Origin of the sequence: Hydrogenispora ethanolica (genome assembly GCF_004340685.1) — a bacterium.
In the GTDB taxonomy this organism is placed as follows: Bacteria; Bacillota; UBA4882; order UBA8346; family UBA8346; genus Hydrogenispora; species Hydrogenispora ethanolica.
Genome location: NZ_SLUN01000040.1, coordinates 1 through 52,805, shown reverse-complemented (window position 1 = coordinate 52,805; position 52,805 = coordinate 1). Strand labels below are relative to the sequence as shown.

Here is a 52,805-nt window from a genome sequence, read left to right as displayed (position 1 = left end):
TGCTATTTCATCAATATGCTTATCGGACATAGTATGCAGTTTTCAAAGATCAAACATCTTGTCTTTGGTTAACTTCATCTAGCACAACAGGTTAAGTTAATCTTCTCCTTGACAACTTCAGGAATAACCATCATGGAAGGCCGAAAGACCTTGCGGAGGTTGGCAAGGGCGAAGTTTTCCGTTAAAAATCAAAACCGCAGATAACCCTCGATCGAACCAATGTTGAATAGTTCTTTGAACGAGACCAGGCTCATTGGGCTTTCTTCCCCAATTCCAGTTCTTTTTTTCCAAAGCCGCATGCCGAGGCATATGTGGAAATGACCTCCATGATTTTGTGGTGGATTAAACCAATCGGGTGATTATTGAGTTTTCCTTGCACCACTGCCGCAGCTTGGCGCGGCATAAACTGATCGAGTAAGGTCAGGGGAACGGCGGTTTGGGACAGATTCGAAAGCAAGACGTTCAATGCTTGATTGACCCTGGGATGCAGCCAATAATAACGGGAACGGTCGCTAAAACTATATTTTCTGGCATATTGCAAATCGAAAGCATCGCCATGATAATGTTTTTGCCAATAACCCGGCTGCTCCAGCATGGCCTCATCCAGAACATTCCTTACGCGGGATAAGGTGATTCCGGTTTTTCCGGTCAACCACTCGCTCTCCATCATTTCTAAAGCAAAAACCGCCTCCCGGAAGGCAAAGGTTAAGGCGGGCCCTACCTTTAAAATCGCAAAGTGATCTCTCACCATTTCGCCAAGGGCTTGGCGAGTCTGATAATCGGTGGAATGCGCCTCATATACCAAGCCAGGGTATGCTTCAATCAGCTGCGAAAGCTCTCTGGCCTTTTCCGCTTGATAACGAAACACCGCCTCATCGCCGAACTCAACGCCCGGTTGGACCACCAATGCGATCACCCGCTCCCAGGCGGATTGGAGACCTCTGTCATAAAACGCCTTTTTGGTTATTTCAATCGTATGCCTGGCGGCTTCGGCTCTGGTTGCCGCTACCGATTCTCCAGCCTCGCGGGCTCCTCCCGGCACGGGCACCTCCGTGCCAATCACATAAAAAGGCGCTTTCAGCTTGGTTTGATTGCTGCGGTAAGCCGACTCCGCCGCCAAGCATAGCTCCGCTGCCCGCTCGGCGATTAGTTCATCCGCCAAGGGACCGGAACGAGCCCCGGGATCATCGGCACAACGCATACTGGCATCGAGGTGTATCTTTTCAAAACCGGCCAAAACATAATCCCGGACCATATCACGGGCCTTAGCCATGGCAGTGGAGGCCGCCTCATTTTGCCAGGGATTCGGTCCCAGATGATCGCCGCCCAGCATGATTTGGGAGACGGGAAAGTCCATCTGCGCCGCGATACTCCGAATATAAGCGACGAACCGTGCGGGGTTCAACCCGGTATAGCCGCCGAACTGATTGACCTGATTCGAAGTCGCTTCAATCAGGAGCGTCGAATGGTCATACTCAGCCTGCTTCACTGCGGCTTCTACTACGAACCGGTTGGCGGAACAAATGGAATAAATGCCTGCTGAACGGCTTTCTTTTTGTTGCTGGATCATTTTGAGCAATGGATGCTCGAAAAAATTCGGGTCGTCTTTCATGGCTAAATTCCTTTCGTAATGATAACGGTTCAAGCGATTCACCGAATTGCATCATCCGCGGTTCCTAGCGGCGCGAGGCCATTATCATCGGAAGCGCCCGGCTTTTTATTTGATTCCGGTCATGGCCAGCCCTTCGATGAATTGTCTTTGGAAGATTAGATAAACAATAATTACCGGAATCATAATCAGGGTCGCCGCCGCCATTACCACATTATATTGGGCAACATGCGCCGTATTGAAATAATAGAGGGCGAGCGGAACCGTCATCTTTTCCATATCATTTATAGCGACCAGCGGCCATAAATAATTATTCCAGCTCCCCATAAAGGTAAAAATAGCCAAGGCCGATAATACCGGCCGGATCTCCGGAACGATAATCTGAAAGAAAATACGCAATTCGGAGGCACCGTCAACCCTGCCGGATTCCACCAGATCGCTCGGTATGGCTTCAATAAACTGTTTGCACAGAAAAATCCCGAAAGCGCTGACCATGGCTGGAACGATTAATCCCGCCAGCGAGTTCAATAAGCCCAGTTTGTCCGCTACCATATAGGTTGAGATCAATATGACTTCAAAAGGCACCATCAGCGTAGCGAGAATCGCCAGGAAACTGAGACGTTTGCCGGGGAAATCAAATTTGGCGTAAATATACCCCGCCAAGGCGCTGGTAAACATCGTAATTACCGTAGTGGTCACCGCCACCAATAAGCTATTGACCATCCACAACAAAAAAGGGGCTTCAAACAATACTTTTTGAAATCCTCCCCAATACAGTCGGGCCGGAAAAAAACTAGGAGGAATCTTAATAATTTCATAAGGTGTTTTAAAAGCGGACAGGACCGTCCATAAAAACGGAAAGATGACGATCACCGCGCCAATGCAAAGCATGATTGTCAACCAGCCATTTGACTTTTCTTCTTTCATCTCCACGACCTCCCATTCATTGCCCGATTAATACTCCCAATCCGCTTTGCCTAGTTTTAGTTGCAATACCGACACGACCATGATGACTCCTAAAAGGATCACCGATATTGCCGAAGCATAGCCCATTTTCATAAACCGGAATGCATCTTTATAGATTGTAAAAGCCAGCACTTCGGATGAGTAATCGGGTCCGCCGTTCGTCATCACTTGGACCTGGGTAAATACTTGAAAATACGATATCACAGTCATCACCGAGACAAACAACAAGGTTCGGGTGAGCAACGGCAAGGTAATCTCCCAGAAGGTATGAAAACGGTTCGCTCCATCAATACGGGCCGCTTCATAAAACATCTTCGGGATTGAATCGAGACCGGCCATGAGAATTACGATATTATAGCCCAGATCCGCCCATAATGTAACAATCACCACTGAAAGCAAGGCCAGGCGATCGCTGGTCAGCCAGTAAATCATGGTATGCTTGCCAAAGAGGCCAAGCACCATGTTGACCACTCCATAGTTCGGATCGAACATGGTGGCCCAGATTAAGGAGACTGCAACCAATGGCGCGATGGTCGGAAGAAAATATAAAGTTCGAAAGAAGTTCTTAAAAAACTTCTTGGCAATGCTGTTGATGGAAACCGCAATCAGCACCGCCAGAACCAAGTTGGCGCTCACTGCGATGGCGACGAATTTTAGGGTATTAAAAAAACTCTTATGAAAAACCTGGTCGCTCCATAAGTTGATAAAGTTTTGCAAGCCTACAAACGGCGGTTTTGGATTTAACGGCGAGTAATTGTAAAAGGCCAGAATCAAACTTAGCACGATCGGCAATAAAGAAAAGAGGATAAATAAGCACAAGATCGGTGTCAGGGAGAAAAGAACAAATTTGCGTTGTGAAGCAAAAAGACTTGATTTTTGGGATTTATCTTCGTTTTTGGCCAAATCGCTCACGGCTGTTTGCCCCCAAATCTATGGTTATTCGTTCATACTCGGGTGGTTTACGGATCGATGAACCGTAAACCACCTCCGTCCTTTATATGGATCCGCGATGTTATTGGGCAAGTAGTTCGTCGATCATGCTGTTCGTCTGCGTCTCAATGGCTTTTAAAGCGGTTTTAATATCTATCTTTTTATCAACCACCTTTTGGAACTGGGCATAAACGATTTCTTGTTTGAACCGATCCACGCTTTGCAGCGGACCGATGGGTCTTCCGTACGGCAAAACATCCAAAGATGGCTTAATTAAGGGATTCGCTTTCATAAACTCAGCCGAAGCGGCAACGGATTTATCCGCGGGGATGGTATAGGTTTTGGAATTAAAGAGCAGATTGTTCTTTTGGGAGGTAATAAATTTAATAAAAGTCCAAGCTGCTTTCTTATTTTTCGACCGGGCTGATACAACTTCGCCCCAACCCGATTCCGCGGCAAAAGCCAAAGATTTTCCGGTAAAAGAAGGCATCGGAGCATATCGGAAATTCTTTAACTTATACGTATTGACGCCGTTTGCGATAACCCATGGTCCCCGAAAACACATACCTGAAGTTCCTTTAAAGAAATAATCCGAGATATCGACATTGGGGTCATTGCTATGTTTCATATCGCAAACTTTATATTTTAGGATTAAATCCGCCATTGCCTGCATGGCCTTTTCTGCTTCCGGAGTCGTAAATGTCACATGGACATTATCAGGCTTCCAGTAGTTGCCGCCTTGTTGCAAAATTAATGACAAGAACAAGTAAGGCACATTGTCCGTCGAGCTAAAATCGAACCCATAATGGGTTATGTTTCCCTTGCTGTCATATTTGGTAAGTTTCTGGGCTAAACCAACCAAATCTTGATACGTTTCAGGGAATTTTTCCCATCCGGCCGCCGCTATTTCATTGGGATAGTATAATACCCCTCCGTTTTCCAGATTAAACTCGCGCGGAATGCCGTATAGTTTCCCTTGGAAGGTATAACCGCCCAGCGGAGCCTGGAAATACTTGCGTTTGGCCTCATCCGCCATGCTCTTCGGCACTGCATCAAAAAGCCCATGTTTGGTGAACTCAATCGCCCAACTGCCAAAGATCTGTTGGACATCGCTTTCATTTTTTGTGGCATAAGCCGCTTTTTCTTTGGCTTCTAAAACATCGTAGGGAAAATACTGATGTTTCACTTTAATGTTGGGATATTGTTTTTCAAATCTGGCGATGAGCTCTTTGTTCGCAGCCAAAAAAGTGGGTTCATCGTGGGTCCAATAAGTAATGGTTACATTTTTGGCTCCTGCCGCAAAACTTTGTTGCCCATGAAAATTGATTGCTATGGAAAATATGAAGGTACAAAAGATTGCCAAAAACAACCGGCGATATGCTTTCTTCATTTCTACCGTCCCTTTCATCAATTTTCTAGCAAATATGATTTTGTACTTTCTAAACGTTCCGACAAACCCTGGTTAAAGGTCGTTTTTTCAAACGCTTTTAACACCTCCTTTTCCATACCGGCCTCAAGATCCTCCTCCGAATCATTCGGATTAACCGATCTTAAACTGGGGCAACCAATCTTTGTTGATCATAAACATCTCATCAACCATTTTTCTGATCTCAGCCAGACTTAATACGGCCGCGGTAAGCGGATCGAAATATATTGCCTGATAAATCAGATCCCGGTCCCCCGCGATTCCGCCCTGAACCGCCAATTCCTCACAGCTTGCGGCGGCATGGGTCATTATCGCCACGTTGGCCGGCAACGGCCCGACATAGATCGGCTCGAACCCCCGCGGAGAAGCCAGAACCGGGACTTCGACGCAACACCCTTGCGGCAGATTGTCAACGAGGCCGAAATTTCTCACATTGCCGTTGAATTTATAAAGTTCCCCATCGCCAAGCGTAGCATTCAAGATATACGCCGCGTATTCCAACCCGCGCCGGAGATCAACCGGTTCCTCGCTCTCAAGCCATTTTTGAGTATCCGTTCTCCAAGTCGACTCCGCTTTAAGATACTCTTGCAAAATATAAGCGTGGTGCCCCGGATTCCATCCCGTGCCCGGAGAACAATATTTTTCAATCAAATCAGGTCTCTTGCGGAACCAAGGATTATATTCGGAGCTATGGCCGCTGGATTCGGTGGTATAATAGCCCAGATGTTGAAACATCTCGTTCCGCACGATCTCCTCATTGTAAATCTCCGGTCTCTGAAGGGCTTCGCGAATCAGCGGATAAGCGTCCCGCCCCTTCCATTGATACTCCAAATACCACGCCATATGGTTGATGCCGGCGCATAGGTAGGTGATCTCCTGAAACGGAGCGCCAATCCATTGGGCCAGCATTTTAGCGGTTCCTTGCACGCTGTGGCACAAGCCGGTCACTTTGACTTTGCTTTGTTGCTGCATTGCCCGGCATAACATCGCCATCGGATTGGTATAATTTAAAAAAACAGCTTCCGGGCAATGATCTTCCACATCCTTTAAAATGTCGAGCATCACCGGTATGGTCCGCAAGGCCCTAAAAATGCCGGCCGGTCCGCGGGTGTCGCCGACACAGATGTCGATGCCGTATTTTTGGGGAATTTCAATGTCATGACGCCAAACGTTCACGCCGCCCGACAGAATGGTGCAAAGTACCGCATCAGCGCCTTTTAAGGCCTCAACCCGATTATCGGTTGCAATTACTTTTGCCGGGTAGTTTCCGGCTGCGACAATTTTTTCCACGGCCGATTTCGCGAAAGCCAGCCGTTCGGCATGGATATCCATTAACGCTATCGTGCTTCCGGCAAGTGCCGGAAAAGTCAGGATATCCCGGACCAATTCCCGGGTAAACTCTAAACTGCCGGCGCCGATAAATGCGATCTTCCTAGCCATTTTGTCCCCTCCCTTGATTCAAAGTAAAAAGCCCGATAAACCCGGACGGAATTTATCATTCCGCCAAAAATTCCTGAGGAAGGTCTCTCCAATACGGTTGGCCTTTGAGGCCGCCCGTGGCAGTCGTATTCTGCGCCCCACAATAGCTAGCCAAGCGCAAGGACCTTTCAACAGAAAATCCGCTCAAGTAACCTTTTATAAAACCGGCATCAAAACTGTCTCCGGCTCCCACTCCATCGATATAATCCGCTTGATAAGCCGGTACGGTCCAGGTACGCTTTCCGTTGCAGGCGATGGCCCCCTGGGAACCTCTTTTTACCACGACCAACGGAACGAACCGGGCCACCTCCGCCAGCGCCGCCTCCAAATCCCGCCTCCCCGTGATCGCCAAAATTTCATTTTCGTTCGGCAAAAACAGATCGGTAAATTCTAAAACCTCCCGGACTCCCTGCCATTGCTCAGCGGGATCCCAATTCGTGTCCAGGCTGACCGTCAAGCCCAAACGTTTCGCCCGCCGGGCGATCTCCGGAAGATGGGGTTGCAGATTGGTTAATAGAAAATAACTTCCCACATGAAGATGGCCGGCCTTCCTTAACAGCTGGTCAGTGACGCGCTGGGGCGACATGGCGGTTATTCCGCTAATGTCGGTAAGGATGGCGCGGTCATTGCCGCGGCAGAGCGCAAAACTAGCGGCTGTCCGCAGTCCATCCACCACCTCGACTTCACTGACATTCACTCCGCATTCACGCAGGCGGGCCATTATAAAATCGCCAAACAGATTAGACCCGATCGCTCCGGCCACCGCCGTCCTCAATTCCAACTTTGCGGCCTGACAGGCGAAGATCGGACAGGAACCGCCTACCTCCAGTAAATACCCGGATATGATCTTCTCCTTCTGACCAAACTCGGGAGCGGCATCCGATAAGATCAAGTCCACATTGAGATCTGCCAATGTTAAAACATCAAATTCCGGCAAGTGGTTCACCTCTATTCGATAGGCAATAGACTTTTTCGAAACGAATGCGTATCCAATTACAATTTAATCCAAGGGTCCAACCCCTCCGGCTGATCCGGATTAACGCCTTTCTGAATTGCTTTATAATAAGCAAGCGCCTGCGCGATATAGATAAACAGAATTCCGGATGCAGCGCCATCCAGCTCCAGATCGGCTGAAACTTGCAACGCCACCCCGGGGACTGGCGGAATCTCGGAATTGCTATAGGTAATCACCATTACCCCTTTTTGGACCAAATCACGCAGCAAGTCCAGGTGATAAGGAGTCACTTCACCGTCTAAGCTCACAACCGCCAAAGTGCGGTTATTGACTAATACCATGGGTCCATGCCGGACATCCAATAGATGATGATAACGCCCGGGAACTCTGGCGATTTCGGTGAACGCCAGAGCGCCTTCGCTGGCAAGCCCTTGCAGTTCCCCATCGGCCAGTATCAATGCATCCTGCCAGTCATTTCCCGCAACAATTTTCAATTTTCCTTCGTATTTTGCGATGAAACCGTCCCCGGCGCTGATCGCCGCATCAAGTTCCTTGATTAACTTTTGATCTCCGGATAAATAAGCCAGCACGAGTAAATTGACCAAATAGAGATTGGTAACGGTCCTTGTCTGACAGACGCTTTCATCAAAAGCCCATGGAATTTCCAATGTCAAATCGGCAATTTTGGCTAAGTCGGAATTCTCTACACAAGTAATTCCGATAACCGGCAAGGATGGCTGTAAGAATTTTACGTTATGAATCGCGTGTATTACTTCGCTGGTGCTTCCGGAGCGGGTCGGAGCGATAACGAGCGCCCCCTCAAGCATTTTTAAATAGTTTTTGGCATGAAGCATCAAATCCCCTGAAGGAATGGCGGCTGCCGGCTTGCCCAACCTTATCCTGCTAGTAAATTCCGCCGACTGACAAAGGCTATAGCTGGAACCGCACCCCGTAAAGACGATACTTTGCGGTGCTTTCTCCTTGTAGAATTTGAGCACTTCATCTTGGCGCGCCGCGATATAATCAAAAGTCTTTCGTAATGCTGCAAATTGGGATTTTATCTCCATATAGGTATGGTCCATGAATTTATCTCGCTTTCCTATTTATTCTTTAATGATCAATTCATTATATTGTTATAACCATTATTTCCAAATTTTTATCACCTCGTTTCCGTTTATTGACCCGTTTATTTCAATACCACCCGATATTTATAACGATCGCCCCGGATAACCCCGTGGCAAAACTCTACCATTCTTTGATTGGCATACGTGGTTCTTTCCAATAAAAGTCCGGGAGAGTTTTTACCGACCCGAAGATGCAGGGCATCGTTGGGGTTGATAATTACCGCTTCAAAAGTCTCAACCGCTTCATTGGGAATTATGCCATACTTGGTTTTCATCGTATTATACAAGCCCTTGCCAGAGACCTCTTCCATCGTCAAACCGGGACATAAGTCAAAAGGAATATAGGAGGTTTCAATGGCAAATGGTTCGTTATTGGCCAGCCGGAGCCGCCGAATATAATAAACTTCACTTTCTTTTTCCGTGAAATGTTTGGCAATGCTTTCATCAATGGCCAGTTTTTTGAACTCGATCACTTTGGTGCTTGGAGTATAGCCCATGTTGCGAATTTCTTCACTGAAACTGTAAAATTTGGACAGTCGCTGTTCAATCTTGGGAGCCGTTACAAAAGTACCCTTGCCTTGTTTTCGATATAGAAGCCCTTCGTTCTCCAGCTCTTCCAAGGCTTGCCGAACTGTAATCCGACTGACTTTATACAGATCGCACAGTTCCCGTTCCGTGGGTATCTTACTGTCAATCTGCCACTCATTACTTTTAATTTTATCCACTAAAATTTCTTTTAACTGGTAATATAGAGCAACCGGCGCTTTTTCATCCAACAAAGTCGTTTCCACCACATTTCAATTGGTCATAACAATATAATATATTGTCCTATGGAACTTTTCAAGCCTTCTTTAAAAAATTTTACCCCAAATCTTTCATAAACTTTTGGAGATTACGGCGTCTAAGGCATTAGCGCCGTGAAACTTCCCCCGTGCTCCGAGAGGGCGGACCTAGCCTTGGGAAAGTATTCCCAAGACTCAGGGGTTTAAAGGGATCAATCCCGGGAAGTTTCCCCGGGGTGTGAGGCTGTAAAGAGCTTTCGGCATGTAAGGGATCGTCCCCATTCCTGCTTCCCCAGGCCACGGGGAAACAGGACGGAGACGCCGGGAGACCGGATCGCTTTTCGGAAGCCGGACGGCGTCCCGTCCGGATTGACCGGGTTACCGAAGCAGTTTATGCGGCGGGAAAATGGGGATGTTTTTCTATTCCAAGCGTTCAATTGCTATAGGCCAAGACAAGTTCATACGATAGCATTTGCGCACCTTGTCCCCATACTATTCATCAAAAGATTGCCAATGAATCGCAAGAGTTGGGAACGGGCCGGTCCGTTCGCTCCCACTTCAACCGGTGCTACTGGTTGGAAAAGCGACCTATCCTCCGCTCCTTTCCTGGCAAGAAAGGAGCGATATTTGGCCAAGACGTGTGCCTTATCTGCTACATTTCAAATTATAGTTTATCAGCAAAAATGAATCCGGTAGGTGATTTTTTCACCGGTCATACTTGCCTAAACTTTTTGATAACGACATTTCCACCTCAGCATAGGTAACTAGGGTACGAGGTTCGGATATGCCTCACGTTCCTCGAAAAACGACTCTCCTTCCCCTGTCAGGGAAGGAGCCGGAGGATAGGTCCAGGACGAAAATAGCCCTCTTTTCGTTTCAAAAAGGTCAGCATGCAAGATGCTGACCCCTTGTTATTTTGGCATATCGGTATGATATTTCCGGCCTGCCCGACTATTCCGAAACCTCTTGATAATCCGGCCGGTCCGCCCGCTCCCACTTCAGCCGGTGGTACTGGTTGATCAAACGATCCAGCTCGACGCTGGCGGCCACGACGGTTGGGTCGCTAGCGCCGTGGGCGTTCCAGAGATCATGAAGCATCCGGCGGCTGGCGGCGATCTGCTGTTTTAGGATATCGATCGGATTTAGCTCTGTTTGTTGCATGGTCCTTTTCTACGTTTCGTAAAAATATGGTATAATTAGTATCATTATATTTAGGGCATAAGAACTTAAGACCCAAAATAGCATGCTTGGGTCCGGTCTTGTTGTTCCTTTTTTAGGAAATATATTACATATTTTGTTTATAGTCTCATTATATTCGCATCGTGCAAATATGTCAAGGAGATAAATTACTTCATGCACAATAATTTTGTTGGTTTACGAGTACAACAATTCAGAGAGCATTTCAAATTATCTCGAAAAGAACTTCATCAAGAGATTGGCATGAGCTTGGCGAATATCTCCAGAATTGAAGCAGGAAAATTAGAGCCTTCGGAAGCTTTCTTAAATGCCCTAATTGTCCGGTTTGCAGCCAATCCCGATTGGATCAAAACCGGTCAAGGTGAAATGCTGGCTTCCCCCGCCGATTACCTGGCCAAGGGCATGCGTTTATTGGGAGCCAAGGCAGTCGCCGAAGCCTTTATCAATCTTTTGAAAGATCCCGAATTTGCGGAGGCGCAATCGTATATCGCCGTGAATAACATGAGCCGGGAAAATACGGCGCTCCCTCAAGAGGTCATGGTTTATCTGGAGCATATTCTGAAGATATGGCATGAGGGAGACCAAGATGTGAAGACTTGGTTATTGGTGCAGTTGAAACGATCGTTTCCCGAGGTTGGGGGAGAAGAAGGGTTGAACAGCTTAGGGAAGCATCCCAACTCCCATTTCTGAATTCAGTGGCATATTTCATTCAAACCGGACAGTCCTACTGGAAATTTCACGAAGAACCGAGAAAAAAACTAAGTTAAAAAACAAATCATGGATTCCACCGGTTGATAGATTCCAAGGAAGCTCCCGATTTCAACCTCCAATTCATGGCAATTTGTCTTTTGGAGGCAAACTGTCCCAAAGGTTGAAAGCCCGGCCCTGACTTTACCCAACTTTAGCTGCCCTTCCCCGACTTATCCACAGCCAAAATTCATTAACCCCATTCAATGGTCCCGTTTATCCACAGGAATAGAACACTTATTCACAAAAAGAGCTCATTTATTCACAAAATGAGCTTGTTCAACGACTGAAAGAGCTCATTCATTCACAAAATGAGCTCGTTTATTCACAAAAAGAGCTTATTGAGCGACTGAATGAGCTCCTTCAGTCACCAAAAGAGATCCGTCACTCGCAAAATGAGCTCATTCAGCTCCTTAACCCGATTGCTTATCCGCAGAGGTTCGAGCGGATCTCAAATTCAAAACTTCTACTTAAGCTGCGTATCGGTAACGTGTTTTTCTTTGTAGGGAAATTTCGCTTCGAAAGCCGCCAATTCCACCGGATCGACTTGAAAAACCGGATCTTCATGAAATTTTCCGGCAATCCCCTCAAGGGCCCCTTCGTACAGCTCCAGTGCCATAAACGCTTCGAAGTTTTCCCCGTCACCGGTGGTTATTTTGAACTTTGCTGCGTTTACAAATCCAAACCGGTGATAATAGGCCGGATTCCCGAAAATCACGATCGCCTTATACCCATCTCCGCCGCCAGTTTTTTGGTATGATGGATCAGTGCGGAACCGACACCCTCTTTCTGATGGGACGGCAAAACGCTTAATGGGCCAAAGGTAATCACCTCGTGCGCATTGCCGTTTTCATCGCTAATTTTCGCCTTGGAATACATGATGTTCCCGACGATCTGGTGATCCCGTTCGGCAACATAATCCAGTTCGGCAAGAAAAGCCTGAACCTTCCGGAGCTTGTGGGCGAGCAGATGCTCGACGCAGCCTGGCTGGTAGAGATCCCAAAAAGCTTCCCTGGTCAAGTTTTCAACCGCTTGATAATCGCTTTCGTTTTCGGGACGAATTGTAATAGCCATTTCCATAATCTCCTCTCCTTCTAAAAAAATAAAATGCCCGCCAAGACCTACCACACCTGTAAAGTGCAGAATGCTCCCCGCGGGCGAAATAATCAATCCATAAAAAATGCGCGACAAGCATGCCTTGCCACGCACCCATTATTTTGGATGACTTGAAGCAGTCTGTCAGGTATGGTTTGCAAAAGGGCAACGTAAAAAAGGGGTTATACCCCGTCATCGCCGCACCTTTTTCAACAATTTAGTTGAGAACCACCATAACAGACAGAACCGACATCCACACACACCTTTCAAATTTTCTAAATTATAACACCGGTCGATCCCGTTGTCAATCTTTTCCTATTAATAAGCAAACGAGTATGAACGAAATCAACCGGATCAGTCTTGCGAACCTCACCGCATGCCGCAATGGAGCGCCGCGTGCCGTAGCGCCACGGGACGGACCTTTGCCAGCAATTAACCGGTCGGCCGGAGTCTTATTGCAGGAAGTGCAGAAGGCTTATTTCACAGTCTTCTCACAGATATAGTTGTGTCGCTTCCAAACATGCCTTCCCGCTTACAGGTTTTTATGAGCCTGTCACCTTACGGAGCTTAAACTAAGACCAGTTTAGACCCTAGCCTATTCAGTTTGCATGTTCCCACTTTCAGTTCATTCCACTTGGATATTTAGATGCTTTATGACTTCCCAAACTCTATTCATAACATGCCGTTCGCTATAATAAGAATCATAACTCAATTCAAAATCCTAATGCTCCGTCAAAGGAAGCGTCAGCTCCTTTAAAAAAGCCAAACCCGCCTTGGCGTCGCGCCGCAGGTCGTCGGTGGAGGCCTCGATACTGAGCCGCCCGGAATAACGGATCTGCCGCAACGCTTCGATAAACGCGGCATAAGCGGCCCGCGATTGTGCCTTGGGAAATGCTCTGCCCTCCGGTTCGGCCAGATGCGCATGGCGGATGGCGGCGCCGGCGGTCACGATGTCGGCCGGGTCCTCATTCTCCAGGCTCAAGTGGTAATAATCCACCAGCAGCTGGATATTGTCGCGCTGGACCGCGTTGGCCAGTTGCAAACCCTCGGCGACCGAATTGACAATGTTGCTTTCCTTCCGGTTCAGCGGCTCGATGACAATGGTGATCCCGTATTGCCGGGCCACCGGGTCCATGTCCCGCAGTAACTCGACCAGCTGGTTCCAAGCCCGCTCTTTCCCGAAACCCTCCGGGACGTTCCGGGCCCCGGCGCTGCCGAAAACGACGATCTCCGCCCCCAGTTGGTGAACGCGTTCCAAGGCCGCCTCGTAATAGGCGACGATCCGGTCCGCCTGCACTCCATCCCCGGTCAGCTTGAGGTCGGGCGGGAAGAAATTGCAGCAAGCCTCGCAGCGGATCCCCGCCGCCCGAATGCGCTCTTGGAGTTGGTGGAACTCCGCCTCCGCAAAGGTCATCAGCTTGGCCAAGGGGAGCTCAATATAGTCAAAGCCCGCTTCGGCAATGATTTCGATGGCCGCCATTCCCGGGCCGTCCGGGTCAGCTTGTAAATTGGCGCAACATCCGATTTTCATCTCGTTTCAACTCCTCCGCTCGTCTTCCGTCACCAACCCGCCGGATTGCCCGGCGTGCCTTATGTCTCCATTATAACTTACTTTTCCTTTTTTGTCGCGCGGCGGGAGTGGACAGGGCCTTGATGAAGGAGACCTCCTCTCTCTGGCATTCTTCGCCGTCTAAAAGCCATGTGATAAAGTCTTTCGAATCGGCAATTGCCTTGCAAAAGATATCAAACGACTTTATCACTTGCTTTTCTGAGCTTTTGTGAACACCCCGACCTTCGGACGGGGTTTATCACAACGCTTCTAAAACCCGAATGCTTTTGCCTCAAAGAATGGTGGTTACTCTCTCCGATTCGGAGAGAGCCAAGAGTGAGGATGCTTCTTCGCTTCCTTCCAATCCTTTACCCTTCCCGGCCCGGGCAATACATGCCGGCTCCCATCCCGCAGAAATAAAGCCAAGCCGAATCATCTCGATCAGCTTGGCTACAATCCATCCAAGATAAGTTCGCGGAACTTTCGCAAATCCGCCTATCCGAAGCGCGAGTCCCCCATCCGATACTAGCGAATCTTGATATTCGCCTCGATCAGCTGGTGCTCCGAGACTTCGGACGGCGCTCCCATCAGCAGGTCCTGGGCATTGCCGTTTAACGGGAAGGCGATCACATCGCGGATCGCTTCCTCGCCGGCCAGCAGCATGACGATGCGGTCGATACCCGGCGCCATTCCCGCATGCGGAGGCGCTCCGTACTGGAACGCCGTATACAGCGCGCCGAACCTCTTTTCCAGCTCCGCTTCGGAGTATCCGGCGATCTGAAACGCCTTTTTCATAATCTCCGGCGAATGGTTACGCACCGCGCCGGACGAAAGTTCAATCCCGTTGCAGACGACATCGTATTGATACGCCAAAATCCGGAGCGGATCCTGGGTCTCCAGGGCCTCCAAGCCCCCTTGGGGCATGGAGAAGGGGTTGTGGGTAAAGTCAATCTTATGGGTCTCCGGATTACGCTCGTACATCGGAAAATCAATGACAAAACAGAATTCGAAGGCGTTTTTAGCGATCAGCCCGAGGTTTTCCCCCAGCCAGCCCCTGATCTGCCCGGCCAGCTTATTGACGAGATCCGGCCGGTCGCTGATCAAGAAGAGCGTTTGGCCTTCTTGCATAGCGCAAAGGGTGATCAGTTGCTCTTTCTCAGCGGGTGACAGGAATTTTGCCAGCGGCCCTTTAAAATCGCCCTCGGCGAGCGTGAGGTAACCGAGACCCTTCATTCCGATACTGAGCGCGTATTGGAGTGAATTGTCAAAAAAGCTGCGCGGACGGCCCGCGCAGTCCGCCACGATCCCGCGCACCGGTTTGTTTTGAAAGGCCTTGATATCAACGTGGGCAAAAAATTCGGTCAGGTCCCGGATGAGCAACGGGTTGCGCAGGTCGGGTTTGTCGCTGCCATATTGCATGATTGCGTCATGATAGGTGATGCGCCGGAAAGGCGCGGGCGACACAGCGTAATCCGAGAATTTGGTGAATACTTCGTATAAAACGGTTTCGGCCACATTCAGAACATCTTCCTGCTCCGCGAAGGCCATTTCAAAATCGAGTTGATAAAATTCGCCCGGCGAGCGGTCGCAGCGGGCATCTTCATCGCGGAAGCAGGGCGCGATCTGGAAATACTTCTCGAAGCCGGATACCATCAGCATCTGCTTGAACTGCTGCGGCGCCTGGGGCAACGCGTAGAACTTGCCTTTAAACTTCCGGCTCGGAACCAGGTAATCCCGGGCTCCTTCCGGCGAAGACGCCGTCAGAATCGGCGTCTGAATCTCGAGGAATCCCAGTTCCTCCATGCGTTTTCGTAAAAAACTGATTACTTTCGAACGCAGTACGATATTCTGGTGGAGCGCCGGGTTTCGCAAGTCCAAGAAACGGTATTTCAAACGGACTTCCTCGCGCGTCGCGACCGAGTCCCGGATTTCAAACGGCAATCCTTTGCGGCAGGCGCCCAGCACCGTGATGCCCTCGGCATGCAGTTCGATCCCGCCGGTGCCCAGCTTGGGATTGACGTTTTCAGCATCCCTCGCGCGTACCACTCCCGTTACCGCGATGACCGTCTCACGGTTGATCCCTTCGAGCATGGCGTCGTCATGAAACACGATCTGGGTGACGCCGTGCTGATCGCGCAGGTCCAAAAACTTCACGCTGCCGTGATCGCGAATCGTGTCGACCCAGCCGGCCAGGGTAGCTTCCATTCCGGTATGCTCGTCCCGGAGTTCATTGCAGTGATGTGTCCTTAGCATCGGTAGACCCCCTAAAACAAAAATGCTCGTCCCGGAAATTATGATCAGTCTAATTTCCGGGACGAGCATTTATTTTGCCCGCGGTGCCACCCGAATTGACGCGAAAGAAACCGCATCCGCTTTCGTATTCAATTTCCGGGATGATCATGAAGCGTTCCCCCGCTTACTACTCTTCCTATCGCGCTTTCAATCGGCGGCGCGAATTCCCTGTGAGGAATTTCCATGAAAGTGGGGCCTTCCCTATCATTTTATGCGATGCCAAAATAACTGTCAACAGGTTCTGCAACCTATATCATAAAGGGATTTTTTCAAAATTTTTGAAAAACTGAGTTTTTCGCGGGATGACATCACCTTCTCTGAGAAGGCGGAGAATAGCCATGATGGCGTTTCCCCTCTGTTTCCACAATATGAAAGCCAAGCCGATATCCGCTATCGGCTTGGCTTTGAAACATTCCTCTTTCGTCTTTCAGGGATCGCCTTATTCCTATCCCTTCAGCCCGCTGGTGGTAATCCCCTGGATGAATTCACGCTGGAAGAAGAGGAAGACGATCAGGGTCGGGATCGAGGCGATGATCGCGCCGGCCATCAGCATGCCGTAATCCCGGGCAAAATACCCGACCAGTGTGGCGATGCCAATGGGCAGGGTGTACATCTCCTTGGACGACAGGGTGATCAGCGGCCACAGATAGTCGTTCCAGGACCAGACAAAGGTGAAGATGCCCAGGGCCGCCAGGGCCGGCCGGGCCAGCGGCAGAATGATCCGCCAGAAGATGCCATAGCGCGAGCAGCCGTCGATCCGGACCGCGTCCTCCAGCTCCACCGGAACGCCCAGGAAGAACTGGCGCAGCATAAAGACGCCGATGGCGGCGGAGGCCCGGGGCAGAATCACGACCCAAAACGTATTCAGCAGATTGAACCGGTTAAAGAGCAGATACAAGGGGATCAGGGTCACCTGCGAAGGAACCATCATGGTGCATAAGGTAATGATAAATAACAGCTTACTCCCGGCGAAACGGATCCGCGCGAACGAATAGGCGGCCATCGCGTCCACCAGCAGGACCAGCAGCGTGCCGCAGACCGCCATCACCGAGCTGTTGTAGAACCATAGCATGATCGGGGCCTTCTGCAAGGCGCGGACATAGTTTTCCAGGGTCACCACCGGCGGGATCCACTGGGGCACCAGGGTCATCACCATGGTCTCGGGCTTTAATGAGGTGGAGATCATCCACAGCACCGGCAGAATCCACAGCAGCGCCGCGAGCCACAAGAAGGCCAGGAAAATGAGGCCTTTCCAGCCGTGGCGTCCCGCAGAGCGCCGCAACAAATTGTCATTGATCATTGGCTCTTCCCTCACTCCTCATTCGTCATTGTCGTTTGAAAACAGCTTCCACTGCAGCGCCGTGCAGACAAACATGATGGCGAACAGGAGATAGGCCACAGCCGAGGCGTAACCCATCTTGAGATACTTAAAGCCTTGTTCGTAGATGTACTGCACCAGTGTCCGGGTGGAACCGAACGGTCCGCCGCCCGTCATCACATTCACCTGGCCGAAGACCTGAAACGAGGCGATGATCTGGGTGATGAATACAAAGGTCAGGCTGGTCTGCAACTGGGGGAGCGTGATGTGGCGGAATAACTGCCACGGCGTGGCGCCGTCGATCCGGGCGGCTTCATACAGCTGCTCCGGGATCTCCTGCAAAGCGGCGAGAAAAACCACCACATTAAAGCCGACCGTCCACCACAGGGTGGCCAGGGCGATCGAGATCATCGCCAGATTGGGATCGCCGAGCCATTTCAGCGAGGCCGCGCCGAGCTTGCCCAGATAATAATTGAGCAGGCCGAAATGCTCCTGGAGTACCCAGCGCCAGATGGTCGCCACCACCGAGACGGTCAATAAGTAGGGGAAAAAGAACAGGCCCCGCGCGATGGTCTTTCCCCGGAACGATCGATTCAGCCCCAGGGCGATCGCCAGGCCCAGCCCGACCAGGGGGAGCGTGCTGATGATCACGAAATAAACCGTATGCCACAACGAAGACCAGAAATCGACCTCCCCGAACATGGTTTGAAAATTGCCCAGCCCCACGAAGGCCGGCGGGGTCAGGGCGTTCCAGTCAAAAAAGCTCATGTACAAGCCTTGAAATATCGGCAGGATCATGAAGAGAAACAAAAATATCAAAAACGGCGCCAAAAAAACATAGCCGATCACATTGTCTTTCTCAAGCCAGGCGAAGCGCCGGCTTCGCCCGTAAGCCCCATTCATGCCGTAGCCTCCTCCGAAAGAACGCCCCGGGCCCGGATGAGCCCGGGGCGTCCCCGCTGAACTTACTTCAGAACCCGGTTGGACTTCTGTTCGATGGTGGCCAGCGCCTGTGCGGGAGTCTTCGCTCCCGAGTAGGCCGCGGCGATCTCATCGGCCATGAATTGCTCGATCTCCAACATATGGACGTTCGAAGGCAAATAGGCGATACTCTCCATCTGCGCGGCATAGCCGGGCCGGTAGGGCATGCTCTTGTACTTCTCGCCCTGCAATACCGAATAGCGCGGCGGAATATGGCCCGCTAAAGCCCATTTGTCGCTGTTGGCGGTCATCCAGTCGATAAAGGTGAGGGTGGCCTTGATCCGGTTGGGATCGGCCTTGGCCGGATTGGGGATGACGAAGTTGTGGGAATTGCCCCAGGCGTCCTTGCTGCCGAAAAGATTGGGGAAAGGCATCGCCCCGAATTTCAGGCCGTTCTGCTTTTCAAAACCGCCGGTCACCCAGACGCCGTTGATGTGCAGGGCGGACTGTCCTTGCGAAAAGAGCGCGACGGACTCGTCGTAATTCATGGAGTTGATGCCGTTCTCCTTCAGCAGATTGGTCCACCAGGTCAGGGTCTTCAGGGCGGTTTCGCTGTTCACGGTCATCTTCTTGCCGTTGGCGCTCATCAGGCTGCCGCCGGCCTGATTCAGCAAGCTGTACCAGGAGCGGTAGCCGCCGAAGCCGTTGGTCTCCAAGGTCAAGGGGAACTTGCCGGTCTTGGCCCGGATGGTCTTCAAAAAGCTCGCAAATTCCTCGGGATTGGCCGGGATCTGCGGCTTGTCGTCCTTCATGAAGCCGGCCCTGGCCAGCAGTTCCTTGTTGTAGTACAGGATAAAGGGATGGACATCGAGGGGGATCGCCACTTGCTTGCCCTGATATTTGCCGCCATTCCAGAGCTTCGCGCCGAAGTCCTTCGCCGGGAAGTTATACTTGGCGATCGGCCCGTCCAAAGGCAGCAATACCTTCTTGGAGGCAAAGGCCGGCAGGTTGCTGGTATGGATGATGCAGACGTCCGGCCCCTTCTTGGCGACCAGGGCGGTCAGCAGATGATTGTAATAATCGTCCCACTTGTTCGGAACTTCGTCCACGAAGATATCGGGATGGGTCCGGTTGAACTCCTTCACCATCGCCGTCATGAAGTCGGCGTCGCCGCCGCTGAAAAGATCCCAATACACCAGCTTGGTGGTTGCGAAAGTCTGAGGCGCCAACAACAAGGCCATGGCGCAGAGCAGGGCCGCCACGATCAACGATTTCTTCATTGTACTTTCCTCCCTTTCGTATTATAATAATTAGCAATTAAAAGCCGTGGGACAAAACCCGCTGGGCTTTCCCTTGCTTTTCCGGGCTTTGCGGCCGCTCCGGTCCGCTGACCGCAGCGTTCCCAGCCCTTTCCGATTCCCTTTTCAACTGGTATTGACATCGGACCGGTCGTTCACTTTTCCGCACCTCCTTACTTTGCGCTGAATATCTCCCTGAACTTGTTAGGGTCAAGTTTGGGAACGCGTTGCGCATTCATCAAGCCATTCACTTCTTGTTCCGTGTCTGTCAACTGAGTGTAGCAAAAACCGCAAATTTCAGCCTCTGCAAGGATGGTGCGGATTAATGTTCCAATCCGTTCCCCCATTGCGGCGTAGGTGGGCACCGCCTCGCCATAGCCCCATCCGAAATCCCCTTGTTCGGCCGTTTTCACCCCGCCGAACTCGGTGATGAGGATCGGCTGCCCCCGGTAGGCATAGCCCGGCAGAATAATGGGCAACCCCGGCAGGAAACTCGCGGCATGGCGGTCCGCCTTGAATGCCCGGTAATGTTCGGCCAGCTCCCCGGCGTCCTGGCTGTAGTCATGGATCGTGAGCAGGTCGGTGGTGGCCTGGTGCCAACCGTCGTTGCTGATCACCAGCCGGCTGCCGTCGAGCGCCTTGGTCAGATGGTACATCGTCTCCAGGTATTCGACAGTCCGCCCGAACACCTCCGGGTTCCCGGGGTTGAATAACCCCTCCGTCCCCCAGCTCTCATTCACCGGCACCCAGGCCATGATGGACGGGTGATTGTAGTCCCGGCTGATCGCCTGCTGCCACTCGGCCGTCGCGGTCCGGACCGCCCGCTCGTCAAAGCTGTAGGACGACGGCAGCTCCGACCAGACCAGGAGTCCCAGCCGGTCGCAGAAATAGTAATAGTAGGGGTCCTCGATCTTTTGGTGTTTCCGGGCGCCGTTAAAACCGAACGCCTTGGTCATCGCCACGTCCTGCCGGATCTCCTCCACCGTCCGCGGCGTATAGATCCCGTCCGCCCAGATCCCCTGATCCAGCACCATCCGCAGATAGTAAGGCTTGTTATTCAGGTAGACCCGCCCGTTCTCCGTCGCCACCTTGCGCATGCCGAAATAGGTTTGCACCGTGTCCACCGGCAGCCCCGCCTCCAGCACCTGGATCTCCAGATCATACAGATCCGGAGTCTCCGGCGACCAGAGCCGCGCTCCGGGAATGGCGATCTTCACCGTCTGCTCGGCCAAGGGATACAGGTCGTTGAAGTATCCAAAGGTCTTCCCGGCGGTCACCTCCTGCTCGACCACGAGCTTTTCTTGAAAACGGACGGTCAAGCGCAACCTGGTGCTTTCCCCGTACTCGCTTAACCCGAACCTGACCGCCAGCTCCGCGCGGTCGATATCCGGCAGGAGTTTGGCCTGGCGCAGATGAATCCGGTGGACCGGCTCCAGCCATACCGGCTGCCAGATGCCGCTGACCCGGGTGTACCAGCAGCCCCACCGGTCCAATTTGGCGCTCTGCTTGCCGCGCGGCTGATTGGGACGCTCATCGTCGGCCACCCGCAGCGTCAGCCGGTTCTCCCCCTCTCCCAGTAATCCGGTGATGTCCAAGGCGAAAGGGACGTAGCCGCCCTCATGGCTTCCGGCGAATTGCCCGTTCACCCAAACCGCGGCCTGGTAATCCACGGCGCCGAAATGCAATAGCACGCGCCTGCCCGACCAGTCCGCCGGCGTTTGAAAACTGCGCCGGTACCAGATGACCGGATGGGGCGCGGGATCGCCGATCCCGCTGAGGCTGCTCTGGAAGGGGAACGGCACGACGATTCTTTTGTCAAAATGCTCTGATTGTTTCATCCACCCCTGGCTGAGGCCCTGGTCCCGGTCGTCAAAGGCGAAGGACCATTCGCCGTTCAAGCTGAGCCATTCCCGGCGGACCCAGTCCGGGCGCGGATACTCGTTGCGTGGAACTTCCATCCGTAATGTCCTTTCTTCATCGAAGATTAAAAGCGTTGTGATAAACCCTGTCCGAAGGCCAGGGTGAACACAAAAGCTCAGAAAAGCAAGTGATAAAGTCGTTTTTTAGTCCATTGAAAGGATGATTTCCGAATTGGAGGACTTTATCACATGGCTTTTAATTAAAAGCGCGTTTTACTGATCCCCATCACCTCCTTCCCGGCACGGGCCGGTGGTCGCCCTGACGATCAGTCCGGTTTTGATAAAATAGGAGTTCCGCCGGACTTCCTTGCCGCGCATCAAGCGCTCCAGCAAGGCCACGGCCAGCTCGCCCATTTGCTCTTTGGGAATGCGCACGGTCGTCAGCGGCGGTTCATTGTACTCCGACCAATCGATATCGTCGGTGCCGACGATGCTCAGATCGCCCGGTATCGACAGTCCGGCGTTGCGCAGCGTCCGGATGGCTCCGACGGCCAATAGATCGTTCCCGGTAATGATGGCGGTCGGGCGTTGCCGGACGTCCGTCTCCAGCCATTGCCGGGCCACGACTTTGCCCGGTGTGTACTCATGCACGCCGGGCCGGACGATGCCGAACATTTCCTGTCCGGAGAATGGCTCCAGCCCAAATCTTGGCAACAATCTCAGAAAGGCCTCCCGGCGGTCCTTGAACTGGCTTAATTCCGCCCCGGCTTCATCTTTCAGCGAGATGAAGCCGATCCGCCTGTGGCCCAGTTTCACCAAGTGTTCCAGGGCCTGCGACATCAGCAACTCGTTATGGACGTAAATCGCGGGCCGGATGTCCTCGGGCGCCAGATAGGGCTCGATGCCCACCAGCGGGAGGCGTTTGTCCCGGATCAAGGCCCGGATGTTCCCGGGAAGCTGGCCCCAGGAGATCACCCCGTTGATCTCGTTGTCAAAAAGCTTGCTCAAGGATTCGATGGTCTGCTCGGTCGCCGACAGATAGGAAACGTAATAGCCCTTCTTCTGGACGCCGAGTTGCACGCCGTGGAGCAGATGGCTGAAGAAGGGATGGGGAAAAAACATGTTCTCTGCCGTCCCGTACTTGTCTTTTTCCGGGTAGGTGTAGATGAAGAGGATCGCCCGCAAGCTGCGGCCCAAGCGAAGATTCCGCGCCGAGAGGTCCGGCTGGTAGTTTAATAACTTGGCGGCCTCCAGCACCTTCTGCTTCGTCTCGTCGGTGATGCCGATCAAGCCGGCCTTATTGTTTAAAACCCGCGAGACCGTGGCGATGGAGATATTCAAGTGGGTTGCGATGTCTTTTAATGTCGTCAATCTATCCTCCAAATTTTCATCACAATGTAATGTAAACCTTTAACGCAAACGTTTGAGAAAGATCTTCGCCCTTTTCATGTGAATTCCTTCCATCCGCCAAATTTTTTAAAACTGACTAACCGCTCATCCCGGAATCGACCGAAACGCCCGTCGCCGCCAAGATGCGGTTCGTGGGAAAGCTGAGCCCCTCTTCATGCGGGCGACCGGACGGGCCGGACTAAAGCGTGCCCGGCATGTTCCGCGCCGATCTGTGGTATAATGGAGCCAATATCTCGCCGAAGCGCGCGATCATCAGGAGGACGACATGAGCGAACCCGCCAACCCCCAATCCCAAACTCCGGCCAAACCGCCGGCGGCATCGGCAGTGGAAATGACCGAACTGGTCCTGCCCAACGATGCCAATCTCCTCGGCAACCTGCTGGGCGGCAGGATGATGCACTGGATGGATATCGCCGGCGGCATGGCCGCCATCCGCCACGCCAATCGCAACGTGGCCACCATCGTGGTCGATTGCCTCGATTTCCGCCATCCGGTCCACGTCGGCGAGATCGTCACCCTCAAGGCCAAGCTGACCTGGGTGGGCCGGACCTCGATGGAGGTGGTCATTCACGCCTACGCCGAAAACCCCATGTCCGGGACGGTCATTCTGACCAATACCGCCTACTTCACCTTCGTGGCCCTGGATGACGCCGGCAAACCGACGCCCGTTCCCGGCCTGACCCCGGAGACCGACGCCGAGCGACAGGAATGGCAGGCGGCGGCGGAACGGCGGCGCAAACGGCTGAGCAACAGCTGCCGCACGCCCTGACCCGGCCCGCTCCCGGAACCGCCGTCTGCGGCATGCTCAAGGGGATATCGCCTTTCGATAGACCTGACGCCCGCGGTACTCAACCTCAAGTTGAAATACAAATTATCGGAAAAGATAACCCGCTTGAGCGGTTGAGGATTCGCCCCCCAATAAGCTTTTAAACCCTTTTGCAGCCCGGTCGCGGCGGGACATTCTCTTCCGCTCCGGCGCCGGCACCCGTCTCCCGGAGATGAAAAAAACATTCTCCCGCCTGCGCATTTTTTGAAAAACCAAGCCCTTTCCGGCGATTCCGTTTTCGGGAAACCGGCGGTAAACATTTTTAACACGCTCGTCATAAAAAAGCCGGTCTCCGTGGCCGATAATATAAATATTGATCATTTTCGAGGCCGTGGCCCGCCTAATTCTTCCCTTCCGCGCCGGGCTGCGGAAATAAAGATATTTATTTCAACCTATCCCGGCAAAGCCGGAACCAAAAAGAACGGGGAGCTCAATGTAGCGATGAAGTAGCCCAAAACCGACCTCTCCCCGCTCCCCTCCCCGACGTAGTAAATTCTGACGGCTAATTCGACGGGGAGGGGTCAATCGTTTGAAACGAGGGCCAATGTTTATGCAAAAAGGTAAGTTTTTACATGAATCAAACGGAAATAGGCCAAAGATAAAACCCCAAAATGGGCGCAATAATTTGTGGCAATCCACCCCTCCCCGTCGAGTCTACCATCAGAAATAACTTCGCCGGGCCATGTCCAGGAAGGATAGAGTCCGGCGGTTCACGGATGAAATACCGCCGGGGAGGGGACAGGGGGAGAGGTCAGTTTTTAGACAATCAGCGCGGCAAGGATCAGTTTGATTCTAAAAACGTCTCTGTATAACCTTGTTACGCATGAGTTTGCAAGATCACTTTAAAATATTCTTCGCAAAATGAACTCAATTTCGTTCGTTAGATGGCCTATATAGCTCCGCTCACTCACGAAGGATTGAAGGATGTAGAACCTAATCCTTATCATATTTTATGTATTTTCTGGCAGAGCTAACTTGATACTCAGTAGTAGCGTCGTTTTGCGGATACGGGATCGGGTTGAGGAGCTGAGAGAGAACGTTTTGTGAATCACGGATCGCTTTAGGTGACTGAAAGAGCTCATTCAGTCGTCGGGCAAGCTGGTTTTGTGAATAAGCGAACTTGCTCAGTCGTTCCGCGAGCTCTTTTTGTGGATGAGTGAGCTTGTTTTGTGAATCAGCAAGCTCGTTTTGTGAATAAGTGAGCTCGCTCAGTCGCTCGGCAAGCTCGTTTTGTGGATAAGCAAGCTTGTTTTGTGAATGAGAGAGCTCGCTCAGTCGTTCAGCAAGCTCTTTTTGTGAATAAGCGATCTAATGATTATCAAGTTAGCTCCGCTCACTCACGGAAGGGATTGAAGGATAAGTCATGACGTCTATAGTCCTAACCCTCGGCCCTTCCCGAATCTGGAAGGGGAACCACCGGGCTCCGGGGCCCAAAAGCCTTTGGGCTGCGGAGAATGGTGGTTACTCTCCCCGATTCGGGGAGAGCCAAGAGAGAGGAGGAGGGCTAGACCGAATCCTTATCATGCTTACGTACTTTCTTGCGGATTTACCTTTATAATCATTAGCGATCTATTTTTGTGGATAAACGGATCCGTATAATGTGGTTAATGGTTTTGACTGTGGATAAGTCGGGAAAGTGCGGCTAAAACCGGGTAAAGTAAGAGGGTGAGCGGAGCGAAGTGGATACTCAGTAAATTTTTTTATGAAATAGTTGTTGGAATTAGAAGGAAGGAACGAATTGGGGATGAATATATAACAGGATACAAATGACTGCAGTTCACCTCCGATGAAGTGACGGTTTTCATAAACGGACTTCTTGAAATTCTGACTAGGAGTGATAAGTTTTGACACCTTTAACCCAAGATGAGCAAGTCTGGCTGGCTAAAAATCCGGACCACCCGAAAGCGAAGGCGATTGCCGAAGCGATCATGCAGAGCAAACGGAATCCGACCGCGTTCGAGTCCCATGTGCAATTGCAAAATGCCATTAACGTGTTTCGCCGGGCGATCCGTAACGGCGAGATCCAGTTGGACATCAAGTCCTGACCTTTTTGCGAAAGCTCCCCCGTCAGTGGCGGTACTCCCGGTTCCTCTTCCTTTCCGTTCTCCGTCTTGATGCAACACCCGTTTTCCCCGGGTCAAAACACTACCGCCCAAGCAAAGAAGTTTCTTTCCAAAGATAATGAAGAACTCCGCGTCAAGCCGCCGGAGTTCTTTTCATCGGATACGCCGCCTGGAAAATTGGGAAAAGGCCGGTCCGGAGAATATTCGGGACCGGCCCGGCAAAAGCTAATCGCGCGGCCTTTTTTGGGGGTTGCCAGCCGGCCGGGATACGGCCGGCGCGAATGGGGCGAGACGATATGGCGGAAAACGGACCTTTGGTATGCCGGGTTTGCCAGGGCCATCATTTTACCATCAAATATGAAGCCACCTACGAATACTCCTACCGGATCGACGAAAACGCCCCCGGCTGGAAAAACACCGACGAATTCCTGCCCTTTCTCTACGACACCCGGGAGCAGAAAGACGCCCGCCAGTACCTGCAATGCGAGGGTTGCGGCACCCAATACCCGTGCTATTTCAACCAATGGGACCGCGAGATCGGCGTCAAGGCGCTGGAGGACGCGATCCAAGCCGCCGGCCCGGTTCCGGAGTCCTGAGTCTCCGGTTCATTGCGCCAAAGCGCGGTTGGGCGAGTCGCCGCATTGCCTTTTTAAAAGCCATGTGATAAAGTCTTTCGAAACGAGATCAGCATACAAAAAGGTTAAAAAATCGACTTTATCACTTGCTTTTCTGAGCTTTTGTGTTCACCCTGACCTTCGGGCAGGGTTTATCACAACGCTTTTAAAGCGGCCAGGATATCCGCCAGCCGGATTCCTTTCAGATCGGGGAAGATCGCATCGGCCCCGGCGACCCGCGTCACGGGGCCCAAGCCGACCGAAAGGAAACCGCCGCTCCGGGCGGCCTGAATCCCGGCCGCCGCGTCTTCCACCACCACGCAGGCCGCGGCGGGGAGTCCCAGTTTGGCGGCTGCATCGAGGAAAAGATCCGGCGCGGGTTTGGCATGGCTTACGCTATGGCCGTCGGAAATGGCGTCAAACATGGCGTCAATCCCCAGTCTGCGCAAGACCTCGGCTGCATTTTTGCTGCTGGAGCCGAGCGCCAGCTTCAGGCCGGCGGCCCGCAACTCCGCCAGCAGTTCCGCCACGCCGGGCAGCAGATCGCGCGGGGTAATCCGCTGGATCAGTTCCTGATAATAGCGGTTCTTCCGTTCCATCAGCTCGGCCAGCTGCACCTCGGAGCACTTCCGCCCCTTGAGCACGATGAGCAGCGATTCCCGGCGCGGGATCCCCCGTAATTGCTCGTTCTCCTTCCGGCTGAAAGGCAACCCCTCCTCGTCGGCCAGCCGCTGCCAGGCGCGGTAGTGATACTCCGACGAATCGGTCAAGACCCCGTCCAGGTCAAAGATGAAGCCCCGGATCTCCTTCTGCAACAGCACCGTCTCTCCCTGAAGCATCACGGTCATCTCCTCTCCTTCCAGCAAAGTCAGCATCGCGCCCCGCCGGTCGACCCGCACCTGAATCAGCCGGCCCTGAAAAGCGATCTTGAAACCATACTCCCGCCACGCTTCCGGAAGGCGCGGATTGAAACTCAAAACGCCGTTCGCCGTGCGCATGCCGGCGAAGCCCTGGACCAGGCAGAGCCAGGCCCCGGCCATATTGGCCACATGGATTCCCTGATGGGTATTGCCGTGCAGATCGTCCAGATCCATCCGGGCGGTGGCCATGAAATAGCGGTAAGCCTTGGCGACATCCCCGATATCGCTGGCCACGATGCTAAAGATGCATGGCGACAACGAGGAGTCGTGGGTCGTCACCCGCTCGTAAAAATCAAAATTGCGCCGTTTCTCTTCCGGCGTAAAAAGCTCTCCCAACAAAAACAGCGCCATCACCAGATCGGCCTGTTTGCAAACCTGGTGCCTGTAGATGACCAGCGGGTGATAATGGACCAGCAATGGGTAGTTCTCGGCCGGGGTGTTGGCAAAGTCCCACGGCGCCCGGTCCATAAAGGAGTCGTCCTGGAGGTATAACCCGCTGGCCTCGTCGAACGGGATCAGCATCCGGCGCGCCGCCTCCCGCCAGGCGTCAATCTCCTCCTCCGCCAAGTCGATCCGGGCCGCCAGCGACTGGTAGGCCGCGGGGGCGTTCTGGCGGAGCCAGGCCGCGGTGTCGCAGGCATATTCCAAATGCGCCCGGGCCATCAGATTGGTATAGCAGTTATTGTTGACCAGGGCCGAATACTCATCCGGACCGGTCACGCAATTGATGCAGAAGCGGTTCCCCCGCTGCGGAATGTATTCCCCCAGATCGGCCCAGATCCGGGCCGTCTCAAACAGGATTTCCGCCCCGTATTCCTTCAGGAACTCCCAGTCCCCGGTCGCCTGCATGTATTGGCGGATGGCGTAGGCGATGTCGGCATTGATATGGTACTGGGCGGTCCCCGCCGGGTAATAGGCTGAGCACTCCTCGCCGTCAATGGTCCGCCAGGGAAACAAGGCGCCTTTGGAATGGGCCATTTGCCGGGCGCGCCGCCGCGCCTGATCCAGGATGCGGTAGCGGTATTCCAGCAGTTTCCGGCTGATCCCGGGATGATGGTAGAGGAAGAACGGCACCACGTACATTTCGCTGTCCCAGAAGTAATGCCCTTCGTACCCTTCCCCGCTCAGCCCCTTGGCCGCGATGTTGGTCTTGCCGTCCCGTCCCGCCGACTGCAAGAGCTGAAAGATATTGTACCGGATGCCCTGCTGAATCCCGGGCTCTCCCACGATGGTCACATCGGCCTTGCTCCAGAAAGCTTCCAGCAACTGCCGCTGTTGCTCCCGGAGGGCCGCGAACCCGCCGCCCTTAGCCCGGTCGAGGAGAGCGCGCCCGAACTCCGAGAGTCCCTCCTCCGGCAGATCCCGGGTGGTGGCGTAGGCCAGATACTTCTCCAGCCGGATCGGGACTCCCGCCCGGGCCTCAATGGCAAACTCCACGCCCGTCGCCACCCGGCCGTCCACCGCGGCGAGGGTATAGCCGCTCTCCGTGGTCAGGCAGTGCTCCGCCGCGGCCATCACACTGAAGCCGGTATTCCGGGTGCGTTGCATGAGCTCGAGATAGGTGCCGTCGGTCCGCTTGCTCTGGAGCTGCAGCGCCCGGACCGTCAGACTGGAGCCGGCGCGCGGATCGTCGGTGGCCGTCAGGTTGCCGACATCCCCGTCCAGCAGCGATACCAGCCGGATAGTCCCGTCGCAGTCGAGCGGGGTCACCTCATAGCGGATAGCGGCCAGATGCTTCTGGCCCAGGGCCACCAGCCGCTCGATGCGGAGCCGGACCGTTTTGCCCCGGGGCGAGCGCCAGACCAGGCTCCGGGTCAGAATCCCGGTCCGCAGGTTCAGCGTCCGGCGGTATTCGGAGACCGCGCCGTTCTGCATCCGGAACTCTTCGTCGCCGACGAACAGCCGGATCAGCTTGCCGTTGGTCACGTTGAGCATGGTCTGGCTCCGCTCGGCGTAACCGTAGGCGATCTCCCCGTAGGGGATCGGCTCGCTCTCATAAAACCCGTTGATATACGTTCCTTCGATGGTGTCGCCCGGCGGGCCGGACCAGCCCTCCTCCAGATTGCCCCGCAGGCCCAGATAGCCGTTGCCCAGGGCAAAGATGGTCTCGTTGCGCAGGTTGTATTGGGGTTTAAACTCTTCCTCGACGATCTCCCACTCATGGTCCGGATAGATCGCCCGTACAGCGGTCAGGTCTTTCAACATCGCGTATCTCCTGTTGCATCAGCTTTGAATATGGATCATCCCTAGGTTATGCCGGCCATCCGCCGCTTGCGCGCAGGAAAGCCGTCACAACCCGGCAGCCATTCCTTTCTTCCGGTCATCCCTTGACCGCGCCGCCCAGGATGCCCCGGACGAAATACTTCTGGAAGGTCACAAAGATCACCAGCGGCAGGATGAGCGAAGAAAAGGCGGCCGGCGTCATGACGTTCCACCCGGCGTCCAGCGAACCCAGCAGGCTCGACAGCCGCACCGTCAAAGGGCTCAAGGCCGGATCGCCCAAGAGGACCAGTGCCACCAGCAGGTCGTTCCAGACCCAGAGGAACTGGAATATGGCCAGGCTGGCGAAGGCCGGTTTGGAGAGCGGAGCGATCAGCCGCACAAAGATCTGCAGATTTCCCGCGCCGTCGATCTTGGCGGCTTCGATCAGCGAGTATGGCAGCTGGGCGAAGAAATTGCGGAAAAGATAGATGCAGAGCGGCAGCCCGAACGCGGTATGAGCCAGCCAGATGCCGAGGAACGTCCCGTTCAGGCGCAACCCTTTCAAGGTCAGCAGCACCGGAATGAGCACCGTCTGCAACGGCACGATCTGCATGGCGATGATCGTAATGAAGATCGCCTTCCGCCCCGGAAACCGGAAGAAGGAGAGCGGATAGGCGGCCATCGCGCCGATAATGATCGGCAGAATGGTCGAGGGAATCGTGATCAAGAGCGAATTCACGAAGCCGGTCCCTATCCCCTTGCTCGCCAGCACTGTGCGGTAGTTCTCCAAAGTAAACTGTCCCGGCTGCCCAAAAGCGGTCCACCAGCCGCTGGTCATCATCTGATCCACCGGCCGGAGCGAGCTGACAAACAACATCAGGGTCGGCGTCAGCCAGGCCACGACCATCACGGCCAGGATCCAGTGCGCCCATGGGGTGCTGCCCAAGGCGTGGACGGCAGTACTGTTATTCCGTTTCATCTTCTCTTCCCCCCGCTATTCGCGAACGCTGTCTTCATAGGCCAGATTCCGGATATTCATGATCAGGATCGGGATCACCGCGATGAAGAGGATCACCGCCATGGCCGCGGCGTACTGGAAATTGCCTTCGTTAAATGCCGTCATATACATCCGGTTGGCAACCACTTCACTGGAATTAAAGGGTCCGCCCTTGGTCAGCGCGTAAATAATGTCGAAGACCCGAAGCACCCAGATGATCATCTGGGTCACCACCACCACGATGGTCGACTGGATGATGGGCAATTCGATCTTGAAGAATACTTGCAGGTTTTTGGCCCCCTCGATCCTGGCCATCTCCAGCAGTTCCACGGGGACCGCCTTCAAAGCGGCGCCAAAGATCACCGTGCAGAAACCCACCTGCATCCAGACGCCGGCCGCGATCAGCGCCAGATTGACCAGTTCGGGCCTTCCCAGAAAGGCGATGCCCTCAAAGGTTTTGACCGGCAGCGGGCTCACCTTCACGAGCAGGTTCAGCAGCGCGTTGAGGGTGCCGGTATGAACGTCCTTGAAATACATGAAGTTCCAGATCACGCCGGCGGCTACGCCGGAGATGGCCATCGGCATAAAGATGATGGTCTTGGCCAGCGTGGCCCAGCGGACCCGGTCCGCCAGGGCGGCGATGGCCAGCCCCAGGCTGACCGTGAAGAGGGTGAAGACCACCAGCCAGAGCAGGTTGTTCTTGAAGGCGGTCAGCATGTTCCGGTCCGCGAGCATCGCGGCGTAGTTTTTCAACCCCACGAACTGCTGGGCATTGCCGTTTTCCTGCAGCGCCTGGTTGATGGCGATCGTCAGCAGCTCCACCGTATCCTTGACGGTCATCGCGGCGTCAATCTCGCCGGGAGCGACCCGGATCCGGTAATGAGCCTCGATCCTGGCCAGCGCCTTTTGCCATCCGGGAATCTCGCGGAACAGGTCGTAGCGGGTGACCTCCCGGCCGCTGGCGGTCTTCAACTCATCCAGGACATACTGCCTGAATTCGCTCTCGCTGAACGAGACCTCCTGATTCAGGCTGAGGTAAATGGTTTGAAACGTCGGCAGAATCAAAAAGAAAAAAACCAAAACCGCGGCCGGCAAAATCCACAGATAATGTCCGGTCCATTCCAGAATCCGGCGGTTGCGGTCGCTGCTTGCTGCTATCATCCGCTCACTCCCTTTGGCAAAATCCCGCGCCTTGCATCCGCGTCCCGAGCTTCCGGGGGAATGCGACAGCGGTTGGCGCTTCTCCACGATAAAAAAGGGCCGCTCCAAAAGTTGATTCGCTACGGAGACTTTTGGAGCAGCCCACGGCGTCTGATCTCAGTAATTCTTTTTGGCGAGGGCCTCCATATCGGCCAGGATCGCATCCAGCTTGGAGGGGTCTTGAATGTACCGCTTGCAAGCATCCCAGAAACCGCCCTGGTTGCCGACTGCCGGCGGCATCAGGTCGGAGGCGTCGAAAGCGTAAATACTGGCTTTGGTGAGAATCCGGGCCGAGTTCCTGCTGACCACGTTGGGATAGGCATCCAAAGAGACGCCCTTATTCTGGGAGAGGAAGCCGCCCTGCACCGCGATCTCGTTCGCCTGGACCGTAGTGAGGTATTTCATCAGCTTTTTGACTTCCGGCTTGTTGGAGAAGGCCACCAAGACGTCGGCTCCGCCCACTACCGGCGCGCCATACTTGGGATTGATGGCCGGGAAAGCGAAGAAGTCCATGTCCTCGCCGACTTTGACGCTCGGAAGCTGCGAAGTGACGATGCCGCTCATGAAGTCGCCCTCATAATACAGGTAGGCTTTGGGATTATCCTGGAAGACCGCGACCGCGCCGTTCTGGAAGGTGGTCGCCAGGGTCCCGTCGATCCCGCCGGCCAGGTTCTTGGGGTCGCCCACGATCTGCCCCCAGGTCTGGAAGGCTTTCTTCACCGCCGGGTCGGTCCAGGGGATCTCATGATTGATCCATTTCTCATATACCTCGGGGCCGGCGGTGCGGATCATGATATTCTCGATCCAGTCTGACAACGGCCAGCCGATATCGGCGCCGATGGACCAGGGAGTCTTGCCGGCGGCGACGATCTTTTTGTTGAGGGCCACCAGTTCGTCCCAGGTCTTCGGAACCGCCCAGCCGTTCTTCTTGAATTCTTTGGGATTGTACCAGATGACCGACTTGTTGGCCACTTTAAAGTAGATCCCGTATAATTTGCCCGCGTAACTGCCGAGGCTGATCCAGGTGCGGGCGTAATTCTTCAGATCGGCCTTGGAGACGTAGGTCAATGGTTTCAACACGCCCTGCTTCGCCAGTTCCTGCAGTTTGCCGGGGTTGGGCAGGATCGCGATGTCCGGAAGCGTCTTGGCCTTGACCGCGGTGGCCAACACCGCATTCAGGTCGCGGGTGGTATTGAAATTCACCTTCACCCCCGCCGCCTCACAGATCTTCATAAAGGTGGCCAATTCACTCCCGCCCCAGGTACCGGTGACGGAGATGGCGGCGGTCTCCCCGAACGCGCATTGGGTCAACAGCATCACGCCGAGCAGGATGGTTACGAACAAGCTACTGACGATCTTTTTTCTCTTCATACTTCACACTCCTCCGCAATTTTTGGCTGGAATCGTTTCCATTTCGGACAAAAAACAACCTGCTTTTCCAATGTATATTTTTCCATCCGCCCTTTTATGATAATAGAATCGTTTCCAAATGTCAATCGGGCGAGGAAAGTTTTTCGTTCTTCCCCGGAGCGGCGGGCTTTTTTAAGTGGACCGGATCATCAGTTCCGGCCGGATGCATTGGTTCAGCACTTCCCCGCTCTGATCCGCCGCCAGCTCCATGATGGTCTCGGCCCCCGCCAGCCCCAGCTGATAGGCGGGTTGCCGGACGGTGGTCAGCTCCAGATATTTCGAGGGCAGGATATCGTCGTAGCCGATGATCGGCAGCTGTCTGCCCAATTCGCGGAGGGCGGTCAGTCCGCCGTAGGCGAATTCGTCGCAGTAATAAAAGATCCCGTCGATCTCCTTCTCCTGCAGCAGCTCCTTGGTCAAAAGGTACGATTCCTGCTCATAGACGTCGAACGGCATGTCTACCTTAATGTCGATCAGCTTGCGGCAGACGATGCCCAAGCCGTTCTCCTCCAGCTTGCCGAGGAACCCCGCGTAGCGCTCTTCAAACTGCTGATTGCGGGTATTCTCCCCCACAAAGGCGATCTTGGCCGCCTGTTGCGACAGCAGGTACTCGGCGGCCAGACCGCCGCCCCGGAAATTATCCAGGTAAATTGAGTTTTCGCCCTGCTCGAAATAGTCCAGATACAGAAAGGGGACCCCGTTCATTTTGAGCTGCCGCTTCTCCTCCGGGGTCATCTTGGTGGAGACAATCAGCACCCCGGCCAGATTTTCGTAGGGGATCCGGTTGAAAACGTCGCTCCGGTCGCCTCCGGTATTGAAGATCAACAGGTTGTAATGGGACGGCTTCAGCCCGTGATAGATGCCTTTCAAAATCTCCTGGAAAAAAGGGTGAATGGCGACGGTGAAGACCACCCCGATGGTCGGCTGGGAATAATGCCCCTTCACCAGGCTCCGGGCGGTCTTGTTCGGTTTATAGTTCAATTTGCGGGAGATCTCCAGCACCTTTTCCAGCGTCTCCTGGGAAACGTTCTGCCCGCCGTTGAGAACCCGCGAAACGGTTCCCACTCCGACGCCGGCCAATTTGGCGATCTCTTTGATGGTCGACATGGCTGCCCCCGAACTCTGCGCATTGTTTTATTCCATTGTAATGGAAATGTTTCCATTTGACAAGAATCGCAAAAAAATGCCCCGTTTCCACGAAGGCATTTTTTCTGGCGAATCACGAGGCTCGCCCATCGGACGGACCGGTTCCTTCCGCCGTTCCGGTTTCAGGAGCGCTCCGGCGATTGCGGAAGCTTGGCGGCGTTCCCGGGGCAGGACGGCGCGACGGCCGGCCCCTTCCCCGCTTTGGCGGCCGCGCGGCGCTGCGCCACCGCTCCGGCCAAGGTGCCCATGGGACAGATCCCGCACCAGGTCCGCGGCTGAAAGATCAGGCCGAGCACCGTGGCCAACAGGGTGGTCACGATGATCATGCGGACGAAGACCTTGCCGACGGCCCAGGGGTCTCCCCAGGCCAGGCCGATCTGCACCGCGAAAGCGGCCATCAATAACCCGAAAAAGGTCCAGCGAAACCAGGCTCCTTTGAATAGCCGCGGCAGCTTCAGCCTGCGGCTGAATTGGGCCAGGACCACGTCATTGTAGCTGCCGCGCGGACAGAAATGGCCGCACCACATCCGCCCCTTAAAAAAGGCCGTGACTACCGGCGCCGCCATGCAGATTAGGGCCGCCGCGCCAATCACCGGATACGCCACGCCGATCAGGCAGAACGCGATCAGGATGACCCAAGCCCATTGATGAATGATCTGCTTCAGCTTCATTCCCGAATCAACCTCCACATATACCCCATAGGGTATGATATTATCATCATCCTATGCGATCGCGGCCAATTTGTCAACCCCAAGATGCTCCACTGACTATGGCTTCGGCTGGCGAAGCGAATTTTCGGCATTGTCCGCAGCGGGCCGGCGGATCTGTGGTATACTGGTGGGTAAGGAAAATACCACATCGAGCTGGTCCGAGCCTGGAATCTGCCGCTCCGTCGGGAGTTCCCAGCCGGCCAAGTTTCCATTGACAAGGAGGTTCATTGCATGAAACCGCGTTCCATCTGGCTGTTGGCGGCCGGACACTTTTTCACCGATGTCAACCAGGGGGCCATCGCCGCCCTGCTGCCTTTCTTCATTGCCGAGCACCACCTGTCCTACGCGGCGGCGGCCGGCATTCTCTTCGCGGCCAATATCACTTCTTCCATCATCCAGCCGCTCTTCGGCTATTTTTCCGATTGTTCCGGCCGGAGCTGGCTGATGCCGTTGGGGGTATTCCTGGCGGGGCTGGGGTTGGCTCTGGCGGGGGTGATGCCGTCCTATCCCCTGATCCTCTGCTCCGTGGCCATGAGCGGCGTCGGCGTGGCGCTCTTCCATCCTGACGGGGCCCGGCTCGCCAATAGCGCCTCGGCCCGGCAGAAGGCGGTGGGCATGAGCTACTTCACGGTCGGCGGGAATACCGGCTTCGCGGCCGGTCCCATCCTGGCCACGGCGGTGCTGTCGCTCTGGGGCCTCCGGGGCACCCTGGCCTTGCTCATCCCGCCCGCGCTGGTGGCTTTGATTCTGTACCGCCGCTTCGCCGGAGCCTCCTGCCCGGCCGGCCCGGATCCCCAGCAGCCCCCGACGCCGGCCGGAACGGCCCCGGATCAGTGGTCGCCCTTCCTGCGCATCTCCGGCGCGGTCATCGTGCGCTCGATCCTCTTTTACGGGCTGACCACCTTTTTGCCCTTGTACTGGATCCACATCCTGCACCAGTCCAAAACACTGGGCGCCGGCAGCATCTCCATCCTCTACCTGTCGGGAGCGGTCGGGACCCTGATCGGCGGCCGCCTGGCGGAGCGGTTCGGCTACCGCGCCGTGATCGGCGGCGGATTCGCCTTGCTCTTCCCGATCTTCTGGCTGTTCAGCCGGACGACCGACCTCTACCTGGCCACCGCCCTCTTGATCCCCATGGGCATCGCGTTGTACGCCCCTTTCAGTCCCATGGTGGTTCTGGGCCAGCGTTACCTGCCCAACCGGGTCGGCCTGGCCTCCGGCGTCACCCTGGGACTGGCGGTGAGCATCGGCGGCCTGGCCGCCCCGGGGCTGGGACGGTTGGCCGACAGCTACGGCTTGCATTCGGCCTTGAGCCTGCTGCTCATCTTCCCGGTGATCGCGACCCTGCTGGCCCTCTCCCTCCCCGAGCGGCGGCCCGGCACCAGCGTCGTCCGTTCCCAATGAAAAACGCCTGCCGCTTCCAGCGGACAGGCGTCCTTCTTCCGCCGCCCCGGCCCGGGGCGGCGCAGCCCGCGGCTGCGGCCGCTGTCATACGCCGTCGCTCACGTCGGGCGTGGCGATGATCACCTCGGTCAGGTTGCGGGCCGGATCATATCTGGTATTCAGCTCGATATTGACCTGGCTGGAACGGTAGCTCACCGCGTCCTTGATCAGATTGGTGTAGCCCTTTTGCACCATGTTCCCGTCCTGAACCGCCGCGTCGATCACCCGCGCCTTGATCCGGCGGAAGGCTTTCCCCGAAAAATCCCGCATCAAATTCACCGGGATCTTCCCCTTCCGCTCACCGGAGAGGGCCACGTTGAACCGGGCGTTCCGGCCAAGGGGCAGCACCGAGCGGCGCAGTTTCTCGATATAGCCCCGCAGGTCCGGGATCACCCCGGCGTTGACGGTATTCACGCCCAGCTGGGTCTCGACCAGGTTGTCGTTGCGGGTCGACTGCAGGGTCACCGCCACCAGCGTGCCGTCGGCTCGGGTCCCCTCAAACGAAACATAGGCGAACTCGGACTGCTGGCCCGAGAGGAGCGACGTCTTGGGGCGCAATTGCAACTGGCGCTGAATCTGCTCGGCCGTTTTCTTCAGTTCGTACTCCGGCATCCAGCGGGTATTCAGCTGGGTCCAGGTCTCGGTGGAAACCCCGGTCAAGGGGATCCCCGTGGCTTCCCAGGCGATGGCCAGCGGGTACTCCAGGAGTTGTTCGCCGACCGTGACATCCACGAATTTGATGGAGAATAAGACCAAAAAGACGCCCGCCAGTATCATGCGGCTTGCAAAATTTCGAATCATTGCCAATCCCTCCTTACACTCTTCAGTGTCGGTGGGTTGGAAATGAAATATACGGTGATACGGGAATTTTCATAAAAGCAGCCGGCGGCGCGGCCGGGCGGCGTCCCGTTCCGGCTGCCCGCGGGGGTTTGCGGGGGAGCGCCGGATGAAACGGCGTTGCCCCGGGCGCTGCGGCGAGCCCCGTCACGGCTCATTTTGTAACCGAATCAACGACAGCGCTCCCCGTCGCGGCTACCGCAATGACCCGAGGAACCGCGGCGGTTGGGGAAAAATCTTGAGGAAGTGCGGGACGGAGCCCGGGACCGCCCCGCCGGGGCGGAGTTACCGCCAGAGAGTCTCCGGCTTCCAACGGTCGCCCCGTTCGACCGGCGCGCCGTGCGCCGGGCAGATCCAGCGGAAAGACAACTCCGCCGTTTTCGCCAAAGAGTCCCGCAATACCGCCCCGTCCCACGTCAACCAGGAGCCCAGCGGTTTCAGCCGGCCGCCCCGGTTCTCCACCAGGTCCCCGGCGAACAGCAGATCCTCGAAGAGCAGGCAGACATGACCGGGGGTGTGCCCCGGTGTCGGGATGACCCGGAGGCCCGCCATGAGCCGCTCCTGGGGATACGCTTGGATACCACGCGGTTTTTCGACCCAAAAGAGCGCCGTGAAAGCCTTCTTAATACCCGGCCGGGCCCGCTCGCCCAATATGTAGGGAATGTCCTCCGCCGGCCCCCACAGTTCGGCGCCGGTGGCCTTTTGCAACATGGCGGCGTTTCCTATGTGATCGATATCGTAATGTGTCAAGAGAATTTGGCGGATCGTTTCGGGCCGGACGCCCAGGGCCTCCAGTTCCTTCAGGATGGCCCGGCCCCGGCCGGGCAGCCCGGTATCGATCAAGCAATTCCCCGCCGGGTCCAGAATGAGATAGGCATAGGAACTGCGGGTGGAGTCCAGGGCGTAAACGGTATCCGTAACCTTCATGGCATTCCCTCCTTCTCGCCGGACGAGCCGCGTCGCGGCTCAGGGCAGCAGCCCCCGCCGGTTGAGATTCTGATAGACGGCCTTCATGCCACCGTCCCGGTTGCTCAGAATGAAGCGGCGGAAATTGGGCCGCAATATCCAGCGGCTGACCAGCCGGCCCGCCAAGTTCTGCAGCGGAAAGCGCCGGCCCCGCCGGATATCCCGGACCAGCTTCCCGCCCAAGTTCCGGGCTCGCCGCAGTGGTTTGGGGAGGGCCGCGGCCTCGCGGCCGCGGAGCGGGACTCCCAGCGTACCGCTCTCATAACCCCGCCCGAAGATGCCGCCGCTCATCAGCCGGACCATGCGCCGGGCTACCGCCGCCGCGCCCATGCCGCTGCAGCTGGAGACGCCCGCCAGGTACTTGCCACCCAGCGAGGAAGTGAGCCGCTCATACATGCCCAGCCGTTCGAAGAGCGTCTGCATGACCGCGTTAAACGACCCGGCATAGGTCGGCGAACCCAGAATGATGCCGTCGGCCTCGTACAGCGCGCTTTGGACGGCGGCGAAATCGTCCCCGATGGGACACTCCCCCGCGCTGATACAGTGGAAACAGCCGTTGCAATATTCGATCCGCAGCTGGGGCAGGAAGATCTCCTCCACCGTGGCGCCCGCCGCAGCCGCGCCCCCCAGCGCCTCCCGGACCAGCGCCGCGGTATTGCCGTTCCGGTGGGCGCTGGAGATCACCCCGACCACTTTCGGTGTTTGTTTCATGACATGCGACCTCCCGCTAAACCGCTATTTCTCGAATCAATCAAGCTTGACACGGGTTCATCTCCTGTAATATACTGAACGCGTATCCGGTATTCTTCTAGTATAGATAATATACTAATAGTATACTGGAAGTCAATACCAGACTCAATGGTGAGGAGTTGCAATTTTGTTACAGCAATTATCACGGCGGGAGAAGGAGCGGCAGGCGCGCGAGGCGGAGATCGTCGCCGCGGCGGAGGCGGTCTTCTGCCAAAAAGGCTTCGACGGCGCTTCGATGGACGAGATCGCCAAAGCGGCCCAGTTTACCAAGCGAACCGTCTATCAGTATTTCAGCGGCAAGGAAGATCTCTATTTCGCGGTGGCGCTCAAGCAATTTCAGCAGCTTTTGGCGTATTTTCGCGCCGCGGTGGCGGCGGGGGACAGCGGTTTTGAGAAGATCCAACGCGCCGGATTGGCCTACTATCAGTACTATAAAGATCACCCCGACACTTTCCTGCTGCTCTACACGGGCTTTATTCAGGTCAGCGCCCCGGACGTCCCGCAGCGCCAAAAGCTGCTGGAGTTGAAGCGCGCCGCGTTTGGGGAACTGAGCGCGGTGTTTGAGGAAGGGAAAGCCGATGGCAGCATCCGGGCCGATCTGGATGAGGCGAAGGCGGCGTACTCCTTTATTTTCGTGCATAGCGGGTTCTTTCAGATGTTCTCCGAGTCCGGCCATTCTTTCGCGGGTAACCACGGTCTCGGCGCCGAGGAATTCATCCTTTTCACGCTCGGGCTGTTGTCCGACGCCGTCCGGGCCTGAAGCAGCCTCCCGGCCCGGCCGGGAGGCGCCGTTCATTCCCGCCAGGCGACCGGCCGAACCTGCCGCTTTTCAAAGGTCATAATCTCATCAAAACCGCACTCCGTCAGCAGCGCCGTGGCCCGGTCGAAGTCGGCCGCCACGTCCCGGGGCCGGTGGGCGTCGGAGCCCAGCGTCACCCGGACCCCTTCCCGCCGGCACAGGACGAGCAGCTCCCGGTCGGGATAGAGGCCGACATCACCCAGTTTCGAACCGCGCATGCCGTAGGTGTTCAATTCGATGACCGCCCCCGCCTTCCCCAGGCGGACCGCCAGTTCGCGGTGGAGCGCGGCCATGGTCTCCGGCGCCAGCCGGGGAAACGAACGTTTGGGCAGGTCGACATGGCCCAAAATATTGAAGAATCCGCTCTCCCCGGCCTCGGCCACCCGCCGGAAATACAAGGGATAGATCTCCTCCGGCCCATGCTCCTGTTCCCGGGCGATATAGCCGTAATTCCACTCCGGGAAGAAATGGACCGATCCGATCACATAGTCCCAAGGATAATCCCTGACGATCCGCTCGGTCTCCCGCTCCCAGCCGGGCACGAAGTCCAATTCCAAGCCCAGCTTGATGACGATCTCCCCCCGGTATTCCTTCCGGTAGCCGGCCACCGCCCCGATATACTCGTCCAGATCGCACCAGGCCATGCCGCGCTCGCTCACCTTACCCGGCTTATCCGGCTCGTAGAAGCGGGGCACGTGATCGGCGAAGCCCAGTTCCCGGAGGCCCTTGCCGATGGCGCACTCGATATACTCCCGGTCCCGGCCGCCCGCGTGCCGGCAGCGTTTGGTGTGCACGTGATAGTCCACCAGATACATTCGCTCACCTCATCCATAGGTATAGTAAGTCAATTCTCTAAAAACAAGCTTCTCCTCCTTTACCCACCGACGGTATTTTATCCATGAACCCCGGCCCGAACCCTTCCTGATTTGACGGGCAAAGTCCATCCAACAGTAGCCGTCTCCATGGAGGGAGACGAGCGCCGCTGTTTTTCCCGGAGGAAAAACAGCGGTCGCCAGCGGAGGGGAGTTCGAAAGCCATCACCCGGTAGCCAGGCAGAAGACCATGGATGGTGAAGACAAAGACCATGGATGCATAAAGGAGGTCCCGGAACCTCGGTTCTGGGTGGGCGGATTCCAAAGGGTGTCCCACTACACCCTTTGGTCCTGGAGGGGTGTGGGGAGCCAGGAATAGTCTCCCCATCGGCATGCTTTCAAAGAAATCACGAAAACTTTCCGGACTTTCTTGATACATCTGAGAGCTGCTTTCGCCATCCCTGACCTTGCGCCCGGAGCCATCAAATGTAGACTTCCGATGTCTTATTGGAATGGATCAAGAAGATAGTTTGCCATCATTTAATTATAGCCTATTCTCCCCAGACTCGAATCCGCCAATCCCGAATCCGGACCATCCTTTTCCCCAAAAACAAAAGAGGCGGAACGCGTCCGCCTCTATCCTTATCCCAATAACTCCTTGACCATCGTTTCCCCGACCGCCAGCGCCTGATCGACCTTGGCGGCATCCTTCCCGCCGGCCTGGGCCAGATCCGGCCGTCCGCCGCCGCCGCCGCCGGCCTCGGCCGCGACCGCCTTGATGATCTTGCCAGCCTGCACCGTCCCGGTGAGGTCCTTGGTGACGCCGACCACGAAGGAGACCTTCCCCTCGGTGACCGCGCCGAGCACCGCCACGCCGCTGCCCATCTGGTCGCGCAGCTTGTCGACGGCCTCCCGCATCAGTTCCATGCTCAGACCGTCCACCCGGGCCACCAGATACCGCCCGGCCGCAGCCTGCCGGATCCGGCCGAACAACTCCTTCACCTGCTGCGCCGCCTGATCCTGGCCGGACTTGGCCAATTCTTTCTGGTACTTATTGAGGTCGTCCAACAGCGACTGCAAACGCGCCACCGCCTGGCCGGCATCGGTCTTGAGCAGGCCGCACAGCTCATCCAAGGTCCGGCTTTCGGCATCGGCCATCCGGAACGCCTCGTCCCCGGTGACCGCCTCGATCCGGCGCACCCCAGTGGCCACGCTGCTCTCGGAGACGATCCGGAACCAGCGGATCTGCGCGGTATTGGCCACATGGGTGCCGCCGCACAGCTCGGCGCTGAAGCCGGGCACCCGCACCAGCCGGACCCGGTCGCCGTACTTCTCGCCGAAGAGCGCCATCGCCCCGGCCGCCAGGGCTTCCTCGTGAGTGGTCTCTTCGGTACAGACCGCGATGCCCTGGCCGATCACCCGGTTAACCAGGCTTTCCACTTCCGCCAGTTGTTCAGCGGTGATCTTCTCGAAATGGGTAAAGTCGAAACGGAGCCGCTCCGGCGCAACCGAGGAACCGGATTGGTGCACGTGCTCCCCGAGTACCTGCCGCAAAGCCGCCTGGAGCAAGTGGGTGGCGGTATGATTGGCCGCGGTGGCCCGGCGCCGGTCGGCCGCGACCGCCAGCTGAAACTCCCGGGCCTCCTTGGGGAACGGACCGGCCTTGCGCACCCGGTGCACAATGCGGTCGTTCAGCTTCACGGTATCCGCCACCGCAAACTCCCGGCCGTCGGCCCGGATGGTCCCGGTGTCGCCGACCTGGCCGCCGGACTCGGCGTAAAACGGCGTCTGATCGAAGACCAGCTGCCAGTAGTCCGGATCCTCGCCCACTAGGCAAAGCCGGGCCGGAGTCTCCAAAACTTCGTAACCGCGGAAAACGGAATGAGCCTCTTCGGCCAGGGTCTCCCAGCGCGTCTGATCCTCGGCCATGGTGAACTTGCCGCTCTGGCGGGCCTTGTTCCGCTGGTTCTCCATCTCCCGGTCGAAGCCGTCCAGATCGACCGTCAGACCCCGCTCCTCGGCCATCAATTGGGTCAGGTCCAGCGGGAATCCGTAGGTGTCGTATAGTTTGAAAGCATCCTCCCCGGCGACCGTCGTTTCGCCGGCTGCCGCCAGCCGGGCGGCGATGCTTTCGAATAATTCAATCCCCTTGTCCAGGGTGCGGTTGAAGCCTTCCTCCTCGGCCTTGTTCACCAGCTCGCAATGGGCCTGTTGCTGCAGGAGCTCGGGGTAGGCCGCGCCCATGGCCTCGGCCAGGTGCGGGATGACCCGGTACAGGAAAGGCTCGGTCATGCCCAGGGTCCGGCCGAAACGGGCCGCCCGGCGCAGGATCCGGCGGAGCACGTAACCCCGGCCGTCATTGGAAGGCAACGCGCCGTCGGCAATGGCGAAGGTCAGCGCCCGGATATGATCGGCGATCACCCGCATCGCCACCTGGTGCTCGGCCTTGGCGTAGCTCTGGCCGGTTACCTCCTCGATCCCTTGAATGATCCGGCGGAACAGGTCGATGTCATAGTTGGAGCGTTGCCCCTGCAGCACCGAGACGATCCGTTCGAAACCCATTCCGGTGTCCACATGCTTGGCGGGCAGCTCTTCCAGGCTGCCGTCCCCCTTGCGGTTATATTGAATGAAAACCAGGTTCCAGAGTTCGATGTAGCGGGCGCAGCCGGCATTGACTCCGCAGACGTGGCCGGGAATATGCCCTTTGTCGCAACGTTCCGGTCCCAGATCGATATGAATCTCCGAACACGGGCCGCACGGGCCGGTGTCGCCCATCTCCCAGAAATTATCCTTCTCCCCGAAACGCATGATATGGTCCGGCAGGATGTCGGTGACCTGCTTCCAGAGGGATTCGGCCTCCTCGTCGGTCTGATAGACCGTGGCGTAGAGTTTGTCCTTGGGCAGGCCCCAGCGTCCGGTCAAAAGCTCCCACGCCCAGGCGATGGCTTCCTTCTTATAGTAATCGCCAAAGGACCAGTTGCCGAGCATCTCGAAGAAGGTATGGTGGTAGGTATCCCGGCCGACCTCTTCCAGGTCATTGTGTTTGCCGCTCACCCGGATGCATTTTTGAGAGTCCGCCGCCCGGTGATAGGTCCGGGTACCGGTCCCGAGAAAAACGTCCTTAAACTGGTTCATCCCGGCGTTGGTGAAGATCAGGGTCGGATCATTATGTGGAATCAAAGAGGCGCTGGAAACGATGGTATGCCCCTTTTCTTGGAAAAAGTCGAGAAATTCCTGGCGTATCTGGCTTGCGGATTTCACGAAAAAATCCTCCTCTGTTCGAATTAAAAGCCTTGTGATAAAGTCTTACGAACCGAAAAATGCCTTCCCAAAAGATATCAAACGACTTTATCCCTTGCTTTTCTGAGCTTTTGTGTTCACCCTGGCCTTCGGACAGGGTTTATCACAACGCTTTTAAACTACCTCCCATTTTAAACGAAAACCCGCTTCATGGCAATAATAACTTCAATTGTGGGCTCTCGAAGGCGGTCCTGCCAAAAAGAGCGGAGCCCTCCCAATATGAAACGGTTCCAAAAAGACGGAAATGCCGGTTCTCTGATGATTGTCAAGCGTTTATGAGGAGATCAACGCTGCGGGCCGCCGATATTTATCCTCGATCATGAAAATTTGTAAATTTTTTCTTTTGGATTGCAGGATATTTTAGGAACGAAATGAATATGTATTAAAGTTTGGAACCGATTCCAAAAAAGGGAGGTCGTTATTGTGCAGAAAAAAGGTTGGTCGCTTTTCCTGGTGGCTCTGTTCATTGCCGTGTCGGTCACGGCCCCTCTGGCGCTGGCCGCTCCCAAAACCCTTACTTTCTGGCACTACATGGTCGACCGGAAAGATCTGATGGAGAACTTCGCCAAAGAATACGAGAAAGCCGCCGGAATCAAGGTCGATGTGCAGTTGTTCCCGGGCGATCAGGATGTGGAACGGAAGATGGAGGCCGCCATTCAAGCCGGGACCGCCCCGGATATTTACACCACCAACGGCAGCGGCGATCCGGTGAAGATCGAGGCCAAATCGCGCTGGATCAAAGCCGGCGGCATGTTGAACCTCGACAAGTATGTCTCGGGCGCCTGGCGCAGCAATTATATCGCCTCGCTGCTCGGCAACATCTCCTTTGCCAAGGGCAATCCGTACGGCGTCGAGCCCGGCCTCTACGGTCTGCCGCTGGACTCCGTCAACATGCAATTCCTTTATAACAAAGAACTGTTTCAAAAGGCCGGCCTGAATCCGGAGCAGCCGCCGGCGACCATGACCCAGTTTCTGGCGGCCTGCAAGAAATTGCGCGCCGCCGGAATCACGCCGTTCGCGGCCGGATTCGGCACTTGGCTGGGGATCAGCCTCTGGGAGGTCTACGCCTGGAACATCATGGGCGAAACCGGCATGGTGGCCGCCCAAAACCAAGGCAAACGGCTGACCGATCCCAACTGGATCAAAACGTTCCAGGTCTTCACGGCGATGCGCGACGCCGGCGTTTATGCCGATGGCGTGGCCACCTGGGACAATCCCGACGCCGAACGCCTCTTCGCCCAGGAGAAATGCGCCATTCTTTATGACGGTTCCTGGGGGATCGGCGTCGTCAAGGCCACCAATCCCGGACTGGTCCCGAAGATCGGCGCCATGTTGCCGCCGTCCGCGGGGAAACACCGGGTGTATATCCAAGGCGGTTACGGCGTGGTTCTGGCGGTCAACGCCGCCAGTCCCAACCGGGAGAACGCGGTCAAATTCCTGGAATGGCTGACCGCCCCGGCCCAGCAGGCCCGCTATGCCAAGGAGACTTTCAATCTCCCCGCCAGCTCGGCAGTTACCAAGCAGGTCAAACTGGAAGGCGCGGTCGGGCAATTCGCCGACGACGCCGGCCGGATCATTCCGAACATCCTGAAGTCGCGCGGCAATGAGGTGGACACTCAGATTACCCGCGGCATCCAGTCGATTATCCTGAAGCAAAAAACCCCCAAACAGGTGGTCCAAGAGGTCAACCGGGCCTGGGAAGCCGCCTCCTTGAAATAACGATTGACTCGGAATTTTCGCCATCCGGAAGTCCGGTCCGCCGGACTTCCGGAACTCCTTTCGCGCGAGGTGATCGGTAATGCCCGCCCCAGCTCCGGCCATTCAAAAACGGTGGCGCCAAACCAAGGATTGCGCCGGGAACTTCCTTTTCATTCTCCCGGCCATCCTGGTCTTTTCCGTTTTCAGCCTGTATCCGATTCTGAGCACGGTGTATCTTTCCCTATTCAAATGGAACGGCATCGAACCCACCCGCACCTGGGTGGGGCTGCGCAATTTTCAATTGATCTTTACCTATGACCCCAATTGGTGGACCGCTATGGGCAACGCGGCCAAGTTCGCGATCCTGGGCGTGGTGGTGATGCAATCCTGCTCCTTATTCCTCGCCTACCTCGTGGACCGGGGCGTTCGGGGCAGCGAGTTCTATAAAGTGGTATTTTACATTCCCACCATCCTCTCTCCCATGGTGGTGGGGTATGTTTGGAAGTGGATCTACGACCCCGCTTCGGGGATTTTAAACTTTTTCCTGGCCCAAACGGGCCTCGCCTTCCTGAGCCGCTCCTGGCTGAGCGATCTGTCGACGGCTCTGTACGCCGTTTCGGCCACTTCGATCTGGTCCGGCTTCGGCTACTCCTTCGTTTTTTTCCTGGCGGCGCTGAAGGGTATCGCGCCGGAGCTCCCCGAAGCGGCCCGGGTCGACGGGGCCAACAGTTGGCAAACCCTGCGCCACATTACCCTGCCGCTGCTCCGGCCGGTGCTGACGGTGGTGACCATCCTGACCATCCTCGGCGCCATGCAAATGTTTCCGTTGATTGAGGCGATGACCGGCGGCGGTCCCGGATTCGCCACCCAAGTTCCGGTCAAGTCCATCTATGACGAATGTTTCAAAGGGTATCATTACGGCTACGCCAGCGCCTATTCGGTCATCTTTGGCCTGACCATGCTGATCATCTCCCTGTTCCAACTGGAGATCGCCAAACGTTACAATTACGATTAGGCCGGAAAGGAGAACGCTTCATGGCCGATCATACTCTGCGGGTGAATCAACCGGGGAAACGTTCCGGAGCATGGCTGCGCGAAGCGGTTTTGCTCCTGGCGGCATTACTCACGCTTTTCCCGCTGCTGTGGATGTTTTCCACCGCCCTGAAAGGAACCCAGGAGGCCTTCATCGGGCATCACCTGATCCCCAAGGTCTGGCGGTTTGATAATTTCAGCACCGCCTGGCAGCAGGCCAACTTCGCCCTCTACTTTTTGAACAGCACCCTTTACACCGTTGCGGTGGTCGCCGGAGTCTGGGCCGTGGCGACATTGGGCGCTTATGGCTTCGCCCGGTTGGCGATACCCGGGAAAACCCTGATTTTTTACATTCTGATCGGGTCGCTCATGATCCCGATCCCCGGTTCGTTCATCCCATTATACCTGATGATGAACAAGCTGCACCTGACCGGGACGCGGTTGGGCTATATCCTGCCGATGATCGCCAGCGGCCTCGCCACCGCCATCTTTATTCTGAAAAGTTTCTTCGAAAGCATTCCCAAAGAGTTCGAGGAGGCCGCCCGGTTGGACGGTTGCGGCAAGTTCCAGATCTTTGCCCGGATCATGCTCCCGTTGTCGCAACCGGCCTGGCTGACGGTGCTGATCTTCACGGCCCTGGCCACCTGGAATGATTACCTGTGGGCCGTGATCATGTTTAGCCAGAAGGAGCGGATGCCCATCCAGGTCGGGCTCCGGGTTTTCCAGGGCCAATATTTTACCCGTTACGAGATGTTGATGGCCGGCACGGCGATTGCCGCCATTCCAATGATTCTCCTGTTCGTCTTCTTCCAGCGGAATATCATTTCCGGGGTTACTACCGGGGGAATTAAGGGTTAAAATGGGATTGAAGAAGCACCCCGCCGGCTGACGACAGCCGGAAGATCCTCTGTTGAAAATGAAGGAGGACCCTTGATGGCTACTCTACGAGATATTGCGCGAGCCGCCAGCGTATCGGTGGGCACCGTTTCCCGCGTCATCAACAATTCGCCCAATGTTTCACCGCAAAAGCGCGACAAAGTGAAACGCATCATGAAAGAGCTCCATTACCAGCCCGATTTCATGGCCCAGAACCTCAGCCGCAAACGGCGCCAAACCGGCGAACTGGGACTGATCGTCACCGGAATCGACAATCCGGCCAATGCCGAGATCGTCCGGGGCGCGACCGCCGAAGCGGAGCGGCACGGTTATGTGACGATGTTGTGCACCGCTTGGTCGACCAAGGAGATCCAGAATTATCTGGAGGTATTCATCCGCCGCCAGGTGGAGGGAGTGGCCATCGCCTCCTATATGGACCGGCGGACCATCCATACCGTCGCCAAGCTCCACACCCAAGGAGTCCCGATCGCGGTCTGCCGCGATTCGGCCTGGCCGTTCGACGCGGCGGAAGTCGATTTTGACGGAATCGCCACGGTGGACTTCGAATCCGTCTCCTCGTGCGAGCAGGCGGTCTCCTACCTCATCAGCCTGGGGCACCGGCGGATCGCCGCCATCACCGGCAACGCCGAACTCAGCGAAGGCGATCCCCGGTTGCTGGGCTACAAACAAGCACTGCAAAAAGCGGACCTGGCTTACAACCCCAAGTTGCTCTTCTCCGGCGGCTCCGACACGATCATGACCGGGGTCCATTCCATGCGGGAAGCCCTGGCCACGGAGCGCACCATCACCGCAGTCTTTGCCTTCAATGACTTACTGGCCATCGGCGCCCTGCACTCCCTGCAGGAGTCGGGCATCCGGGTACCCGAGGAGATGTCGGTGATCGGGTTTGACAACATTCTGATGAGCGGCTACCTGAATCCGCCCCTCTCCACCATCAATGTGCCGAAGTATGAGATGGGCCAGGCGTTGATCCGGGAGCTGGTGGGAGCGATTCAAGAGACCGCGCTGGGACACGAATCCGTGAATACCAATTTCGTGGTCCGCCAGTCCACCGGATTCGCCCGCAGTTGATACCATACTGCACTGCAGAACGCCAATAAACGAAAGGGATTCATCTATCTATGAACAACCATAAGCATCCAGCGGTTCAAGCTTGGACCTTCATCGATGAGCGCGGCAGCTTCCGGCTGGAAGAGCCGCAGCGTACCAGCTACCTTTATTTCCCGCTGGCCAATGAGGCCGGCATGATGTCCGCCATCACGCCGCAACTCCACGGCGATATCAAAACCGGCCAGAACAGTTTCCTGATGACGCCGGTCTCGGCCGAAGATCTCCACAATACCCGCTCCGCCCGGAACTTCTGGCTCTATGTCGAGGGTTACGGCCCCTGGTCCGTCACCGGCAATTCCGCCCGCCAACTGGCTGACCGGTTTGGAAACGAGCAGGAACGGGCGACGCTGGAAGCGGGCTTTCTCTGGCACAAACTGCTCCGGGAGCTTCCGAAACTGGGGTTGGTCGCCCAGGTCATCAACTTTGTGCCGGCCCACGCGGCGACGGTGGAGTTGATGAAGGTCACCGTCAGCAACCGCGGCGACCGGCCGCTACGATTCACTCCCACCGCCGCGCTTCCCATATACGGCCGCTCAGCGGATAACCTGCGCGATCACCGCCATGTCACTTCCCTGCTCCACCGGATCGCCGTCACCGAGCACGGCGTGGTCGTCCGGCCGACCTTCTGCTTTGACGAGCGGGGCCACCAATTAAACCATCTTTCCTACAGCGTGCTGGGATCCGACGGCCAGGGCCGGCCGCCGTGCGGCTTTTTTCCCATCGTCCCGGAATTCATCGGCGAGGGCGGTTCCTTGGATTGGCCGGAAGCAGTGGTCCGGAATCTGCCCCCTGCTCACGCCGCCGGCGCCCGGTTGGGCGGTTACGAAGCGATCGGAGCGTTGCGGTTTGCCGAGCAAATCCTGCAGCCGGGTGAGTCGCAATCCTATCTCCTGGTGCTGGCCATCGGGGATGACTCCGCCGACAGCGCAACGCTGATGCAGCGCTACGGCTCGGAGACGGCTTTCGACGCTTATCTGGCGGAAAATCAAAAATTCTGGGAAAATAAATTGGAGCGCTTGACATTCACCAACGGCGATCCGAATTTCGGACCCTGGATGCGCTGGGTCGGCCTCCAGCCCATTTTGCGGCGGATCTACGGTTGCTCTTTCCTGCCCCACCACGATTACGGCCGGGGCGGCCGGGGCTGGCGCGATCTTTGGCAAGACTGCCTGGCGCTCCTGCTCCAAAACCCCGGCGAAGTCCGTTCGCTGTTGCTCAACAACTTCGCCGGGGTGCGGATCGACGGCAGCAACGCCACGATCATCGGCGCCGCGCCGGGGGAATTCATCGCCGACCGCAACAATATCTGCCGGGTCTGGATGGATCACGGCGCCTGGCCGTTCCTCACCACCCAATTATACATCGATCAAAGCGGCGATCTCCGGTTTCTCCTGGCCGAACAGAGTTATTTCCAGGACGCCCAGATCTATCGTTCCCGGCGGCGGGATCCGCTTTGGCAACCCGAGGACGGCAGCCGGCTGCGCCGGGAGGACGGCCGGATTTATACCGGAACCGTGCTGGAGCACTTATTGATCCAAAATCTGACCCAGTTCTATAATGTGGGAGCGCACCATGCCATCCGGCTCGAAGGAGCGGATTGGAACGACGCCCTGGACATGGCGGCGGAACGCGGGGAGAGCGTGGCTTTTACCGCCTTTTATGCCGCCAACCTGTTGCAGCTGAGCGAAATGGTGGAAACCTTGGAAGAACGGCTGGGCCTCGACGAAGTGGAACTCGCCGCCGAACTGTTGCTGCTCTTGAAACTCGGCCCGGACCCGGCGGACTATGACTCCGTCTCCGGGAAACAGGCGCTGCTGGATGAGTATTTTGCTGCGTGCCGCCACCGGATCTCCGGCCGGAAAATCAGGGTGCGGACCCGGCAGCTCGCGGCGAATTTGCGCCAGAAAGCCGATTGGCTCTTCCACTGGCTCCGGGATCACGAATGGATCGAAAACCGCGAGGGCTACCAGTGGTTTAACGGCTACTACGACAATGACGGCCAGCGGGTCGAGGGGGATCATCCGGCCGGGGTCCGCATGACCCTCACCGGCCAGGTCTTCCCGATCATGGGAGGCATTGCGACCCCGGAGCAGATCGTCCGGATCGTGGCCGCCGTCGACCGCTATCTTCAGGATCCGGTCCAAAAGGGCTACCGGCTGATCACCGATTTCGGCGGCGTCCAAACCAATCTCGGCCGCGGCTTTGGCTTCGCGTACGGCCACAAAGAGAATGGCGCCATGTTCAGCCACATGGCGGTGATGTACGCCAACGCGCTATACCAGCGCGGCTTTATCCGGGAGGGCTATACGGTCCTGCATTCCATCTACGGACTATGCAATGATTTTGCCACGAGCCGGATCTATCCCGGGGTACCCGAGTACATCGACGGGAACGGACGGGGCATGTATCATTATCTGACCGGCGCCGCCAGCTGGCTATTGCTCACGATGCTGACCGAGGTTTTCGGCGTCAAGGGGCGGCTGGGCGATCTCCTCCTCCAGCCCAAATTGGTCAGGGAGCAGTTCGACGCCATGGGAAACGCCAGTGTGACCGCGCACTTTGCCGGGAAAAAAGTACGGGTCTTTTACCATAACCCGAAGCTGCTGGACTACGGCCAATACCGCATCCAAAAGGTCGCCATTCAGGCCAGTCCGGCTGCGCCGGCCATCTCCGGCGACCATGCCGTGATCCCCCGGGACCTGCTGGAGAACCTCCCGCAGGATGATTGCCGGCTCGTGGTGGAGCTCGGATAAACTACTATCAGACGAAGGAGCGATCGACGATGTCCATCCCCGAACATTTATTGGAGATACGGGAGTATACCGGTCCGGGCTACCTGCCGGTGATCGATTTTCAGTCCTGGCGGGTGGCGATCTTGCGCCACTGCGACGACTTGCTGCCGGCGCGGATCACCAAGATGCAGCGCCACGACCAGACCGACGAGGTGTTTCTGTTGCTGCAGGGCCGTTGCCTGCTTTTCCTGGGTGACGGCAAAGCGACCATCGGTGAAGTATTCGCCCAAGAGCTGGAGCCCTTAAAATTATATAATGTCAAACGCTCGGCCTGGCACACCCATACGCTGAGCCCGGACGCCATGGTGCTGATCGTGGAGAATCAAACCACCGGCTCCGCCAATTCGCCGGAGTATCCTCTGAATGAGCCGCAGCGGCAGTTCCTGGTGGACCGCTCGGCCGGCTTATACCCCTCTGCATGATGCTTTCTTTCAACTCCTCCCGCTATCGCCCCATGGCGCTCCCATTACTACTGGCTCCTAATTCGCTCAAGAGGTGAGTTCCCGGGTGACTTTCGTAAGCCCGCTCGGTGTGGCCCTCATCCCCGGCCCTTCTCCCGGCATCGGCCCGGGAGAAGGGTGTCGAAGCTTGTTATCCTTGCCAATCCGTTCCAAAACCCTCTACCGGCCTTTGACGGGAGAGGGTCGGCGCACGCTTTTTTGCGCCGGGGTGAGGGCTATGCGCCGGGGTGAGAGCTGCCTCGAACGGGAAAAGTTTGAAGTTCAGCAGCGAGGCAAACCATGTTTGACTGAGCTTTTTGTTTCAAAGCGTTCTAAAAGCGTTGTGATAAACCCTGTCCGAAGGCCAGGGTGAACACAAAAGCTCAGAGAAGCAAGGGATAAAGTCGTTTTGAAATCCTCTTGCCAGTCGAATCGTTTGGAAAGAGACTTTATCACATGGCTTCTAAAAACCCCGGTAAACCAAGGTTCCCCTTCCGCTTTCCTGATCCGCTGCCTCCAAAGGGGAATGGCACTCTGGTGACTACTGACTCCTTAAGTGGCTCAAGGGGCGAGTCCCATTGCCCCAAAACCAGACTCACCCCCTGAGCTTTACCGGATAAGGGATTCGTTTGAAGGCTCAATGAGATCGTTTTGTGGATAAACGAGCTCTTTCAGTCGCCCAACAAGCTCTTTTTGTGGAAAAAGAGTTCTTTCAATCGTTCAGCAAGCTCTTTTTGTGAATAAAAGAGTTCTTTTTGTGAATGAATGAGCTCTTTCAGTCGCTGAACGAGCTCTTTGAACGAAACCGCTGTCGCGGTGGTAAAACCGACCTAGAGTAAAAAGATTCAGCAGAACACACAGATATTGCTGGAAAACAACCCAAT

At 55.9% G+C, this 52,805-nt stretch carries 41 protein-coding genes; 12 read left to right on the top strand and 29 right to left on the bottom strand.

Annotated elements, in window-relative coordinates:
* Window positions 1-250: 250 nt before the first annotated feature.
* From EDC14_RS22660 to EDC14_RS22620, 9 genes are all read right to left on the bottom strand, one after another.
* Entirely contained in the window at window positions 251-1,612 is a 1,362-nt protein-coding gene (locus EDC14_RS22660) for a D-tagatose-bisphosphate aldolase, class II, non-catalytic subunit (RefSeq protein ID WP_132016711.1), read from the bottom strand.
* 105 nt (window positions 1,613-1,717) lie between these two features.
* Window positions 1,718-2,536, bottom strand: coding sequence for a carbohydrate ABC transporter permease (locus EDC14_RS22655; protein WP_132016709.1), 819 nt, complete (start codon window positions 2,534-2,536; stop codon window positions 1,718-1,720).
* 27 nt (window positions 2,537-2,563) lie between these two features.
* Window positions 2,564-3,358, bottom strand: a complete 795-nt coding sequence (locus EDC14_RS22650) for a carbohydrate ABC transporter permease (RefSeq protein ID WP_243663081.1) — start codon at window positions 3,356-3,358, stop codon at window positions 2,564-2,566.
* Window positions 3,359-3,587: 229 nt separating this feature from the next.
* Window positions 3,588-4,895 carry an ABC transporter substrate-binding protein gene (locus tag EDC14_RS22645; RefSeq protein WP_165908241.1) on the bottom strand — a complete coding sequence of 436 codons (1,308 nt, stop codon included), beginning with the start codon at window positions 4,893-4,895 and terminating at the stop codon, window positions 3,588-3,590.
* Between the two features lie 150 nt (window positions 4,896-5,045).
* Window positions 5,046-6,371 carry an alpha-galactosidase gene (gene melA, locus EDC14_RS22640; protein WP_132016703.1) on the bottom strand — a complete coding sequence of 442 codons (1,326 nt, stop codon included), beginning with the start codon at window positions 6,369-6,371 and terminating at the stop codon, window positions 5,046-5,048.
* A 55-nt stretch (window positions 6,372-6,426) separates the two neighbouring features.
* Window positions 6,427-7,347: a carbohydrate kinase family protein gene (locus tag EDC14_RS22635; protein ID WP_165908240.1), complete on the bottom strand. Its 921-nt coding sequence runs from the start codon at window positions 7,345-7,347 to the stop codon at window positions 6,427-6,429.
* Between the two features lie 56 nt (window positions 7,348-7,403).
* Window positions 7,404-8,447: an SIS domain-containing protein gene (locus tag EDC14_RS22630; RefSeq protein ID WP_132016699.1), complete on the bottom strand. Its 1,044-nt coding sequence runs from the start codon at window positions 8,445-8,447 to the stop codon at window positions 7,404-7,406.
* 104 nt (window positions 8,448-8,551) lie between these two features.
* Window positions 8,552-9,265 carry a GntR family transcriptional regulator gene (locus tag EDC14_RS22625; RefSeq protein WP_165908239.1) on the bottom strand — a complete coding sequence of 238 codons (714 nt, stop codon included), beginning with the start codon at window positions 9,263-9,265 and terminating at the stop codon, window positions 8,552-8,554.
* A 957-nt stretch (window positions 9,266-10,222) separates the two neighbouring features.
* Complete coding sequence (locus EDC14_RS22620) at window positions 10,223-10,432, bottom strand: aspartyl-phosphate phosphatase Spo0E family protein (RefSeq protein WP_132016695.1); 210 nt, start codon at window positions 10,430-10,432, stop codon at window positions 10,223-10,225.
* Window positions 10,433-10,624: 192 nt separating this feature from the next.
* Between EDC14_RS22620 and EDC14_RS22615 the strand changes: the two genes are divergently transcribed.
* Entirely contained in the window at window positions 10,625-11,158 is a 534-nt protein-coding gene (locus tag EDC14_RS22615) for a helix-turn-helix domain-containing protein (RefSeq protein ID WP_132016693.1), read from the top strand.
* A 523-nt stretch (window positions 11,159-11,681) separates the two neighbouring features.
* Here EDC14_RS22615 and EDC14_RS27685 read toward each other — a convergent pair.
* The 9 genes from EDC14_RS27685 to EDC14_RS22575 form a co-directional block, all read right to left on the bottom strand.
* On the bottom strand, window positions 11,682-11,933 hold the full coding sequence (locus EDC14_RS27685) for a hypothetical protein (RefSeq protein ID WP_341540186.1): 252 nt from the start codon (window positions 11,931-11,933) through the stop codon (window positions 11,682-11,684).
* On the bottom strand, window positions 11,930-12,406 hold the full coding sequence (locus tag EDC14_RS27680) for a GNAT family N-acetyltransferase (RefSeq protein WP_341540185.1): 477 nt from the start codon (window positions 12,404-12,406) through the stop codon (window positions 11,930-11,932). The genes EDC14_RS27685 and EDC14_RS27680 overlap by 4 nt, the downstream gene beginning before the upstream one ends.
* A 625-nt stretch (window positions 12,407-13,031) precedes the next feature.
* Window positions 13,032-13,841, bottom strand: a complete 810-nt coding sequence (locus EDC14_RS22605) for a sugar phosphate isomerase/epimerase family protein (RefSeq protein WP_132016691.1) — start codon at window positions 13,839-13,841, stop codon at window positions 13,032-13,034.
* 543 nt (window positions 13,842-14,384) lie between these two features.
* The gene (aspS, locus tag EDC14_RS22600) at window positions 14,385-16,112 is read right to left on the bottom strand and encodes an aspartate--tRNA ligase (RefSeq protein WP_132016689.1); all 1,728 of its coding nucleotides are present in this window, start codon (window positions 16,110-16,112) and stop codon (window positions 14,385-14,387) included.
* Between the two features lie 484 nt (window positions 16,113-16,596).
* Window positions 16,597-17,451, bottom strand: a complete 855-nt coding sequence (locus EDC14_RS22595; RefSeq protein WP_132016687.1) for a carbohydrate ABC transporter permease — start codon at window positions 17,449-17,451, stop codon at window positions 16,597-16,599.
* An 18-nt stretch (window positions 17,452-17,469) separates the two neighbouring features.
* Window positions 17,470-18,372 carry a carbohydrate ABC transporter permease gene (locus EDC14_RS22590; RefSeq protein WP_132016685.1) on the bottom strand — a complete coding sequence of 301 codons (903 nt, stop codon included), beginning with the start codon at window positions 18,370-18,372 and terminating at the stop codon, window positions 17,470-17,472.
* 62 nt (window positions 18,373-18,434) lie between these two features.
* A complete protein-coding gene (locus EDC14_RS22585; RefSeq protein ID WP_132016683.1) occupies window positions 18,435-19,670 on the bottom strand; it encodes an ABC transporter substrate-binding protein in 1,236 nt (411 codons plus the stop codon).
* Window positions 19,671-19,861: 191 nt separating this feature from the next.
* Window positions 19,862-21,646 (bottom strand): glycoside hydrolase family 2 protein, encoded by a 1,785-nt coding sequence (locus tag EDC14_RS22580; protein ID WP_132016681.1) that lies wholly within the window; start codon window positions 21,644-21,646, stop codon window positions 19,862-19,864.
* A 174-nt stretch (window positions 21,647-21,820) separates the two neighbouring features.
* Entirely contained in the window at window positions 21,821-22,918 is a 1,098-nt protein-coding gene (locus EDC14_RS22575; RefSeq protein WP_165908238.1) for a LacI family DNA-binding transcriptional regulator, read from the bottom strand.
* 304 nt (window positions 22,919-23,222) lie between these two features.
* Here EDC14_RS22575 and EDC14_RS22570 point away from each other — a divergent pair, with 304 nt between their 5' ends.
* The 3 genes from EDC14_RS22570 (at window position 23,223) to EDC14_RS22560 (ending at window position 26,442) form a co-directional block, all read left to right on the top strand.
* The gene (locus EDC14_RS22570) at window positions 23,223-23,726 is read left to right on the top strand and encodes an acyl-CoA thioesterase (RefSeq protein ID WP_132016677.1); all 504 of its coding nucleotides are present in this window, start codon (window positions 23,223-23,225) and stop codon (window positions 23,724-23,726) included.
* 1,901 nt (window positions 23,727-25,627) lie between these two features.
* Window positions 25,628-25,828 (top strand): hypothetical protein, encoded by a 201-nt coding sequence (locus tag EDC14_RS22565; protein WP_132016675.1) that lies wholly within the window; start codon window positions 25,628-25,630, stop codon window positions 25,826-25,828.
* A 314-nt stretch (window positions 25,829-26,142) separates the two neighbouring features.
* A complete protein-coding gene (locus EDC14_RS22560) occupies window positions 26,143-26,442 on the top strand; it encodes a hypothetical protein (protein WP_132016674.1) in 300 nt (99 codons plus the stop codon).
* A 173-nt stretch (window positions 26,443-26,615) separates the two neighbouring features.
* Here the strand turns inward: EDC14_RS22560 and pgmB are convergent, their stop codons facing one another.
* The 6 genes from pgmB to EDC14_RS22530 all read right to left on the bottom strand — a co-directional run bounded on the left by pgmB (window position 26,616) and on the right by EDC14_RS22530 (window position 35,006).
* The gene (gene pgmB, locus EDC14_RS22555) at window positions 26,616-29,585 is read right to left on the bottom strand and encodes a beta-phosphoglucomutase (RefSeq protein WP_132016672.1); all 2,970 of its coding nucleotides are present in this window, start codon (window positions 29,583-29,585) and stop codon (window positions 26,616-26,618) included.
* A 115-nt stretch (window positions 29,586-29,700) separates the two neighbouring features.
* Window positions 29,701-30,561 (bottom strand): carbohydrate ABC transporter permease, encoded by an 861-nt coding sequence (locus tag EDC14_RS22550; RefSeq protein ID WP_132016670.1) that lies wholly within the window; start codon window positions 30,559-30,561, stop codon window positions 29,701-29,703.
* A 15-nt stretch (window positions 30,562-30,576) separates the two neighbouring features.
* A complete protein-coding gene (locus EDC14_RS22545; protein ID WP_132016668.1) occupies window positions 30,577-31,740 on the bottom strand; it encodes a carbohydrate ABC transporter permease in 1,164 nt (387 codons plus the stop codon).
* A gap of 156 nt (window positions 31,741-31,896) precedes the next feature.
* A complete protein-coding gene (locus tag EDC14_RS22540; protein ID WP_132016666.1) occupies window positions 31,897-33,150 on the bottom strand; it encodes an ABC transporter substrate-binding protein in 1,254 nt (417 codons plus the stop codon).
* 171 nt (window positions 33,151-33,321) lie between these two features.
* Window positions 33,322-34,296 (bottom strand): LacI family DNA-binding transcriptional regulator, encoded by a 975-nt coding sequence (locus tag EDC14_RS22535; RefSeq protein ID WP_132016664.1) that lies wholly within the window; start codon window positions 34,294-34,296, stop codon window positions 33,322-33,324.
* Window positions 34,297-34,457: 161 nt separating this feature from the next.
* Window positions 34,458-35,006: a 4Fe-4S binding protein gene (locus tag EDC14_RS22530; protein WP_132016662.1), complete on the bottom strand. Its 549-nt coding sequence runs from the start codon at window positions 35,004-35,006 to the stop codon at window positions 34,458-34,460.
* Between the two features lie 270 nt (window positions 35,007-35,276).
* Between EDC14_RS22530 and EDC14_RS22525 the strand changes: the two genes are divergently transcribed.
* Complete coding sequence (locus EDC14_RS22525; protein WP_132016660.1) at window positions 35,277-36,449, top strand: MFS transporter; 1,173 nt, start codon at window positions 35,277-35,279, stop codon at window positions 36,447-36,449.
* An 84-nt stretch (window positions 36,450-36,533) separates the two neighbouring features.
* Here EDC14_RS22525 and EDC14_RS22520 read toward each other — a convergent pair whose 3' ends face one another.
* The 3 genes from EDC14_RS22520 to EDC14_RS22510 all read right to left on the bottom strand — a co-directional run bounded on the left by EDC14_RS22520 (window position 36,534) and on the right by EDC14_RS22510 (window position 39,002).
* Window positions 36,534-37,289, bottom strand: coding sequence for a YwmB family TATA-box binding protein (locus EDC14_RS22520; RefSeq protein WP_132016658.1), 756 nt, complete (start codon window positions 37,287-37,289; stop codon window positions 36,534-36,536).
* A gap of 321 nt (window positions 37,290-37,610) precedes the next feature.
* On the bottom strand, window positions 37,611-38,252 hold the full coding sequence (locus EDC14_RS22515) for an MBL fold metallo-hydrolase (protein ID WP_132016656.1): 642 nt from the start codon (window positions 38,250-38,252) through the stop codon (window positions 37,611-37,613).
* A gap of 39 nt (window positions 38,253-38,291) precedes the next feature.
* On the bottom strand, window positions 38,292-39,002 hold the full coding sequence (locus EDC14_RS22510; RefSeq protein ID WP_132016654.1) for a flavodoxin family protein: 711 nt from the start codon (window positions 39,000-39,002) through the stop codon (window positions 38,292-38,294).
* A 166-nt stretch (window positions 39,003-39,168) separates the two neighbouring features.
* Here EDC14_RS22510 and EDC14_RS22505 point away from each other — a divergent pair, with 166 nt between their 5' ends.
* Window positions 39,169-39,801: a TetR/AcrR family transcriptional regulator gene (locus tag EDC14_RS22505; RefSeq protein WP_165908237.1), complete on the top strand. Its 633-nt coding sequence runs from the start codon at window positions 39,169-39,171 to the stop codon at window positions 39,799-39,801.
* Between the two features lie 32 nt (window positions 39,802-39,833).
* On the opposite strand, the gene EDC14_RS22500 is transcribed toward EDC14_RS22505, so the two are convergent.
* Window positions 39,834-40,655, bottom strand: a complete 822-nt coding sequence (locus EDC14_RS22500) for a histidinol-phosphatase HisJ family protein (protein WP_132016650.1) — start codon at window positions 40,653-40,655, stop codon at window positions 39,834-39,836.
* A gap of 639 nt (window positions 40,656-41,294) precedes the next feature.
* Complete coding sequence (alaS, locus tag EDC14_RS22495; protein WP_132016648.1) at window positions 41,295-43,913, bottom strand: alanine--tRNA ligase; 2,619 nt, start codon at window positions 43,911-43,913, stop codon at window positions 41,295-41,297.
* Window positions 43,914-44,375: 462 nt separating this feature from the next.
* Here alaS and EDC14_RS22490 point away from each other — a divergent pair, with 462 nt between their 5' ends.
* From EDC14_RS22490 to EDC14_RS22465, 6 genes are all read left to right on the top strand, one after another.
* On the top strand, window positions 44,376-45,671 hold the full coding sequence (locus tag EDC14_RS22490) for an ABC transporter substrate-binding protein (RefSeq protein WP_132016646.1): 1,296 nt from the start codon (window positions 44,376-44,378) through the stop codon (window positions 45,669-45,671).
* Between the two features lie 79 nt (window positions 45,672-45,750).
* Entirely contained in the window at window positions 45,751-46,665 is a 915-nt protein-coding gene (locus EDC14_RS22485; RefSeq protein ID WP_132016644.1) for a carbohydrate ABC transporter permease, read from the top strand.
* A 20-nt stretch (window positions 46,666-46,685) separates the two neighbouring features.
* Window positions 46,686-47,540, top strand: coding sequence for a carbohydrate ABC transporter permease (locus EDC14_RS22480; RefSeq protein WP_132016642.1), 855 nt, complete (start codon window positions 46,686-46,688; stop codon window positions 47,538-47,540).
* A 75-nt stretch (window positions 47,541-47,615) separates the two neighbouring features.
* The gene (locus EDC14_RS22475) at window positions 47,616-48,650 is read left to right on the top strand and encodes a LacI family DNA-binding transcriptional regulator (protein WP_132016640.1); all 1,035 of its coding nucleotides are present in this window, start codon (window positions 47,616-47,618) and stop codon (window positions 48,648-48,650) included.
* 50 nt (window positions 48,651-48,700) lie between these two features.
* A complete protein-coding gene (locus EDC14_RS22470; RefSeq protein ID WP_132016638.1) occupies window positions 48,701-51,442 on the top strand; it encodes a GH36-type glycosyl hydrolase domain-containing protein in 2,742 nt (913 codons plus the stop codon).
* A gap of 29 nt (window positions 51,443-51,471) precedes the next feature.
* Complete coding sequence (locus tag EDC14_RS22465) at window positions 51,472-51,903, top strand: hypothetical protein (RefSeq protein ID WP_132016636.1); 432 nt, start codon at window positions 51,472-51,474, stop codon at window positions 51,901-51,903.
* Window positions 51,904-52,805 lie beyond the last annotated feature (902 nt).

Coding starts and splice junctions, on each gene's coding strand:
- EDC14_RS22615 (WP_132016693.1), top strand. CDS start 10,625: ATGCACAATAATTTTGTTGGTTTACGAGTACAACAATTCAGAGAGCAT.
- EDC14_RS22630 (WP_132016699.1), bottom strand. CDS start 8,447: ATGGACCATACCTATATGGAGATAAAATCCCAATTTGCAGCATTACGA.
- EDC14_RS22525 (WP_132016660.1), top strand. CDS start 35,277: ATGAAACCGCGTTCCATCTGGCTGTTGGCGGCCGGACACTTTTTCACC.
- EDC14_RS22620 (WP_132016695.1), bottom strand. CDS start 10,432: ATGCAACAAACAGAGCTAAATCCGATCGATATCCTAAAACAGCAGATC.
- EDC14_RS22595 (WP_132016687.1), bottom strand. CDS start 17,451: ATGATCAATGACAATTTGTTGCGGCGCTCTGCGGGACGCCACGGCTGG.
- EDC14_RS22510 (WP_132016654.1), bottom strand. CDS start 39,002: ATGAAACAAACACCGAAAGTGGTCGGGGTGATCTCCAGCGCCCACCGG.
- EDC14_RS22560 (WP_132016674.1), top strand. CDS start 26,143: ATGGCGGAAAACGGACCTTTGGTATGCCGGGTTTGCCAGGGCCATCAT.
- EDC14_RS22515 (WP_132016656.1), bottom strand. CDS start 38,252: ATGAAGGTTACGGATACCGTTTACGCCCTGGACTCCACCCGCAGTTCC.
- EDC14_RS22470 (WP_132016638.1), top strand. CDS start 48,701: ATGAACAACCATAAGCATCCAGCGGTTCAAGCTTGGACCTTCATCGAT.
- EDC14_RS22655 (WP_132016709.1), bottom strand. CDS start 2,536: ATGAAAGAAGAAAAGTCAAATGGCTGGTTGACAATCATGCTTTGCATT.
- EDC14_RS22465 (WP_132016636.1), top strand. CDS start 51,472: ATGTCCATCCCCGAACATTTATTGGAGATACGGGAGTATACCGGTCCG.
- EDC14_RS22540 (WP_132016666.1), bottom strand. CDS start 33,150: ATGAAGAGAAAAAAGATCGTCAGTAGCTTGTTCGTAACCATCCTGCTC.
- EDC14_RS22580 (WP_132016681.1), bottom strand. CDS start 21,646: ATGGAAGTTCCACGCAACGAGTATCCGCGCCCGGACTGGGTCCGCCGG.
- EDC14_RS22570 (WP_132016677.1), top strand. CDS start 23,223: ATGAGCGAACCCGCCAACCCCCAATCCCAAACTCCGGCCAAACCGCCG.
- EDC14_RS22645 (WP_165908241.1), bottom strand. CDS start 4,895: ATGAAGAAAGCATATCGCCGGTTGTTTTTGGCAATCTTTTGTACCTTC.
- EDC14_RS22550 (WP_132016670.1), bottom strand. CDS start 30,561: ATGAAACGGAATAACAGTACTGCCGTCCACGCCTTGGGCAGCACCCCA.
- EDC14_RS22500 (WP_132016650.1), bottom strand. CDS start 40,655: ATGTATCTGGTGGACTATCACGTGCACACCAAACGCTGCCGGCACGCG.
- EDC14_RS22520 (WP_132016658.1), bottom strand. CDS start 37,289: ATGATTCGAAATTTTGCAAGCCGCATGATACTGGCGGGCGTCTTTTTG.
- EDC14_RS22480 (WP_132016642.1), top strand. CDS start 46,686: ATGGCCGATCATACTCTGCGGGTGAATCAACCGGGGAAACGTTCCGGA.
- EDC14_RS22590 (WP_132016685.1), bottom strand. CDS start 18,372: ATGAATGGGGCTTACGGGCGAAGCCGGCGCTTCGCCTGGCTTGAGAAA.
- EDC14_RS22485 (WP_132016644.1), top strand. CDS start 45,751: ATGCCCGCCCCAGCTCCGGCCATTCAAAAACGGTGGCGCCAAACCAAG.
- aspS (WP_132016689.1), bottom strand. CDS start 16,112: ATGCTAAGGACACATCACTGCAATGAACTCCGGGACGAGCATACCGGA.
- EDC14_RS22585 (WP_132016683.1), bottom strand. CDS start 19,670: ATGAAGAAATCGTTGATCGTGGCGGCCCTGCTCTGCGCCATGGCCTTG.
- EDC14_RS22535 (WP_132016664.1), bottom strand. CDS start 34,296: ATGTCGACCATCAAAGAGATCGCCAAATTGGCCGGCGTCGGAGTGGGA.
- EDC14_RS22530 (WP_132016662.1), bottom strand. CDS start 35,006: ATGAAGCTGAAGCAGATCATTCATCAATGGGCTTGGGTCATCCTGATC.
- EDC14_RS22605 (WP_132016691.1), bottom strand. CDS start 13,841: ATGAAAATCGGATGTTGCGCCAATTTACAAGCTGACCCGGACGGCCCG.
- melA (WP_132016703.1), bottom strand. CDS start 6,371: ATGGCTAGGAAGATCGCATTTATCGGCGCCGGCAGTTTAGAGTTTACC.
- pgmB (WP_132016672.1), bottom strand. CDS start 29,585: ATGTTGAAAGACCTGACCGCTGTACGGGCGATCTATCCGGACCATGAG.
- EDC14_RS22545 (WP_132016668.1), bottom strand. CDS start 31,740: ATGATAGCAGCAAGCAGCGACCGCAACCGCCGGATTCTGGAATGGACC.
- EDC14_RS22475 (WP_132016640.1), top strand. CDS start 47,616: ATGGCTACTCTACGAGATATTGCGCGAGCCGCCAGCGTATCGGTGGGC.
- EDC14_RS22660 (WP_132016711.1), bottom strand. CDS start 1,612: ATGAAAGACGACCCGAATTTTTTCGAGCATCCATTGCTCAAAATGATC.